This is a genomic window from Duncaniella muricolitica, assembly GCF_910574735.1.
GTDB classification, from domain to species: domain Bacteria; phylum Bacteroidota; class Bacteroidia; order Bacteroidales; family Muribaculaceae; genus Duncaniella; species Duncaniella muricolitica.
This window is the reverse complement of record NZ_CAJTCF010000023.1, coordinates 1-50,714: the sequence shown is the minus strand read 5'-3', so window position 1 is coordinate 50,714 and position 50,714 is coordinate 1. Positions and strand designations below refer to the sequence as shown.

General features: G+C 49.3%; 52 protein-coding genes. 10 read left to right on the top strand and 42 right to left on the bottom strand.

Annotation, left to right across the window (positions count from 1 at the left end; all coding sequences use genetic code 11):
• Positions 1 to 174: 174 nt before the first annotated feature.
• The 22 genes from QGT73_RS06885 to QGT73_RS06780 form a co-directional block, all read right to left on the bottom strand.
• Positions 175 to 1,575 carry an alpha/beta hydrolase gene (locus QGT73_RS06885; RefSeq protein ID WP_010801774.1) on the bottom strand — a complete coding sequence of 467 codons (1,401 nt, stop codon included), beginning with the start codon at positions 1,573 to 1,575 and terminating at the stop codon, positions 175 to 177.
• Entirely contained in the window at positions 1,572 to 2,006 is a 435-nt protein-coding gene (locus QGT73_RS06880) for an META domain-containing protein (RefSeq protein WP_010801773.1), read from the bottom strand. The genes QGT73_RS06885 and QGT73_RS06880 overlap by 4 nt, the downstream gene beginning before the upstream one ends.
• The gene (locus QGT73_RS06875; protein WP_080650778.1) at positions 2,003 to 2,353 is read right to left on the bottom strand and encodes a DUF3795 domain-containing protein; all 351 of its coding nucleotides are present in this window, start codon (positions 2,351 to 2,353) and stop codon (positions 2,003 to 2,005) included. The genes QGT73_RS06880 and QGT73_RS06875 overlap by 4 nt, the downstream gene beginning before the upstream one ends.
• Before the next feature lie 5 nt (positions 2,354 to 2,358).
• Complete coding sequence (locus QGT73_RS06870) at positions 2,359 to 2,724, bottom strand: hypothetical protein (protein ID WP_010801772.1); 366 nt, start codon at positions 2,722 to 2,724, stop codon at positions 2,359 to 2,361.
• Between the two features lie 101 nt (positions 2,725 to 2,825).
• Positions 2,826 to 4,184 carry a M56 family metallopeptidase gene (locus tag QGT73_RS06865; protein ID WP_180334983.1) on the bottom strand — a complete coding sequence of 453 codons (1,359 nt, stop codon included), beginning with the start codon at positions 4,182 to 4,184 and terminating at the stop codon, positions 2,826 to 2,828.
• A gap of 2 nt (positions 4,185 to 4,186) precedes the next feature.
• A complete protein-coding gene (locus QGT73_RS06860; RefSeq protein ID WP_010801769.1) occupies positions 4,187 to 4,552 on the bottom strand; it encodes a BlaI/MecI/CopY family transcriptional regulator in 366 nt (121 codons plus the stop codon).
• 240 nt (positions 4,553 to 4,792) lie between these two features.
• A complete protein-coding gene (locus QGT73_RS06855) occupies positions 4,793 to 6,127 on the bottom strand; it encodes a condensation domain-containing protein (protein WP_228099966.1) in 1,335 nt (444 codons plus the stop codon).
• A gap of 69 nt (positions 6,128 to 6,196) precedes the next feature.
• Entirely contained in the window at positions 6,197 to 6,772 is a 576-nt protein-coding gene (locus QGT73_RS06850; protein WP_010801767.1) for a Crp/Fnr family transcriptional regulator, read from the bottom strand.
• Between the two features lie 24 nt (positions 6,773 to 6,796).
• Positions 6,797 to 7,606 (bottom strand): helix-turn-helix domain-containing protein, encoded by an 810-nt coding sequence (locus QGT73_RS06845; protein WP_010801766.1) that lies wholly within the window; start codon positions 7,604 to 7,606, stop codon positions 6,797 to 6,799.
• A gap of 28 nt (positions 7,607 to 7,634) precedes the next feature.
• Entirely contained in the window at positions 7,635 to 8,984 is a 1,350-nt protein-coding gene (locus QGT73_RS06840; RefSeq protein ID WP_010801765.1) for an MATE family efflux transporter, read from the bottom strand.
• Between the two features lie 287 nt (positions 8,985 to 9,271).
• Complete coding sequence (locus QGT73_RS06835) at positions 9,272 to 9,637, bottom strand: VOC family protein (RefSeq protein ID WP_010801764.1); 366 nt, start codon at positions 9,635 to 9,637, stop codon at positions 9,272 to 9,274.
• Between the two features lie 93 nt (positions 9,638 to 9,730).
• Entirely contained in the window at positions 9,731 to 10,537 is an 807-nt protein-coding gene (locus QGT73_RS06830) for a 4Fe-4S binding protein (protein WP_010801762.1), read from the bottom strand.
• Positions 10,534 to 11,163 (bottom strand): hypothetical protein, encoded by a 630-nt coding sequence (locus QGT73_RS06825; RefSeq protein ID WP_010801761.1) that lies wholly within the window; start codon positions 11,161 to 11,163, stop codon positions 10,534 to 10,536. Before QGT73_RS06825 ends, QGT73_RS06830 begins: the two co-directional genes overlap by 4 nt.
• Positions 11,160 to 11,762: a TetR/AcrR family transcriptional regulator gene (locus QGT73_RS06820; RefSeq protein ID WP_010801760.1), complete on the bottom strand. Its 603-nt coding sequence runs from the start codon at positions 11,760 to 11,762 to the stop codon at positions 11,160 to 11,162. Before QGT73_RS06820 ends, QGT73_RS06825 begins: the two co-directional genes overlap by 4 nt.
• 81 nt (positions 11,763 to 11,843) lie before the next feature.
• Positions 11,844 to 12,644: an AraC family transcriptional regulator gene (locus QGT73_RS06815; RefSeq protein ID WP_010801759.1), complete on the bottom strand. Its 801-nt coding sequence runs from the start codon at positions 12,642 to 12,644 to the stop codon at positions 11,844 to 11,846.
• A 67-nt stretch (positions 12,645 to 12,711) separates the two neighbouring features.
• Complete coding sequence (locus tag QGT73_RS06810; protein WP_010801758.1) at positions 12,712 to 13,392, bottom strand: zinc ribbon domain-containing protein; 681 nt, start codon at positions 13,390 to 13,392, stop codon at positions 12,712 to 12,714.
• A gap of 21 nt (positions 13,393 to 13,413) precedes the next feature.
• The gene (locus tag QGT73_RS06805; RefSeq protein ID WP_010801757.1) at positions 13,414 to 14,013 is read right to left on the bottom strand and encodes a uracil-DNA glycosylase family protein; all 600 of its coding nucleotides are present in this window, start codon (positions 14,011 to 14,013) and stop codon (positions 13,414 to 13,416) included.
• Positions 14,010 to 14,762 (bottom strand): inositol monophosphatase family protein, encoded by a 753-nt coding sequence (locus QGT73_RS06800; protein WP_010801756.1) that lies wholly within the window; start codon positions 14,760 to 14,762, stop codon positions 14,010 to 14,012. The genes QGT73_RS06805 and QGT73_RS06800 overlap by 4 nt, the downstream gene beginning before the upstream one ends.
• Positions 14,763 to 14,773: 11 nt before the next feature.
• Entirely contained in the window at positions 14,774 to 15,235 is a 462-nt protein-coding gene (locus QGT73_RS06795) for a VOC family protein (protein WP_010801755.1), read from the bottom strand.
• Positions 15,236 to 15,237: 2 nt separating this feature from the next.
• The gene (locus QGT73_RS06790; RefSeq protein ID WP_010801754.1) at positions 15,238 to 15,507 is read right to left on the bottom strand and encodes a zinc ribbon domain-containing protein; all 270 of its coding nucleotides are present in this window, start codon (positions 15,505 to 15,507) and stop codon (positions 15,238 to 15,240) included.
• A 10-nt stretch (positions 15,508 to 15,517) separates the two neighbouring features.
• Positions 15,518 to 16,186, bottom strand: a complete 669-nt coding sequence (locus tag QGT73_RS06785) for a hypothetical protein (RefSeq protein WP_010801753.1) — start codon at positions 16,184 to 16,186, stop codon at positions 15,518 to 15,520.
• Between the two features lie 15 nt (positions 16,187 to 16,201).
• Positions 16,202 to 16,570, bottom strand: coding sequence for a BlaI/MecI/CopY family transcriptional regulator (locus QGT73_RS06780; protein ID WP_010801752.1), 369 nt, complete (start codon positions 16,568 to 16,570; stop codon positions 16,202 to 16,204).
• A 276-nt stretch (positions 16,571 to 16,846) separates the two neighbouring features.
• Between QGT73_RS06780 and istA the strand changes: the two genes are divergently transcribed.
• Both istA and istB read left to right on the top strand, forming a co-directional pair.
• Entirely contained in the window at positions 16,847 to 18,382 is a 1,536-nt protein-coding gene (gene istA, locus QGT73_RS06775) for an IS21 family transposase (protein ID WP_044214480.1), read from the top strand.
• Positions 18,383 to 18,398: 16 nt separating this feature from the next.
• Positions 18,399 to 19,151: an IS21-like element helper ATPase IstB gene (istB, locus tag QGT73_RS06770; protein WP_009038478.1), complete on the top strand. Its 753-nt coding sequence runs from the start codon at positions 18,399 to 18,401 to the stop codon at positions 19,149 to 19,151.
• Positions 19,152 to 19,399: 248 nt separating this feature from the next.
• On the opposite strand, the gene QGT73_RS06765 is transcribed toward istB, so the two are convergent.
• From QGT73_RS06765 to QGT73_RS06740, 6 genes are all read right to left on the bottom strand, one after another.
• Positions 19,400 to 25,249 carry an N-6 DNA methylase gene (locus tag QGT73_RS06765; RefSeq protein ID WP_010801749.1) on the bottom strand — a complete coding sequence of 1,950 codons (5,850 nt, stop codon included), beginning with the start codon at positions 25,247 to 25,249 and terminating at the stop codon, positions 19,400 to 19,402.
• Positions 25,239 to 25,691, bottom strand: a complete 453-nt coding sequence (locus QGT73_RS06760; protein WP_010801748.1) for a DUF1896 domain-containing protein — start codon at positions 25,689 to 25,691, stop codon at positions 25,239 to 25,241. The genes QGT73_RS06765 and QGT73_RS06760 overlap by 11 nt, the downstream gene beginning before the upstream one ends.
• A gap of 163 nt (positions 25,692 to 25,854) precedes the next feature.
• Positions 25,855 to 27,945 carry a type IA DNA topoisomerase gene (locus tag QGT73_RS06755; RefSeq protein ID WP_010801747.1) on the bottom strand — a complete coding sequence of 697 codons (2,091 nt, stop codon included), beginning with the start codon at positions 27,943 to 27,945 and terminating at the stop codon, positions 25,855 to 25,857.
• Positions 27,946 to 28,007: 62 nt separating this feature from the next.
• Positions 28,008 to 29,573, bottom strand: a complete 1,566-nt coding sequence (locus tag QGT73_RS06750; RefSeq protein ID WP_010801746.1) for a DUF3945 domain-containing protein — start codon at positions 29,571 to 29,573, stop codon at positions 28,008 to 28,010.
• A gap of 20 nt (positions 29,574 to 29,593) precedes the next feature.
• Positions 29,594 to 29,944: a helix-turn-helix domain-containing protein gene (locus QGT73_RS06745; protein ID WP_005802306.1), complete on the bottom strand. Its 351-nt coding sequence runs from the start codon at positions 29,942 to 29,944 to the stop codon at positions 29,594 to 29,596.
• Positions 29,945 to 29,947: 3 nt separating this feature from the next.
• Positions 29,948 to 30,304: a helix-turn-helix domain-containing protein gene (locus QGT73_RS06740; RefSeq protein WP_010801744.1), complete on the bottom strand. Its 357-nt coding sequence runs from the start codon at positions 30,302 to 30,304 to the stop codon at positions 29,948 to 29,950.
• A 202-nt stretch (positions 30,305 to 30,506) separates the two neighbouring features.
• On the opposite strand from QGT73_RS06740, the gene QGT73_RS06735 reads away from it, so the two are divergent.
• On the top strand, positions 30,507 to 30,806 hold the full coding sequence (locus QGT73_RS06735; RefSeq protein ID WP_010801743.1) for a helix-turn-helix domain-containing protein: 300 nt from the start codon (positions 30,507 to 30,509) through the stop codon (positions 30,804 to 30,806).
• Between the two features lie 31 nt (positions 30,807 to 30,837).
• Positions 30,838 to 31,143 carry a helix-turn-helix domain-containing protein gene (locus QGT73_RS06730; RefSeq protein ID WP_004310576.1) on the top strand — a complete coding sequence of 102 codons (306 nt, stop codon included), beginning with the start codon at positions 30,838 to 30,840 and terminating at the stop codon, positions 31,141 to 31,143.
• Positions 31,144 to 31,221: 78 nt separating this feature from the next.
• Here QGT73_RS06730 and QGT73_RS06725 read toward each other — a convergent pair whose 3' ends face one another.
• Both QGT73_RS06725 and QGT73_RS06720 read right to left on the bottom strand, forming a co-directional pair.
• Complete coding sequence (locus tag QGT73_RS06725) at positions 31,222 to 31,584, bottom strand: hypothetical protein (RefSeq protein ID WP_010801741.1); 363 nt, start codon at positions 31,582 to 31,584, stop codon at positions 31,222 to 31,224.
• An 11-nt stretch (positions 31,585 to 31,595) separates the two neighbouring features.
• On the bottom strand, positions 31,596 to 32,831 hold the full coding sequence (locus tag QGT73_RS06720) for a site-specific integrase (RefSeq protein ID WP_010801740.1): 1,236 nt from the start codon (positions 32,829 to 32,831) through the stop codon (positions 31,596 to 31,598).
• A 376-nt stretch (positions 32,832 to 33,207) separates the two neighbouring features.
• Between QGT73_RS06720 and QGT73_RS06715 the strand changes: the two genes are divergently transcribed.
• From QGT73_RS06715 to QGT73_RS06695, 5 genes are read left to right on the top strand one after another with little or no spacing between them, the layout of a single operon-like run.
• Positions 33,208 to 34,071 (top strand): YicC/YloC family endoribonuclease, encoded by an 864-nt coding sequence (locus tag QGT73_RS06715; RefSeq protein WP_280121921.1) that lies wholly within the window; start codon positions 33,208 to 33,210, stop codon positions 34,069 to 34,071.
• Between the two features lie 51 nt (positions 34,072 to 34,122).
• Complete coding sequence (gmk, locus tag QGT73_RS06710; RefSeq protein ID WP_123617439.1) at positions 34,123 to 34,695, top strand: guanylate kinase; 573 nt, start codon at positions 34,123 to 34,125, stop codon at positions 34,693 to 34,695.
• The gene (gene nadD / locus QGT73_RS06705) at positions 34,692 to 35,273 is read left to right on the top strand and encodes a nicotinate (nicotinamide) nucleotide adenylyltransferase (RefSeq protein WP_123617438.1); all 582 of its coding nucleotides are present in this window, start codon (positions 34,692 to 34,694) and stop codon (positions 35,271 to 35,273) included. The genes gmk and nadD overlap by 4 nt, the downstream gene beginning before the upstream one ends.
• Positions 35,257 to 35,781 carry a DUF5063 domain-containing protein gene (locus QGT73_RS06700; protein WP_280121920.1) on the top strand — a complete coding sequence of 175 codons (525 nt, stop codon included), beginning with the start codon at positions 35,257 to 35,259 and terminating at the stop codon, positions 35,779 to 35,781. The genes nadD and QGT73_RS06700 overlap by 17 nt, the downstream gene beginning before the upstream one ends.
• Positions 35,782 to 35,829: 48 nt before the next feature.
• Positions 35,830 to 36,282 carry an RpiB/LacA/LacB family sugar-phosphate isomerase gene (locus QGT73_RS06695; RefSeq protein WP_280121919.1) on the top strand — a complete coding sequence of 151 codons (453 nt, stop codon included), beginning with the start codon at positions 35,830 to 35,832 and terminating at the stop codon, positions 36,280 to 36,282.
• 119 nt (positions 36,283 to 36,401) lie between these two features.
• Here QGT73_RS06695 and QGT73_RS06690 read toward each other — a convergent pair whose 3' ends face one another.
• From QGT73_RS06690 to QGT73_RS06670, 5 genes are all read right to left on the bottom strand, one after another.
• On the bottom strand, positions 36,402 to 38,102 hold the full coding sequence (locus tag QGT73_RS06690; protein ID WP_280121918.1) for an acyl-CoA dehydrogenase family protein: 1,701 nt from the start codon (positions 38,100 to 38,102) through the stop codon (positions 36,402 to 36,404).
• Positions 38,103 to 38,114: 12 nt separating this feature from the next.
• Positions 38,115 to 39,140, bottom strand: coding sequence for an electron transfer flavoprotein subunit alpha/FixB family protein (locus tag QGT73_RS06685; RefSeq protein WP_123617434.1), 1,026 nt, complete (start codon positions 39,138 to 39,140; stop codon positions 38,115 to 38,117).
• 5 nt (positions 39,141 to 39,145) lie between these two features.
• Positions 39,146 to 40,018 carry an electron transfer flavoprotein subunit beta/FixA family protein gene (locus QGT73_RS06680; protein ID WP_280121917.1) on the bottom strand — a complete coding sequence of 291 codons (873 nt, stop codon included), beginning with the start codon at positions 40,016 to 40,018 and terminating at the stop codon, positions 39,146 to 39,148.
• Between the two features lie 124 nt (positions 40,019 to 40,142).
• Positions 40,143 to 43,841 (bottom strand): phosphoribosylformylglycinamidine synthase, encoded by a 3,699-nt coding sequence (gene purL / locus QGT73_RS06675; protein ID WP_280121916.1) that lies wholly within the window; start codon positions 43,839 to 43,841, stop codon positions 40,143 to 40,145.
• Between the two features lie 188 nt (positions 43,842 to 44,029).
• A complete protein-coding gene (locus QGT73_RS06670) occupies positions 44,030 to 44,272 on the bottom strand; it encodes a hypothetical protein (protein ID WP_123617431.1) in 243 nt (80 codons plus the stop codon).
• A gap of 647 nt (positions 44,273 to 44,919) precedes the next feature.
• Here QGT73_RS06670 and QGT73_RS06665 point away from each other — a divergent pair.
• Positions 44,920 to 45,363 carry a PepSY-like domain-containing protein gene (locus tag QGT73_RS06665; protein WP_280121915.1) on the top strand — a complete coding sequence of 148 codons (444 nt, stop codon included), beginning with the start codon at positions 44,920 to 44,922 and terminating at the stop codon, positions 45,361 to 45,363.
• Here the strand turns inward: QGT73_RS06665 and QGT73_RS06660 are convergent.
• From QGT73_RS06660 to QGT73_RS06630, 7 genes are all read right to left on the bottom strand, one after another.
• The gene (locus QGT73_RS06660) at positions 45,338 to 45,895 is read right to left on the bottom strand and encodes a hypothetical protein (protein ID WP_280121914.1); all 558 of its coding nucleotides are present in this window, start codon (positions 45,893 to 45,895) and stop codon (positions 45,338 to 45,340) included. The two genes, QGT73_RS06665 and QGT73_RS06660, sit on opposite strands and share 26 nt — an antisense overlap.
• Positions 45,888 to 46,766 (bottom strand): carbon-nitrogen hydrolase, encoded by an 879-nt coding sequence (locus QGT73_RS06655; protein WP_280121913.1) that lies wholly within the window; start codon positions 46,764 to 46,766, stop codon positions 45,888 to 45,890. Before QGT73_RS06655 ends, QGT73_RS06660 begins: the two co-directional genes overlap by 8 nt.
• Positions 46,763 to 47,866 (bottom strand): agmatine deiminase family protein, encoded by a 1,104-nt coding sequence (locus QGT73_RS06650; RefSeq protein ID WP_280121912.1) that lies wholly within the window; start codon positions 47,864 to 47,866, stop codon positions 46,763 to 46,765. Before QGT73_RS06650 ends, QGT73_RS06655 begins: the two co-directional genes overlap by 4 nt.
• On the bottom strand, positions 47,847 to 48,086 hold the full coding sequence (locus tag QGT73_RS06645; RefSeq protein ID WP_123617426.1) for a hypothetical protein: 240 nt from the start codon (positions 48,084 to 48,086) through the stop codon (positions 47,847 to 47,849). Before QGT73_RS06645 ends, QGT73_RS06650 begins: the two co-directional genes overlap by 20 nt.
• A gap of 137 nt (positions 48,087 to 48,223) precedes the next feature.
• On the bottom strand, positions 48,224 to 48,712 hold the full coding sequence (locus QGT73_RS06640; protein WP_280121911.1) for a dihydrofolate reductase: 489 nt from the start codon (positions 48,710 to 48,712) through the stop codon (positions 48,224 to 48,226).
• Positions 48,709 to 49,503: a thymidylate synthase gene (locus QGT73_RS06635; RefSeq protein ID WP_280121910.1), complete on the bottom strand. Its 795-nt coding sequence runs from the start codon at positions 49,501 to 49,503 to the stop codon at positions 48,709 to 48,711. Before QGT73_RS06635 ends, QGT73_RS06640 begins: the two co-directional genes overlap by 4 nt.
• Entirely contained in the window at positions 49,487 to 50,497 is a 1,011-nt protein-coding gene (locus tag QGT73_RS06630; protein ID WP_280121909.1) for a 4Fe-4S binding protein, read from the bottom strand. The genes QGT73_RS06635 and QGT73_RS06630 overlap by 17 nt, the downstream gene beginning before the upstream one ends.
• Positions 50,498 to 50,714 lie beyond the last annotated feature (217 nt).

Sequence of the window (50,714 nt, the reverse complement as noted above, 5' to 3'; positions counted from 1 at the left end):
GACCTGAGCGGAATTGACCCGAACAAGACTTTAAATGCTAAACTTGTCAAAGAACTCCTTGGCTTGGCGGTAGATGCCGCTTAGCCTATGAATAATTTTTTAACGAACTATTGTATAAACATGAATATTAGAATATAACCACAAGAGATTAACTTACGGATAGAATTCATAAACCTAATGAACTATAGATATGATAAAATCGGCAATATCCTGTAAAACTTCGGGAGAGATTGTTTCCTCAATTGTACCGTATTCCTGTACGGCTCCGGTTTGGGAATGTTGGAAAAGATGGTTCAGTTCCGGGTAGAGTTTTATTTGAGCCTTTGGTGCGAGTCGTTGCATTTGCGGCATATTTAGTTTCGGTTTTACTTGTATATCCCTTTCACCATAAAGCACAAATACAGGGCAACGGGTAGTTAAAATGCTCTCAGCCGGAGAGAAACCGATATAGAAATTCAGCCACGGATTGGTATCGGATGCAATCTTTTTAAGATTGGACATCAACGCAGTATGGATGGGTGTATTACTCCAATTTTTGCATATTGCGTCAATACTATCAATAGCTATCTCATCATCTTGTGTTATTTTCAAGTCATAGATGTTGTGCAAGGCTTCTACATAGTCCGATACTATATTGTCAGGCATATTGCCTTGTTTGAGTAAAGTCGCACTCTGGTCTATCAGAATGGTATCACCACGAACTGCCTGCGCTCCGATTGCGACAATAAAGTCCGGTTTACCCGGATCAATTACGCATAAATTATCTTGTGTTTTTATCTCAGGTTCAGCCCCCAACATAAAAGCGGCAGTTGCCCCCTCGCTATGCCCTAATAATCCCACGTTATTGAAGTTCTCCACCATTCGTACATATTCTAATACACATCGGGCATCCCGCACAAAATCTTCGGTCGTGGCAGTTGTTCCGTCACCTGTTGATTTCCCATGTCCCCGATCATCATACCGAAAAGATGCAATGCCATTTCTTGCAAGATAATCGGCTATCACAGCAAAGGGTTTGTGTCCAAAAATTTCCTCATCCCGGTTTTGAAGCCCGCTACCTGTTATCATTACAACGACGGGAGTTGCAGTGTTATAATCTTTTGGGAGAGTGAGAGTCCCTGAAAGGATTACATCGTCCGATGGATTATTGATGTTGATTTCTTTGGTCGTATATGGATACGGAGGTAGCGGAGTCTGTGGCCGTTTTAATTCAACAGTTCCCGGAGATAATTCAATATTCGCTTTCATCGCCCCTTGACTGCAAATACCTGTTATAATCCCATTTTGTTGTCGTCCGGCAAAAGATAATCCAATTTGTCGGAATGATATATTAACCGAATCGGCAGAAATGAAATTCACATCTCCTGCTATTCCATAAGCACCTTGATCCGGAGAATCGAGAGTTACCAACTGTATTCCGTCCTCTTCGGTTTTGAAATTGAATACTAATTTCAGTGACAACTGTGGAGTGATTCTTAATGTCCCGCTCCATGCCCCTGATATATTCTTCGATGCCATAACACTGATTACAGAAAAAATGGCTATAAATACCATCATTAGAAACTTCTTGCTCATACCTGATCTGTTGTTTTAGTTAGTTCCATCAAGGTATGGCCATCTGCATCTTTAAGAAATAGAATCGTATCATTCTTTATCTCAAAGGTCTTTATAGCAGGAAGAATGTGCTTCATACTTTCTTCCATAAGCATATCCTCACAAGCCATTTCGGTGGATGTTATTTCCGGAAATATCAACTTGTCCCCTTTGAGAATATATTGACCGGACACCAAATTGCACCCCGTATTACAGAATACATTTCCTTGATTATCAAATTCAAGTGAATAATCACTTCCATCGGCTACGGTGGAAAGGGCGAATGGCGTGGAAGTTGCGATACATTTATACTCCACGATTCGCCATTTACCGGATAGCCCCACACTTGTATTCTTGTCACAAGAAAGCAACAATAGACCTATAAATAAAATGGTCCAGTTGGGTAATTTCATTTTCTATTTCGTTTTATTGTTTGACATCCTCTTCTGCTCATTTCTTCTGCATATGCAATCTCGCCATGTTCCCTTATATAGCTAATACAAGACGGACGGTCAGAATTGAAGATGAACGCGAACACTTTGCTTATAAAGTTGGAATAGGTTTTACACTCTCTTACGTCACGCTTACATTTGGCACAGGTATGATAGCCTCTGCTTATGCAACATTGACGGATTTTACACCACGATGCTTTTTCGTTCTTCTCACATCCGGGACATCTCCCTGACAAGAATTTGCGACACGATCCACAAAACAGCTCGCAAGCTGCGACGCTATCAAAATCTGCTATTACCTGATTCATACAAATCACAACGCTCTAAAATGCTCGATTGCCGTTATAATCAACCCTAAAGACGCTCTGAAATGCTTGATTGCCGCTATAATCAACCCTAAAATGACCGCATTGACAAGCACAATCGGAACAGCTTTCTTTTCGTTCTTAGCAATCATAATCACCATAGGCATAGTCATTAGAACTGATACAATCGGACCGGCTAAAAAGTCGTTGACATTCAACTGAGGAAGTGTAGTGTTGAAGATAATGAAAGTTACCACCACATACTGCACAAAAGCAGACCAACAGTTTGCCTTATCCATTTTTTTGAGAAACATAGGGAGGGCATTGACGGCTCCGATAACGACTCCGATAAGTATTGTAAATACTAATTCCATTGTTTTTTTAGTTTTATGATACAGGAGATGCCGTACTGAAAAATACGGCATACTCCAAGCATCAGATAAGATAATTGTCCTATTGGTATTCTGTTTTGCTATTATTCGCCGTTTGACGACCAATATTCATTGCAGATGTAATAATTAAATTCCAATGTATAGCTTGATTCTGCTGGCAGACCGTTATTGAGTCCGGGATGGAATTGCGGAAGCATAAATGCCACACGAAGGGCTTCGCCATCAAGTGTCTTTCCTGAACTTTTCACTATTTTGGCATCTTTTACCACTCCGTCCTTAGCAATGGTGAGTTGCACGACTGCATCCATATTAAGAACACCGTCTTTATAGGCGGTTTCAGGGAATTTTATGTTCTTGTTGATGAAAGCTCTCAATTTGTCCTTGCCGCCGGGGAAGTTGGGAGCGGTTTCAGTCTTGATGAATGGCACGGCATTGTCCGCATCCGCTTTCTCCGTCACCACCATATCGGAATTTCTTTCTGTCACGCGAATGGTGGAATCGGATTTTTCGCTAATTTTGTAGCGCAGATCCTCCACCGGCGTAGCGGCAGATACCTCGTTGATTACTGCTGACACTGCAGGGGTGGCCAGACCGATTAATGCGAGTGCCATCGCAGGCACCATGACAAAGGCACGCACACGGGCTGTGCCTGTCTGTTTGCTTGATAACATCATAGTTATACGTTTTTTAAGTGAACTGTGATTGAGACAGTTGGAAAGAGTTGCGAACCTTGCTCCAACTGTCTTTTTTATTAGAAACATCTGATACTCCTCTCGTTTTACGCCCGATGCAAGCACACGGCTGTCGGCTTCATACTCATGGAGGGTATGAAGCTCATTGCGCAGAAGCCATATAGCTGGACAATACCAAGTGATAATAATCGCTGCCTGCATAAAAAGCAAGTCAATCCAATGGCGACATTCTATATGCGCTTTTTCATGGCGTACTATCATCTGCCCATACTCATACCAGTCACGTCTGGGCATCATCATATACCCGCACCATGCAAACGGAGCAACACTGTTGTGGCGATGAAGGATTATGTGACTGCCATCTTGTTTTATATGTTCTCCTTTAATAATGAAGAGTGCCAACCGTACCAGTGAAACGAGAAAATAAAGAGTCATGACAATAACCCCGATAAGGTAAAGTGTGACTATATAATCCCATATCGGAGTGATTTCCTCTGATATCGAATTGGCAATATAGGTAACTTCGACCGGATTAAAAGCGATTTCAATATTATCCTCCATAATATCCGTTATCCAAAAAGTATTAAGTATGAAGATTGGAGAAACGAAAGCAAGCGTTATACAGAACAACAACAATATCCTATTGAACCGGAAACATCTGGTATTGGCAAGAACACATTTGTACACCACCCAGACTACAATCAGGAGAGTGCTTGCCAATAATGAATATGCTAAAAATATGCCTGCCATTGTTATTCCTTTCCTCTGTTAGATATTTGTGATATTATTTCCTTAGCCTCTTCATCGCTATATTCCTCGCTGTTAATCAGGAAGTTCACAACATTCTGAATGGAATTGTTGAAATACCGCCTAATGACACTCTTCAGATTTTGTCCACAATAATCCTCTCGCTCTATTATGGGGAAATATATGAAGCTTGTGCTTTCAACTTTATGATTGAGATAGCCTTTCTGTTCGAGAAGTTTCACGAATGTGGCTACCGTAGTCCGGCTTGGACGCGGCTCATTGTGAAGGGCAACGACATCCCGAACCGAGAGTGCCCCGCTTTCCCAAAAGAAGTTCATTACTTCTTCTTCTCTTTCTGTTAATTGCTTCATATCTTCCATTTATATTTAGTCTAATTAAATTAGACGATTTAGTAATGCAAAAATAGTCTAATTATTTTAGACGACAAAATAATACTATTAGAAAAAACTGAAATTTTTCAATAGTGTGGATAACCGAATAGCCGATTGATATCGAAAGTTCCTGCGCCAATCAATATAATCCTGGCAGTAGTTGCATACACATCCTTAGAATGTCCCTAATTCTATGTGTGGATAGCTTGGATTGATTTTTCATACTTTTATATCTTTATTCAGGTTTAAAAGTAAAGCCAACATATTTGATTTCAGATTATTTACAATCACAGAAGATATTATTTTGCGGTCAAAACTAAATCCAATTTGCATAGTGTCACTTAATGTGGCAACTCCAAGAACAATATAACTGCCCGGAGCTTTTGGCGCAAAGAATATCAAATCACGAATGCTATAAGAACCAATGTGAGTATCAAAGTTCAATCGTCCCAGATTAGATATCGCCGTAGATGAAGGATTACCAATCGAAAACATTGAAGCAACTTTTTTTGCAGTTTTATCATCACACTCCCCATAAGAGGCAAAATACATCGCATCAATTAGTAAAGGATTCATTGATGCGTAGGCATTTAGTATAAGCCATTGCGCTCTGGTTGAATCCATTTTAGATTTTATTTTCTTCTTTATAAGAATAGCATTTTGCCAAAAGTCTTTTTTAGGATCATACTTATATGCAATTGTAATGGCCGAAGCAAAATTGCCTAAGCTGCTGTCTGCTGAAAACGAAAGTTGTCTCCGTATATCTATCGGAATCCCGACTACCATTTTTTTGTTATTGATGAATGTTTCTTGCATAGCTCCAATAAATGCCGTAACAATTGCATCATTTATTGTTATGCCGTGTATTTTACAAGCATTGTACAAAGCGTTCATATCAACTTTGTTTATGGTTGAGTACGACAAAGCAATATCTGTTAACTGATGGTACTTATTGAATATCTCCCGGTATTCCGCTTCTCCAAAACGTTGCTGCTTACCTTTAGACCACTTTGAATTTAGTGAACGCAGAAGCAATTTTACAGGAAAAGAAAGTTTAGCTTTTTGTGGAAAATCACTTTGTTTTGAGATGAGCTGTTGTTCTTTTAAGGGCAAATTATTTCCAGCATAAACAAACACTACATCCCTCAATAATCTTGCAATAGCGTTACCGTCACCTAATAGATGATGACATACAGCCAGAATATCAAAACCAATCTCAGTGTAGAATACAAAAAAACGTATGAGTGGACCTGTTTCGCAATTAAAAGGCTTTTTATTCTCGGACTCGGCAATTTCCAGCCATTGATTTGAATGTTCACTTTTAATAAAATGCAATTCGAGCTGATGAACAGTGTTTTCCTGATAAAATGCCTCTCCCTCATTATTCATGCAAATGGATGAATAAAGTAGCGGGTGAACACTTCTTAATTTAAGCAATGTTTTTTTTAAACGTAATTCATCCAAGTGGCCGTCAACGCTTAGTTTCATCAGAACCGTAAGTGACGGATTCCGTAGAAGGTGGCGTTCCGTAAATATTCGAATATTAGTTTCCATGCTCTTTATGTTGATAAAGACAGCAAAGGTAGAGAGTTGGAAATTATCAATTCTTGACATAGGTCAATCCTATGGATTTTTATCTAACTTTTTTCTTATTCTGCTTAGCGTTTCGGGAGAAATGCCCAAAGTGGATGCGATATGTTTTAAGGAAATCTCTTTTTCAATGTCGGGAAAATCTTTTAATAATTCAATGTATCTTTCCTCAGCGGTATCGAAATACAGTGCTAAAGCAATATTACGCCAGCCGAACATAGAACGCTCCGCAATGGTCGCCCTTAACTTTTGCGTATCTATATTCGTGTCGAATAATTCCATCATCTGTTCGTAACTAAACAATGTAATCTCATAATCCTCCATTGCTTGAATACAAAGTTCGGCATTTGTTCTTTTCAAGAACGAATGATAATCTCCGATAAACGGAAAAGATTTATTGAACCAAAGGGTACGTTCATTACCATCTTTGTCTATTTTGTAATATCTGAATTTCCCGGAATCTACATATCCCATGTATCTGACTGGACAGCCCTGCATCTGAAAATGTTCACCTTTCTTGATTTGGATGTTTTTCAGACGCTTGGTGTATTCGAGCACATCTGCATTGTTTATATTCAAACTACATAGAAGATTAATTAATCCGTTCATATACTTTTTCTTTTCTGATTATTTCTATAATTCAAAATGTAACACTTCTACTTTTCCATTTGTAGGGAGTGTAAGAAATGCCTTAGGGGTATGACCAGAAAGCCTTTTTACCTCTCTATATAAATGAGAAGCATCATAATATCCCGCTTGGACAGCAACAAACAAAAGATTATCGAATGAAATATTAGGTTTCAAAAGATGTACAGCATTCCAAAACTGAACAATTCGACTATATTCTTTTGGGGAATAACCTGTATGAAACTTAAACTTGCGCTCAAATTGTCTTTGGCATAAGCATACTTCTGTTACCAATTCCTTAATCGAAACAATTCCTTTCTGTCTGCGGATCAAGGAAACAACATGAGATATTTGCTTTTCTGCGTCCATGCTGTTTTTGTACAATTGCCTAACCAATTCATGTTCAATATAACCAATCGGATTTTGAATTTCAGAGAGTTGATATGTGAAAGATTGACTAAAAAGAGCAGGAAACTCGTGACTGTCTAATCCTTGATTCATAAATTTGGAAAGTGGAATTTTTATAAATCGAGAAAGTCCACACGGTTGAAAACGTACCCCTATAATATGAATGAGTTTTTTTTGAGTGACCAATTCCGTAAATGTATTCATTGGACCGAAAAAATAGGAATGATAAGGTTTCATTATCAGTCCACTACTGACGCAGTCTGCGGCATTCCCCACGTTGAAAACAAAGTCGGAACAACCATGAGGTGGAATGTTGAATTTCATTCCACCTCTTGTTTCTCCCTTATATTCCCAATAGCGATCTATGAAAGGAGCTAATAAACTACATGGCGAATATTCTTTATACATATTACAAATGTCGGTATAAACTATGATTCTAAGGAATATTGGTGATTATTTTTTTGCCTTGACTGTTAATTCCTGTAAACCAATGATGAATATGATAGATAGAAAGTATAAACACACTCAAAAAGTAAATATGTTCCGATGTCCACAATAGTGGAACACTTGAACTAAAATGACTAATTATTCCCACATACGCTATGTATATAGATAAAGACACGAATGCTATCAATAGAGATGCCGCAGCATGGCCTACTCCAGAGACTGTGCTAAAAAACACGAATGTAGGTACAGCTATCAAGTAAGAAGTGAGCATAACCTTTAATGTAGGTATAGCATCAAACACCAATGCAGTATTGTCACTATAAATCCGTAAAATAGATTCAGGGAAAAGAGCGAACAACACTATTATTGGCAAAATAATCATGTAACATGAAAGCATTACTTTTTTGCATACATATAGGAAAGGGGTGCTTTTCTCTTTTCCTATGAGATTTCCAACTAATGAACTGACAACAGATGCAGATGCTTGTACGAAAAGAAAAAGGAAGGACGAAATGTTTCTTACAACATTAGTAATCGCCAGTGACCTTTCCCCGAAATGCTCTATTGTGATAAAAAAAACGAACCAACTGCCAAATACTAACCCATTTTGCAGCATCATCAAAACAGAAACAGAGAGTATCTTTTTTAATACTCTACAATCTATGGCAAATCGCCATTTGATTCCATATTTGCACGTGCTTGCATTCTTTTGGGTATATATAATGAAATAAATTGCTGCGACAGCTTCGGAAATGACAGATGCAATGGCTGCTCCGGAAATTCCTAATGCTGGAAAGCCTAATGCTCCAAATATTAAAATATAATTTAGAATAACATTGACTGCTACCATCGTTATGGAATTGAGCATTAGTGCAGATGTGTGTATTATTCCGATATAAAATGCTCTAAACATGATAATTGTAAAAGAAAACAAGAAACCATAGATTCTCCAGTCAAGATATAGCATAACTGTTTGGAATACGGATTCAGAATCTATAATCAACTTTAATATAATAGGCGAAATTATAGAAGTAATCAATATTATTGTCATCGCTATTATTAACAAAAATAGTGTTCCTTGGGAAAGAATTTTTCCTGCTTCCTTATACTGTCTGTTTCCATTATATTGAGCTATCAAGATTTGAGCTCCGATGCTGAACCCAAATCCAATCATGTATATAATCAAGTAATAAGTGCTGGCGATAGCTGATGCCGCCAATTCGGTTTCTCCAACCCTTCCTAAATAAGCTGTATCAGTAAAACCTATCAAGTATTCCATTAATAAACTAACCAATACAGGCAGGCTGGTTTTATAAATTGATATATAGGAAATATTCATACTAATTTCATTTATCCGGCAAAGTTACTCCACTTGACTCGTATTAAATTGTACAAAAACGACATTGTCGCTTTTTACATGACATCTAAGAAGCAAATACGATAAACTACCTCTTCAATCATTTGAATGAAAACAAGAGCGTTGAAGATGAAATTTATAAGGATACTTTTTGTTTATGGGCAAATTCTCTATTTATCCCAATAATTCCACTTTAAAAATACAGCATCTTTCAATAGTTGGGATAACCCAATGGCTATCCCAACCAAAATGACCCGATTTACAATGATTTACTTGTCACCGTAAAGTCCGATGCGGTTGCCGACAGGATCTGCGATGATGGCGAAAGAACCCCAGCCATCCACCTGAATCTTGGTCTTGGGAGTGACGAGTGTTGCGCCGTTGTCAATCGCCGTTTTCACATCGGCATCTAAGTCTCTTGCTTTGAGATATACTAGCACGCCTCCTTCAGAGGGAGCAAAACCGGAGAACGAGGGAGCGGAAGAGATTGAACACACGCTCTTTCCGTCTTTCATTAGACACGCCATTCTCTCGTCGCCGAACTGCGACACCTCCAGTTCCTCTCCGAAGAGTGCCTGATAAAATGCCACCGACTTGTCGAAGTCATTGGTGGGAATTTCAAAAAATGCAATCATACTTATTGTTATTTTGATTAGTACGCTGCAAAGTTACAGCGACACGACAGCCTATGATAGTAAAAACCGGACATTCCATTCCTTGGGTACATTTTAATGCCCTTTATCGTCTGAATTATAACTTTTCTGCAACTTGTCACTAAAAGATTCTCTGAATGCAATCCGTAATCCGTTCAGGAAAGACTCGTTGATGTATATTGATGAAGTCGGACATTTGTCAGCGCATAACCGGCATTGGATACAGTTTAGTTCATCCATTGGCAATACTTTATCCGTTTTTGTGAAGATGTGCATCGGGCATACTTTGACACATTTTCCACAATTCACGCATGAGGAGGCATTGAGAAACACTACCTTGTCACCGAAAACCAAATCTGCCCCATTATGGCGTATCGGGATGCCGTCCGAATACCCGATAACCAGATTTCTGTGAACGGAAGCCAATGGGTGCAGTTTCCGGTGGAGTCCTTTTGCAAACAGCCGTGCCTTGAACATATCCAGCTCATTCGGTCTGGCTTTATTGTAACCATTCATCAGCACCCAAGGGCCTGTACGGTCAAAACCACGGCAAGAAAACTCACCGGCTATAATTCCGCCTTTTCTTTCGATGATTTTCTTCAGGGGTTTATGATATGCCCCCAAGAATGGACGGCAGCGGGTGGAAAATATGAAAACATTTTTCCCATCAATATTCTGCTCTGAAACAAATCTTTGAAGCCGGATATCGTGGGCTGCAAAATTTATTGCAGAGCCAAAGCCAATTAAATCGTAGCCTGACAGGTCTATTGTCGGGGTGTTGTCCACTGATACCAGTTCGGCGGACAGTGCGTCAGCCATGCTTTGTGCGATCTTCAGCGTATTGCCTTTGTATGATGAGCGATATAATATTATTGTTCTCATCTTGAAATTGATATTTTTGTTTCGGGTGTTCCGGGGCCACCGTTCACACCTTTGTAGCCCACGAACATCAAGGTAGCCGTGTCAAAATAATAGTCACAACTCCAGAATGCCGACATAAAACCGGTCAGACTGACTTCTATTTTGACGGTGTGCCCACCGTCAAATCTTTCAATACCCTTCTTGACAGCCGACATGGTGTAGAGTTTGATATTGTCAGGGCGAAAACACTCGTATTCCAACGACTTGCCGTTTTTCAAGGTCAGCCCCGCATTGTAGGCAATATTCTGATACCACGGTTTGCCTTTGCTTTTAACTGTCTTCGAGATTGGTTTGCCGTTGAACTTGCCGGATATAGAATATTTGCCGTTTTTTAAGCTGACAGTCAAGCTGGTATTTGAAACAGGGTTGATTATTTTCCAACTTTCGGTCTTATACCCATTGTCCAAAATATACTCATGCCTTTCGTTGCCTTGAATTGTATTCAGATATATCTTCCCGTCTTTGTGTTCCTCCGACCACTTGACAGACGTTTTCGTCTTGCCGCAAGTGGAAATGTAATTCCTTTCCTGCGCCATAACAAAGACTGCAAGAAACAGCGTCAGTGCTATTACGATGATATGTTTCATAGTTTGCTGTCGTCAAAGATGAAATCAACATACTTGGAAATCATTGCTTCCATTCTGCTCCACGCTTCCGGCTTGCTGAAATCTATGCCGTTCAGTTTGGGGTACTGTCTTGTGAAAAGTACAATGTAATTGATTGCGGATATGATTATGGCAACGGACATATCGTTGTCGTTACCTATATCCAGACTTTTGTTTAATTCTTCCTGCAATTTGTAGCCTATGCGCTCCCTTTCTTCGAGGATTCCCTTGAACGATGAATGACCGGATAATTCCCATACCAGAAGTTGCTGCATGAGAACATTGTCCTTCAGATAATGAAGTTGCCGGAAAAGCACATCTTTGACAATCTGCCTTATATCCTTCTTCTCGGACTGTTTGATGGTATCTATAAACTCCGAATAGGCAAATGAATAATAGTCGTGCCGTTTTGCCCATTCGACGAGCAGACCATCCAAGCCGCCAAAATAGCGATAAATCAAAACTTTATCGCATCCGGCTTGACTGGCGATGCGGTTTACCCCAATTTTGGTAAATCCGTCATTCTCTATGATATGGCTCACTGCATCAAGCAGCCTTTTCTCTGTTTCTTTCAATTCCATTTTGGTTAATGTCACTAAGTGGTGACAAAATTATAAAAATAATCGGTGACAACCAAATCGAAATCTATATCAGCGTAATTTTCAGAACGTAAAATAGTCGGAAACAGGAGCGCAACGGGATATGTACTCTTTTGGGGTGTAACCGGTGAATAGCCGAAATTCCTTTATCATATGTGATTGGTCTGTATAACCACATTCATATGATAGTTGGGCAAAACCTATTTTCGGATTATGCTGTAATACGGATAAGGTGCGTTGCAATCTGATGATGCGCAGGAAATCCTTTGGGGTAGTTCCGATGTGTTCTGAAAAGACACGGCAAAACTGCTTTTCACTCAGGCACGCTATGTCGGCAAGCCCCTTTATGTTTGTATGGACAGAATTGCTAATGTGACGCACCACGGTGGAAAGCCTCGGTATATTGTAGTTATTCTCCAGTAGTACGCGGTTTAATAGGAAATTTTCAATTAAGATAACGGCTGTTTCAAGATTGTCGGCATCACCCATTTTCCCTGCCAAATCCTGCAACTCAATGTCCTCCATATCATATATGGAAATGTTCCTATTGCAAAACAGACTGACGGGGATATGAAAAAACATCTTTGCCGTGTGTGGTTGAAACACAGTCACTATCATTTCGATGTTTCCCGTGGAAATGACATCTGTAAAGCTGGTTTCTTGTCCGCTTATAAAACAGCGTGGCTGTAAGTCATTCTGACTTACAACTTTCAGTCTTTCACCACGATGAAACACAAGCGACATACACCCCGTCGGCAAAGTGCGTTGCGACACCATGCCGGGTGAGCTATCCTGCAATACCCAATAATACCGCACAAACGGTTTCAGCGCAGGAGAGGGATGTATGATCTTGAATGTTTGCATCCTGCAAAATTATAACAAGGCTATTTATTCCGATAGTAAAAAACGGACATTAAAGCATTCGGAGTATTTATATTTTTTCGTGCGCAAAATCGCCATCAATATATATGGTTGCGTCCTCGCCTACAAACCTGATTAGAGTATAGTTCGGATCGGTAGCACCTCCGGGGAAATGATTTATCAGCCACTCCTGCCACATCTCTTTTCGGATTTTATCATCGCTGACAATTTCCGCTATGCCACGCAGAGCGACACTATCACCATAAAAATAATAGCTTACTCCGGCTTTGGAATTTGTCTTGAGGTCATTTATTTTCACGGATGCGGCATCGGTTGCCATCCAAATCTCGTTGCATCCGTTGGTCTTAATTTTCTTGATGGGCACAGGGCGTGGGAATCCATCCGCATTTATCGTGGCAAGTGTGACCTCATTGCATTGCGCAAGCAAACTGACAGCTTTTTCTGTGAGGCTTCTTTTGTCTTTCTCTTTCCAGCGTTTGAGCGTTGGGAAAATCTTGCGCATTTGAGCCTTTGCCTGTTCCGGAGAGAGATTCCATCCTGTTTCCTTGTTTATCTGGTCGGTAAACTGCACACAAAACTCAATCATCTGACTCATATTGAAGTCTTGTAGGAATACTCCATCCTTGTAACAGTAACCGCAATAATCTTCACTTATACTGCCGTCGGCATTAGTTCCGGGATTTGCGGGATTAAGAGGCATCCCGCAACTCTGACAAAATTTTTGTTCCATATATTATTTATTAAATGATTTTTACTTCTTCATTATCAACCGGTACATCATGGAAATATCTTCAGAAGCCATTTCAAACTTAGATTTCTCTATGAGTATGTTTTGTCCCGTCATTATATAGGAGGGGAGGATGCGAACACCGTTATATGAAATCTCTGTATTTCGCAATTTGTATGTGGATACGCTTGGGATAACATTTTTCTTGATTGCCTTCTTGCCAATCATATTAAAGGCCTTCTTTGCCACATCACCCATAAGCATTATAACCTTGACGTTGGGAAACAATGCAAGCTCTCTTTCCAGATATGGCAGACTTTCCTCTATGCTTTCCTTTGAAACGACATATCCGTTTTTGGGTATTTTAACCGCATTGGTAATATAAATCCCCTTGTTGAGAATATCCTGCACAGAATCTACCTCTATCCCGGCTTTTTTGAACAACGGAATTGTCGTTGTCATATACGCCGCATCTGATTTTCCATAGAAGTCCTCTTCCGGATGTGACGGAACAATCTCATTTATCATGATTGCGTGTATTGTTTCCGGTGTAACCTCCACGTTATTAAACCGCAGATCGGTTGCACCTTCAACGAATTGTTGCAACACTTCTTTTACATTCATAATAATTTGAGTATTTCTTCGTGGACTTGCCCGTTTGTTCCTACGACGTGACTTCCTTTAGCCGGGTCAAGCGCATTCCCGTTCCAATCAGTCACTTTTCCTCCGGCTTCTTGTACCAGAAGCATCCCTGCCGCATAATCCCACGGATTCAAATATATCTCGAAATATCCGCCTTGTCTGCCGCAGGCTGTATATGCCAACTCCAAAGCGGCTGAGCCAAGTCTTCGGACATCTTGGGAATTTTCGTAAACTTTCAGAAATCGGGCAAAGTTTTCTTTCGCTAATTCTCTTTTTGCAGTGCCGATGCCTATGATGGTTTCCGATAGTTTTGTGGCAGATGAAACGTGTATGGGCTTGCCGTTCAAGAAACTTCCTTCTTCCTTGACAGCAGAAAAAAGTTCATCGTGAAACGGATCATAGACAATGCCCATTACTATCTCTTTCTGACTACAAAGAGCTAACGACACCACACTATGCTGATAGTCGTGCATGAGGTTGGTAGTGCCATCAACAGGGTCAAGAATCCAGTAGCTGTCTGTATCCATACGCTGTAAGCCGGTTTCCTCTCCGAGAAACTGTATGTCCGGCGCAAGTGTATGTAATGCCTTCTTCAAGAAATCCTGAACGGCGACATCCACTTGAGTAACGTAATCGGCTACTCCTTTTTCTTTCACAAGGGCTGCCATTTCCCTGTTTGTGATTATCCCCTTAGTCTCTTTGACCAAGCTGATTATACGTTGTATATCCATATTTATAGGGTTTAATTCAATAGTTTTTGCAGGTCATCGACAGAAACATCCATTCTCTTGGAAACTTCTTCCAAAGTCATTCCATTAGAAATGAATCTCTCTATGACCATTTTCATTTCCTCACCGACTTCTATTAGATGCCCATCCAAATCGTAAAAGCGGATTACTCGCTGTCCCCAATCATGCTCAACGACTTCACCTAAGAATGCGATTGACGAATTGCCTTTCAGCTTTTGCAGAAAGCCATCAAAATCACGTTCCTCAAAGACGATTTCAACATTGTTTGACTTTTTATGAACTTTTTCTTTGGGTACGCCAATAAGCCAATCGAAATTCTGCTGTAAAGCCAGACCGCAGGAGAACAGGATATTTCGTCCATAATTTTGACAGACTTCCAACCCGAATATGTTTTCGTAGAAACTTCGGGCTTTGCTTATATCTGACACGGATAAAACCGTACAACAATATCTCATATTTATTTTTTCCAGCGTTTGAGGTTGGGATAGAATTGGCGCATCATCTCTTTAGCCTGTTCCACGGTCATATTTTCTCCGGACCACTTGTTTATATCATCGGTGAACCGAGCGCAATGCTCAATCATCTGCTCCATTGTAAAGTCCTGCGTGAACCGGCCATCCATGTAACAATAGTTGCAGTAATCATCATTGCGGCTGCCATCGGCATTTATTCCCTTATCTTTGTCAGTTAACGGCATACCGCAACTTTGACAAAATTTTTGTTCCATATTCATATATTTAGTTGTTTGATATTCCTTTTAATGCGCATTTAATTTTCCAACTCGCATAAATATGAGCCAACCAATGTTCGGAAAAAGGCATCATTATAAGACCTCGGATATTTTCACCACACCAGTAATCTATCAACCACCGGGCATTTTCAGAGTCGCTCACAACATGAAGTGATTTGAGTTTTTCCCTATCCTCATCAGTCATTCTGCGTTCCAAATCGCAAAAAGAAAGCTCTTTCAACAATAGGCTGGTATTGTCTTTTACAGATTCAGCATATTCATATAGCGCATCTAAATTCAATGTTTTGGAGAAATCTGATATTTCCTGTTTTTCAAGCTCGTTACCCGTTGTGATAATTGGAGAGCCAATCGAGCTTTTATAATCCCTTGAAAAGAATATCTGATTGTCCTTGTTGATTAGAGTATGGGTAACAATATCCTCGATACGGAATATATGCCAGATGGAATAGGCAATTGTCTTGCTGTGAAAACCGTCTTCTCCAATGAATGGGATAGCATTGAAATCAGCACGACATAATTCCACTTTGAACTGCGCTAAGATATCAAATAATTGGGTACGCAAAGACAATAAGTTTTCAATTCCCAAATGAAATGTGGTTTCATTGGAAATTTCTTCCTTAATTTTATGGCATTGCTCTAATAAATTATTACCCATATCTTTTCAATTTTATTATTGGCGATTTCCTTCAATTACCTGATTTATCAACTCCCGAACTTCATCATCCGACATTTTCCTATCTCTTACAAGAGTGCTTATCACACCACGAATAGAGTTATTAAAATATCTCTGTACTACATTCTTCAGGTTGTTGCCACAATACTCATCCCGTTCTATGAGTGGGTAGTATATGAACCCGTTGTTCCCTGCCGGCTTATGCCCTAAAAAGCCTTTCTCGACAAGAAACTTCACAAATGTAGATATGGCAGTCCGGCTTGGACGAGGTTCAGGATAAGTGGCTATAATCTCCTTGACGGTAGCTTCGCCCCTCTCCCAAAACTTGTTCATCACTTCTTCTTCACGCTTAGTAAGTTGTTCCATCATCAAATGAAATTTAGTATATGCAAAGTTAGTCTAAATAAATTAGTCAACCAAGCAAATTCACCTATTTTTATCCTTTATTGGAAAATTCACTCACCATTGCCCCCCTCCGTTCACTTTAAAGTGATCCCCCAAATTCACTCGAAAGTGCCCCCTTAAATTCACTTTAAAATGATCCCCTAAAAAGTGAGTTTCATTCTTGTTTACTCGATCTATAATTCTATTTTGTTTGTTAAAAACGAATAAAAGTCAGTTATGCCCAATAGACAATTAGGAATGGAAAAGATTCGTCAAGTGTTACGCTGTTACTCTCAGGGTTATGGGACCAAAAGTATCAGCAGTATGTTAACCGTTTCGCGCAATACGGTCAAGAAATACTTACAGGTATTTCAGCGCAGCGGTTTGGATTATGAAGGAGTACTGTCTCTATCGGACCAGGAACTCTCGGAGTTATTCCACGAAAAGACCAGAGTAAAGACAGAAAGCGAACGGATGGAAGAACTAAAGTCGTTGTTGCCCGAATATTGCAAGCGGCTTCAGAAGAAAGGTGTTACCCGTGAGGCTTTACATCGTGAGTACCTCTCTTCCCATCCGGATGGTTACGGACGCACCCGCTTCTATATTCTGATTCAGCAGCATATAGCCTGCAGCCGTCCCATCATGCATCTTGAACACAAGGCCGGTGATAAAGTGTTCATAGACTTCGCCGGTGACAAACTCTCCATCATCGACCTTGAGACGGGCGAAATCATCCCGGTGGAGGTTTTTGTCGCGATCCTTCCCTGCAGCCAGTTAACCTATGTGGAAGCGGTCATGAGCCAGAAAAAGGAGGACTTGATCCGTGCTTCGGAAAACGCCTTGTTATACTACCAGGGGGCTCCCTCCGCCATCATCCCGGACAATCTCAAGTCCGCCGTTACTAAGAGCAGTAAATACGAGGCCATCCTGAATGAGGACTTTGCAGCCTTTGCCGAACATTACGGCTGTACCGTAATTCCCGCCAGGGCTTACAAGCCACGTGACAAGGCACTGGTCGAGGGTGCCGTTAAACTGATCTATCGCAGTATCTATCCAAAGATACAGGAACGCGAGTTTTATGACCTTGATTCACTGAACGCGGCTATCCGTGTCGCCTTGGAACTCCACAACAACACTCCGCTGACAGACCGTAAATACAGTCGACGGGAACAGTTCGAGGAGATAGAACGTGATTCTTTACGCAAGCTCAATCCCATCCGTTTTGAACTCAAACAGCGTTACAGGGCTACCGTGATGAAAAACGGTCATGTCCGCCTGGGGGAAGACGCCCATTACTACAGTGTGCCTTGCGGCTATATAGGCAAGAAGGTCATCTTGTTATATACCTCACGCGAGGTATGCATCTATTACGGCTACGAGCTGATTGCTTCCCATACCCGCAACAGGGCCCGTTGCCGGTACACGACCCTGGAAGAGCACCTGGCTTCACACCATCGCTATATCACGGAATGGAACCCGGATAAATTTATACGTGAAGCGGCGGCTATTCATCCGGATGTGGAGGCATATATCCGTCAGGTTATGGAAGAGAAAAAGCATCCGGAGCAAGCCTATAAATCGTGTCAGGGCATTCTTAGCTTCGCACGCAGGGTCGGCAACACCCGATTGACCAATGCCTGCCGTTGGGCTACAAGTTACGGTCTGTACAATTATCCCATCATCGAGCGCATCCTTAACAACCGGCAGGATGAGTTCCCGTTGGAAGACAGTGCCGGGCAAGAAACGGAGATGCCTTCCCATGAGAATATCAGAGGAAAAGAATATTATCAATAAACCAACCAGATACAATATGGAAATGAATCAGGACACATTGGAAAAGATGTTAGGAATGAATCTTAAAGGTATGTATTATGCCTTTAAAACAAGTTTGGAAACACATCGGACAGAGAGCATGACTACCGACCAGTTCGTCTCATGGCTGGTCTCAAGTGAATGGGATGACCGCAGAAACCGCGCGGTAGAGAGAGCTATCCGTCAGGCCTCCTTCAGATACAAGGCCACCATTGAAGAAATAGACTTCTCAGTGGAAAGGGGGCTGGACAAGAATCTTACCCAGCGTTTGGCTGACCTTACGTTTGTCAGGGAACGCAAAGACATGTTTATTACCGGAAGTGCCGGAACAGGAAAAAGTTATCTGGCAACCGCTTTTGGCTTCCAGGCTTGCCAGAAAGGATATAAAGTACTATACGCCAACACATCCAGACTTATGGGGATGCTTAAGGTTGCCAAGGCAAAAGGTACAATCCTGCAAGAACTCAAGAAAATCGAGAGGTTGGATATGCTTATACTGGATGATTTTGGCATACAACCCTTCGATTCCCAAGGGCGGATGAACCTGATGGATATCATAGAGGACAGGCATGGTAAAAAATCCACCGTCATAACATCACAGGTCCCGGTAAGGGATTGGTATGACGTTATTGGAGAAAAGACGATTGCCGATGCCGTTCTGGACAGAATTGTACATCAGGCTATACGTATAGAGCTCTTCGGAGAGTCGCTACGCAAATGTAAAAGTAAAAAAGAATCGTTATATTTATAAACGAAATTTAATGTAGAACCCGGCATAACTGACAGGAAGAATACGAAGAAAACAAGAATGAACAGGATGGAAGAATGGAAAAATTTAACAGGGGTCAAATTGCTCTGAATTAAGGGGGCTACTTTGAGTGGATTTTCCATTTATAAACAAAAGGGTTATCTGTGTCCATTATAATACGGACGTTTATGGATTATTGTATAAAAAGCAAGAGGATACAATTCAAATGATTCTTCCTCTTGCTGTCATTGTCATATTTTCAATCCTTTCGGACGGTTTTCATCCTTGACATACAGCCCCGGACGACCGATTACGATATGGTTGTCAATGAAATTGCCCGTGGAACTTTGTTCATTTGCCGGACTGCGTATCTGTGGCGGTGTATCTCCGTGATATTGCGTCGGCCTGTTCCGCACGACTTCCGTTTCCGGCTTGACCTGCTGCCCTTCGTTCTCCTTGTCGGCGATTTCGGGCGTGGGCGCAAGTTCCAGTTGTATCTTGCGGTCGAGGGCGGCAAGTTCGGACTTCAACTGTTTCAGCTCGACCTCCTTCTTCCACACCTTGCCCGTTATCTCCTGTAACTGCGGTATCTCACGTTCCAGCACCTCATTCTTCGCCTTGTACTGGTCGATGATGGGGGGTATCCTCTCAATTGCGTTCAGGAAGTTGCGGGCGGCGGCCAACGGGTCAGCCATCGCCAGATGCCCGTTGTTGTAGGTGTACTTGTAGTTTCCTTCAACTACAAAACGGTTGTCGGTGAACTCCAAGCCCTCTTTGAGTATCCTCTCACTCACTACCTTTATCGGGAAACCGTAAAGCTCTCCGACCTGTGTGTAAAGCCCGCCCGTCGTGGTGTTCTTGGCTATCTCCTGCAAACGCTTTCCGATGACCTTCTCGTCTGTGGAGTCCACTCCGTCCACCTTTATCATATTAAGGCGGTTGCCCTCCTTGTCGGTCTGCACCACTGATAGGAAGCGGTTCCAGTCCTCCGTCATGGCATCAATGAAAGCCGTGTTGTTGCGCAGCTCACCCGTCTTCGACTCCAGCTTGAACTCCGAATCACGCCTGCCTTTGTTGAACGACTTGCGTTCCCCTTCGAGCGAGGCGATGCGCTTTTCAAGTTTAGCCTTGTCCAACAGGTCGGTGTTGCCGGAGAGCAATGCCATATACTCCGAGAAGTTCATGCCCGATTTCTCGTCCATAGCACCCTCGTCGATGGTACGCGCACCCATCGCCCCGCTTTTGAGCTGGCTGATGAAAGTCTGCTTGCAGTGCAGGAGGTTGAACTTGTAGCTGTCCAGCGACTTCTCCACCGCATAGATGATTACATCCACGTTGTTCCCGGCAAAATGCTTGGCTATCTCATTCCCGGCTCTAACACCCCGTCCGTCACGCTGTTGCAGGTCCGACGGTCGCCACGGCGTGTCCAAATGATGAATTGCCACACATCTTTTCTGTGCGTTCACGCCCGTTCCGAGCATAGAGGTTGAGCCGAACAACACGCGCACCGTCCCAGCGTTCATGGCATCTATCACCGCCTTTCGTGCCTTGTCAGTCTTGCATTCTTGAATGAAGCGCACCTCGCTTGGCGGTATGCCGTAATCCTCCGTCAGTTTGCGTTTGATTTCCGAATAGACGTTCCAACCGTCCCCCGACTGGTATGTCCCCAAGTCCGAGAAAACGAACTGCGTGCCTTTCTGCGCATCGTATTTTTGGTAATACTCCGCGATCATCTTGGCGCAGTGGCTCGCCTTGTTGTCGGGGTGGTCTTCATAATGCGGGTCTATCATGCGCATGTCGAGAGCCATCTTCCGGGCATAGTCGGTAGCGATGAGCATCTTCGCCTTTTCCTCCGTTTCCGAAAGCGGCAGCCTGCCCAGCAGAGTGGCGTCGCCCGTCTTGGCAAATTCCATCAGTTGCTTGATGAAATACTCTTGGTCGGGTGTGGGCGGTATGTGGTGCAGTATCTCGTTCTTGTTGGGACGGTCCACGCCCACGTCCTCTGCCGTGCGGTAGTCCGTGATTTCATTATAGAAAGCGGCAAGCTCCGGCACTTTGATGAAGTAGCGGAAACGCTCCTTCTGCACCACGTTATTCGTCACGTTAAATTCAAAATCCGTCGTCTTTTTGGCGAATATCGCCGCCCACGCATCGAAACAGCGGATGTCCTGCCGTTCCAGCTCCTTCGGGCGCAGGTACTTGAACAGCAGGTACAGTTCCGTCAGCGAGTTGCTGATGGTCGTGCCGGAAAGAAAAGTTGCTCCCAAGTCCTTGCCTGTACGTTCTTGTATAGTGCGTATGGCGAAAAGCATATTGAGTGCCTTTTGGCTACCCTCGCTGTTCCCCAATCCCGCCACACGGTCGTGGCGCGTGTTGAAAGTCAGATTTTTGAACTGGTGGCTCTCATCTATGAAGATGTGGTCGATGCCCATCTGCTTGAAATCCACCACGTCATCCGTGCGTGACTTTATGGCGTGTTCCACCTTCTCCAGCTTCGCTTCAAGGTTGTGCTTGCGCTTCTCCAGCCCTTTCAGCATCGCCCGCGACACGTTCTTTCCCTGCTGCCGCAGCACTTCGAGGTTTTCCTCCACCGTGTCAAGCTCCGCTTGCAGGATGCGCTGTTGCAACTCCGGCGACTGCGGTATCTTTCCGAACTGGTCGTGCGACATGATGACACAATCGTAATCGTTGTTTTTGATGTTGTTGAAGAAACGCACACGGTTGGCAGTCGAAAAATCCTTCTCCGAAGCGTACAGAATACGTGCGTTGGGATATGCCGCCTGATAGGTGGCTGCAATCTCCGCGACGTTGGCTTTCAACCCGATAATCATCGGCTTGTGTGCCAAGTTAAGACGCTTCATTTCATGCGCGGCGATGCACATTATCAGCGTCTTTCCGGTTCCCACCTCATGGTCGCAAATTCCGCCGCCGTTCTGTTTCAGCATCCAGACGCAATCCATCTGCGAGGGATAGACGCTCTTGATGCCCCGGCTTGCCAGCCCCTTCAAGTTGAGGTCGGGAAAAGTCTGGTGCGAGCCGTCATATTTCGGGCGCACGAAACAGTTGAACTTGCGGTTATACATCGTCGTCAGCCGTTCCTTGAACTGCGGCGACTGCTCTTCCAGCCATTCGGAGAAGCCGTTTCGTATCTCGTCAATCTTGGCGTTGGCGAGCTGTATGCCCTCGCTGTCGCGCACCTTGATGTCATTGCCATGCTCATCCTTGCCGATGGACTTCATCATGTCGGGGCAGGTGTTGTGCAGGGCGTGTTTCAGAAGGTGCATACCGTCATAGTTCCGGTAATACCCCTTCACCAGAAACTCGTCCGTGATTTTCATGGTGCGGTATCCGCACGCCACCGAAAACTCGTCCATGCTGGCGGAGTAGGCGATTTTCACCTCCGTATCGAACAACCGGCTCATGTAGGCGGCATAGACACCCGTAGGAATCCATCGTTCCCCGAAATTGAAGTCCAGATCCTCGAAGGCGATGCGCGGCGGTTCGGCATCTTTCAGAGCCTCCAACGCCTGTTTTATTTCCGGCATACGCTCATTTTCGGGATTGTCGCCCATCCATGCCTCTATGCGCTCCGCCTTCTCTATCACGTTCCCGGCGATGAAGCGGTCTTTGATTTCGTAACCGGTCACGAGCGGATTGTAATAGATGCGCCCTTGCAGGGCTGTGAGCAATTCCTCCGCCGTACTGTCGGTTATCTCCCGCATATAGTCGAGATTGACCGTGCCGAACTTGTTGAGCGACGCGGAAAGTGCCTCTTCGGGAGAACCTACGTTGGTATGGCTCTCCACCGCGAAGGAAACGGGACGTTCGAAGATGTCCGCCTTGACGAACTTCCCGTTCTCCGCCCGTTCCAGCGAAAGGATGTCACGACCGCCTGCGTCCATCATCACCAACTTTACGTTCTGCTTGGCGTTGAGGTTGCCGTAACGCATGACAAATTCATCGTAACAGGTGTTCAGATGCTCTCGCCACGGAACATTCGCCTCGTGCCTGTTCGATTCATAACGGTACAGACGCTCGTAGGCGTCACGCAGCGACACATACAGCAAAGCCTTTTCCTTCTGGTAGCCTTTCAGGTCGAGCGGCTGGAATGTCGCCCCGTATGGGGTGATGTCCTTCAGGTAGCCGATGTTATGACGTCCCCAGTCAGCCACCAGCGACCCTTCGCGCAGGTGCATCTCCGGTGTGCGGTGGTAGGCACGGGGCGATAGGTCCACGACTTCCTCCTTCGGCTTCTCCGCTTCGATGTCGGGGAAAAGGGAAGTCGCCACTGCTTCCGATGGGGTATCTGTAACGGCAGGTGCGGCGACTGCCTCCGGCTGTGCTTCTTCTTGCCGTGTTTGCTCACGGTGAGCTTCCGACACGGCTTTCACTTCCGTCTTTTCCGCCGCCACTTGTTTCTCGTTATGCTGCCTCGCCAGCTCCCGAAGTTCCTTCCTGCGTTCCGGTGTCAAACCCATCATCATCTCATAGAAGCCGTTGATGGGAGGATTGGTATCCCAGTCCAGCGTGGCATAGATGTCGTCCGGGTCGGCAGGCTTTGCGGCATTGTCCACTTTCACCTCCTTGTTCTCCGTTACAGTCTTAGGTGTGGAAGCAGTCGGTATAGCAGTGACTTTCGGTGTTGCCTGCACCTGCGGCTTAGGCGAAATGCGCCTTGTAGGGCTTTCTTTCTTTGCCGTCTTTTTCTTCTTGGCGGTTTTCGATTGGCTGACTTCTTCCGTCATACCCCAAAGATCGAGCAATGATAGCTGCACCCCATCAGAATATTTCGGACGTGGCTCTATCTCCGGCTTTTCCTCTGTGGGTTGCGGTTTCTCCGTCGGAGTTTCAACTGTTTGTGAAAATACCGTTTTCTGTGTTACAGCAGGACGCTCCGCCTCCTTTTGAACAATAACTTTTTCTTCCGTTCCCGACTGCCGGATTGTTCCCGAATACAGACGCATGGCGAGCCTGTAATGGAAATCCTCGTCGAGCATACGGCGCAAGTCCCCGGCTATACCTGCGGTCTTGCCCTCATGCAGATAAACCATAGCGGGCTTCCCGTAGGGGTCGGTGTCAAGTTTCGCCGTCGTATGCACGATGCGTTCCGGGTGGTGGATGAAATAGGCGTTGTCTGTCAGGCCGGTTTTCGTGTCCGTCTGTATCACGGTCATCAGCCGCTCGTCCTGCGACATTTCCTTTTTGTTCAGGTTCTTTTGCAGGACAATCAGGTCGCTGCCCACCTCTGTCCCCGCGTTGTCCGTGAACAGGTTGTTGGGCAGGCGTATCGCGGATACCAGATCAGCCTGACTGAACAGCTCGTTACGCACGGAGGTCTTGGTGCTGTTCAATACCCCTTGCGAGGTGATGAACGCCACGATGCCGCCGTCACGCACGGCATCCAGCCCTTTGAGGAAAAAATAGTTGTGGATGGCTTTCTGGGCGGAGCGTCTGCCGAATGAGTCGCTCCGCTGAAATTCAGGGTCAAACACGGCGATGTCACCGAAGGGAATGTTGGACACCGCCAAGTCGAAATAATTGTTGAACGGTTTTTCGATTTTCTCAAAACCGCAGGTACGCATCTTTTGGTCAGGATAGAGATGCCGCAGGATTGTACCCGTGAGCAGATCCTTCTCAAAAGCCATCACATCCGCATTGGGGCTGTGCCGCAGCACGGAGTCCACGAACACGCCGACACCCGCCGACGGTTCGAGCATACGGGCGGGGCGGACACTGTAATCCGCCAGCACGTCCGCGAGGGTGTCGGTTATCTCTTTGGGAGTGTAGAAAGCGGTAAGTACGGACGCTTTGAGCGAGTCCACAAACCGCTTGTACTCCGTTTCGTCCTTGCTGTTCTCACGGATAAGCCTGTGCAGCTCCACCGTCGGGGCGAACAGTTCGAGGTCGGATTTCGCCCAGCGGACGGCATCCGTCAGTTCCTTTGCAGGGTTGAGGATACATTTCAGACCGCCGAAACCGCAGTACCTTTGAAGTATGGCACGCTCTTCGGTTGTCACTGTCCTGTTTTCCCTGTCAAGGATGAATGCCGTCCGTATCGCCTCGATGTTGTCCCGCAGTTTCTGTTTGCGGTTAAACGCCATATTCCCCGATATAAAGGGCGGTTGCCCCCGTCAGCTCCGTGTAGAGCAGGTCGTAATCGGAAGACAGGGCGAAATTGTCGTCCGAGAGGTCATAGACGGAAAACACGTTGCCGACAAGCGGCAGGAGTTTCTGTATGAAGGCTTCGCACTTCTCTTCCGGCACTTCATCGGCAAACTCGTTTTCCACGACTTCGCGGAGCATGGCGTACCGGGAATAGCGCAGCCCGCGCAGCAGCGTGTCCATCGCCAGCTCCTGCGCACCGTCGGCGGGATAGCCTTCGAGCCTTGCCTTTTCATACGTTTCGGCGGCACGGTCGGCGCGTTCCCGTATGAAGGCGGCATCGGAAGCCTGTTCAAACTTGTTCGTGCGGAGATAGTCCAGCAGGTACAGACCGTAATAGGAAAAGTCGGTCTGACCCTCGTTTTTCTTCTTGTTGTTCATTACTTTGGAGTTTAGTGGATTGATATTTAACGGGATAATCGGTTGGAAAAAGGAAGAAAAAGGCACTCGGTATCCCTCCGAGTGCCACCACTAAATCCAAAGTATGAGTGTAATCCGGTATCGAAGAACAATTCATTACTCTGAACAAGTGGCAAAGTTAGCATTATTTCTTCCGTCCTGAAAATTTCTTGCCCTTTTTAGCCTCCGGGAACACAAAAGCCGTGTTATATTCCCCGTCAAAGGCGACCACGGCATCGAAGCTCTTGCCCTGTTTGCTCTTGAAGCCTTTGAGCAGCTTGGTGTGCCCGTCGGTGAGCAGGTCTTTGATTTCGTCGTCGGACAGGGTGCGTCCCGCTTTCAGCCGGAACACGGGCAGTCCGCACTCCGTGTTGTCGCAGCGTACCACCTTGCCGTAGAACCGCATCCTGCCCGTGCCGCACTTGGGACACGCGCAGCCGGAGTCACGGCTGCCGAAGAGCTTGTCGCACGAGAGCAGTTCGGAGGTGATTTCCCGTGTGTACGCCTCTATCTTCTTGCGGAAGGTGTCGGCGGACAGTTCCCCGCGCTCGATGCGTGCCAGCTCCTTCTCCCATTCGCCCGTCATGGCTACATCGGCGATGCGCATCGTCTTGACAACGGAGTTGAGGGCAAGACCCTTTTCAGTGGGGACAAGCGATTTCTTGCAGCGTTCCATGTAACCGCGCTTGAAGAGCGTTTCGATGATGGAGGCGCGTGTGGCGGGAGTGCCGATGCCGCAGTCCTTCATTGCCTGACGCAGCGCGTCGTCCTCGATTTCCTTGCCCGCCGTTTCCATAGCGGACAGCAGGGTGGCTTCGGTGTGCAGCGGCTTGGGTTTGGTCTTTCCTTCGGTGATGGAAGAGCCTTTCAGCGTCAGCGTGTCGCCTTCCTGCCAGCCGGGGATGGTGGTTTCCTCCTTGTTTTCCTCGCCATATACGGCACGCCATCCGGCTTGTTTGACAACGCTGCCTTTCACGGTGAACTCCATTCCCGCACATTCCGCCGTGACAGCGGTCACGTCCTTGACGCATTTTTCGGAGAATGCCTCGACCATACGTCCGGCAATCATCTGATAGATGGTGCCGTCCTCTTTGGAGAGGAAGAGCGGTTTCTCGCCCGTGACGAGCAGGGCGTGGTGGTCCGTCACCTTGCCGCCATCCACGCTGCGGCGTGTCGGGACGGCTTTCGCCCGCACCTTGTCTTTCCATTCGGGCTGCGTGCCGATGAAGGCGAGCAGCTTGGGGATTTCGGCGAACACGTCTTCGGGAATGTAACGGCTACCCGTTCTCGGATAGGTTATCAGTTTCTTCTCGTAGAGTTTCTGCGCGATTTCAAGCGTCTGTTCCGCCGTGAAGCCGTGCTTGGCGTTGGCTTCTTTCTGGAGCGTGGTCAGGTCGTACAGGAGCGGAGTTTCCTCCGTCTTCTCCTTGCGCTCGGCTTTCGTTACCGTTGCGTAGCCTGCCGCCCTTACCTTATTATATAGCTCCATAGCCGGCTCTTTCTCCTTCCATTTCTCGGAGGAAGAGAGTTTCACGACCTCACCATCGCAACCGTCCGTTGCGATATGGAGCTGCCAGAAGGCTTCGGGCGTGAAACGGCGGTTCTCCCAGTAGCGTTCACACACCATCGCCAATGTGGGGGTCTGCACCCGTCCGACCGAGTACGTGCCGTGTCCGGCGGCGATAGAAAGTGCCTGCGTGCCGTTGATGCCCACGAGCCAGTCGGATTCGCTCCGCGCTTTGGCGGCGAGGTATAGGTTGTCATACTTGCCGCCGTCTTCGAGGTTGCGCAACCCCTCACGGATAGCCTTGTCGGTGAGCGAGCTGATCCACAGGCGCACAAACGGGGTTTTGCATCCCGTGTAGTGGTAGAGATAGCGGAAGATTAGCTCACCCTCACGCCCGGCATCGGTTGCCACAATGATTTGTTCGCTCCCATTGAAAAGCCGGGTAATGATTTTTATCTGCGACACCACGCCGCTGTCGGGCTTGTAGCCCTTCTCCGTCCTGACCTGACGGGGGACGAGCGTGAAGGTGTCGGGGATAATCGGGAGGTTGTCACGGACGAAGCCGCGCACGCCGTAGCCGTCGGGCATGGCAAGTTGGACGAGGTGTCCGAATGCCCATGTCACGGCATAGCCGCCTCCCTCGAAATATCCTTCCTCTCTCTTTGTCGCGCCCACGATGCGGGCGATTTCACGTGCCACGGAGGGCTTTTCTGCAATGATTGTCTTCATGCTTTTTCTTTTTTAATGATTACTTTTTTTACTTTGGATTGGATTTAGTGGCGGACACGGGATTACATCTTCATGCCCTTGTTGTTTTTCTTCGGTTTATCCTGCTGCTGTTGCTGGCTGGCGGTCTTCGGGGCGGTCTGACCTTTCTGCAAAGGCTCTTTCAGGTTCTTTGTCGCCTCGTTGGTCTTGCCCTCGTTGTTCACCGCCACCTGCGTGCGGCTCTCGTTGGACGGGGCGACCTGCTGGGCGTTGTCGGGGTTCGTGTCGTAGCGGTACGGACGGCCCTTCTCCGGGTTGAACTTGATATACATCGTGGCATGGAAGCCCTGCTTGTCGGTCACGTTCTCCAGCTTCACGGCTTTGCCCTCCACGTAGTCGGCTTTCTGTTGGTCGGTGAAGTTCACGCCGCTCCATTTGCTGATGGGGCGAATGCTGCCGTCCTCGTTCGTCCACGTGTTGCGGCGTTGCTCCTTCTTGGTCTGGGCGGCATTCTCCCCGCCTTGCGCCTGACTTTTCGACGTGTCGCTCTTGGCTTCCTGCGTCTGTGCGGTACGGGGCGACCTGCCGGTTCCCGGCACGAACTCCACACCGCGCTGCTCCACGTTCACTTGCAGGGTGGTGACGAACTTCCTGCCGTCGTTGCGCTCGATGAGCTTGTCGCGCACGGGCAGTCCGGCGCGGAGCATGTCCTGCTCCTGCTTGGTAATTTCCGTCTTGCCGATGCGCTCCGGGATGCGCACCTTGTTTGCCGGGATGTCCGTGATCTCATTCGTCTTGCGGTCGATGCTGATGTAGGAGGGGATAATCTCGCCCGTTTCCCTGTCCACGATGTCCACGACCCTGCCGAGGTTGCCCGTTTCGCGCAGGTTCTTCCGGTCGTCGTCGGAGAATTTGTGTTCCTTGTATTCATCTAACTTCTGCTCCTTGCGGATGAAGTGCGGCACGAGGCTGATGTTTCCCTCGCCGTCCTTCTTGAAGGAGAGGCGGGCGTCCAGCTCGAATGATTCGCCGCCGAAGGTGGGTTTGACCTTCACCAAGTCGGACTTGCCGTAGTTGAGCATCTTCGTAAGGTTGCCGGACTTTTCAAGGTCGTCACGCTTCACACCCCATCTGTCCTCCAGTTCCTGCCAGTTGATTTTGCTCTCGTCGATGGGCTGGTAGCCCCGTTTGCCCTGCGTCTGCTGCGGGTTTTCCTGTTGTTCTTTCTGTTGCTCCATGTTTTCCTGTTTTTGAGGTACTTGTTTTTCTACCTGTTGTGAAGTCTGTTCTTCCTGCACCTTCTTCTCATAACCGGAGGTGTCCACCTTGTGAGGGGCAAGCAGTTCCTTGTTCCCTTCCGGGTCTTTCAGCAGTTGCTTCATCACCTCCAAGATATTTTCGGCTTGGTCCGCCGCGATACGGTAGAAACCGAAGCGGCTGGGTTCCTTGCACTGCCGGAAGAAGTTCTTGAAGAAGTTGTCCAGCACGTCGCCATGTCGGTCGAATTGCAGGAAACTCTGCGCGTTCTCCGCTTTCGCGGGGGTGCGCTTGGGTGTGCCGTCCACGTTCAGCCCGGCTACCACGCTGATCTCGCCCGTCTTCTCGTCACGGACTACCAGCACGTCCTTTTCGTCTTTTTTCTTTGCCATCTGAAAAATGTTTTAATGGGTTATTTATGAAAGAAATTATGGATACGAGCCTTGTAGAAGGCTATATCTTCCTTTTTGAAGTCCTTGATATGGTTGGAAAGGAATGTCAGCACGTCCTCCTCGCTGTAATAGGTTTTCTTGCCCAGTGTCTTGTAAGGCAATGCGCCGACGCTGCGGTAGCGTTGCAGGGTGCGCTTGCTTATCTGGAGCAGCATACACAAGTCCTGATTGTCGAAAAGGCGGATGCTTTCCGTGATAGCGGGCTGTTTCCCCTCAGCCTTCATCGCCAGCAGCAGTTCGTCCTGACGGTCGAGCCGTTCCATCAGCTTCTGCATCCAGACCTCGAAGTTGTTTCGTGTGAGCAGTTCCATGACCTATGTCCTCCGTCCTTTGGGGCTGCCGCCCGTGCGCAGCGTGTGGTTCCGTTTCAGTTCCTGCGGTGTCGCCGCGTCCTCGTTGACGGCACATGCTTCAAGCAGGCGGTCGATTTCAGACTGCCGGTAGCGGCATTTGCCGCGCAGCACGACATAGCCGATGCGTTGCTCGCTGCGCATACGCTGGAGGGTGCGGGTACTCACGTTAAGCAGGTGCGCCGCCTCGCGTGTGGTGAGCAACCTGTCGGGCGATGCCGCTTTCTTGTCGCCGGAGACGGCACGGACGTGTGCCGCAATCTCCGCTATCTGTTCCGTCAATGACCGGAAGGCGGAACTTTCCATCGTTATCACTTTCATATTCAGTCCTTTCTTTTTGTTTCTGCGGCAAAATTCGGCAATAAACAAAAGGGGCTTTAACAACTCACTACGTGACTCACGTAAGATTTTTACGGAAGATGGCTCCGTAACCCGGTCAAACGGCGCAACAGGCAGCCTTTCAGCGGAAAACGGTACGTGTTAAGGGCTGCGTCGTTACCTTTGCGGGCAAACCGATAATTTTATGAATATGGAAATAGTATCTATCGAGAAAAAGACTTTCGAGATGATGGTGGCGGCATTCGGCGCACTCTCGGAGAAGATCGCCGCCCTGAGGCGCAAAAGCGACTCGGGGCGCATGGAAAAATGGCTCACGGGCGAGGAGGTCTGCGGGCAGTTGAGAATCAGCCTGCGCACGTTGCAGACGCTTCGTGACAGGCGGCTTATCGGCTACTCGCAGATAAACCGAAGGTTCTATTACAAGCCGGAGGAGGTGAAGCGGCTGATACCGCTTGTCGGCACGCTCTATCCGCACGGCAGATGATTTGATTTATTCACCCACTGAATCCGAAGTTATGATGAACGAGAACAACGATGTTTTTACGATGGAAGACGAGCCGATAGCCTCTGTGGTGCAGGATATGCGCAAAGGCTCTAAATGGCTGTCCGCATTTCTGGAAAGTTACCGTCCTCCGCTGGACGGGGAGCGTTACCTGACGGACGGCGAGGTGGCGGAACTGCTCCGCGTGAGCCGACGCACCTTGCAGGAATACCGCAACAACCGTGTGTTGCCCTTCATACTTTTGGGAGGGAAGGTGCTTTACCCGGAAACGGGGCTGCGCGAGGTACTGGAAGCGAACTACCGCAAGCCGCTGGAGTAAGGCGGCCAACATGAAAAAGGAAACGGGCGACACCTTTTGTGGTGCTGCCCGTTTCCTTGTCTTATGGGGTATGTGCAATCAGCAGTACCCGGCTTTTCCGTTCTGTATGAACATCACGTATGCTTGCCGTTTCTCTTTTGCGAGAGCCTTTCCCACCAGCCATGTACGGAAAAGGTGGGTGTTGTAGGTGTTCAGCCGGAAAGCAATCGGAATGATGATTTCAAGCGCGTACACGTCCGCGTACAGCCCGTTTTCAAGCTGCATGTAGCGGCACACCTCGTAGTCGTTCAGCACGTCCGACTTGCGGACGGCTTTGATGGCTGCGTTCACTGCCGGGACGATCGTATGGAACAGTCCGGCGATTTCGGTGGCGGTCATCCACACGTCGTTACCGGTTACGCTGACCGCTTTGTCCTCTATGATGATTATGTCACGTTTCATGGCTTCTCTTTTTAGATGGTGCAACCTGCAAATTCCTCAACGTTGTTCAACCTTGCCGCAAGGTTCTCCATGTCCTGATTGAGCTTCTCTTTGGTTATCTTCGCGTAAATCTGCGTCGTCTTTATGCTCTTGTGTCCGAGCATGGAGCTGACCGTTTCGATAGGTACGCCGTTGGAGAGGAACACCGTCGTGGCTGCCGTGTGGCGGCTCTGATGCCACGTGATATGCTTGGTGATGCCGCAACGCTTGGCGACGGCACGGATACCTGCAAGGCACGTGTTATAATGCGGGACGGGGAATATCCTGCCGTTCTCGCACAGACCCCGGTATTTGCCGATTATGCGGTTGGCGATGTCAAGCAGGCGGATGTTGGACACCACGCCCGTTTTCTGGCGGTTGATGTTTATCCACTCGTGTTCGTCGAAGTAGGTGCGGATATTCTCTTCCGTGAGGTTGCGCATATCCGAGAACGACAGCCCGGTGAACGCGCAGAACAGGTAGAGGTCGCGGTACAGTTCCTGTTTGGCGTTTTTCAGTTTCCCGTCCATGAGCAGGCGGATTTCCTCTTTGGTAAGGAAACTGCGTGTCGTTTCCTCCTTCTTGATTTCATACTCGCGGAACGGGTCGCGTGTCAGCCACTCGTTGTTGATGGCGATGAACACCATCGTCCGTAGCGGGCAGACGTACAGCCACACGGTATTGGTGCAGCAGTGCTTGTCCGTGCGCAGGAACATCTCGAAGTCGGAGATGAAAGCCGGGGTAAGCTCTTTCAGTGCGATGTCCTTCACATGGTAGCGGATGTCAAGGAACTCTTGCAGGTGTTTGTAAACGGTGCGGTACTTCAGCAGCGTGCCTTTGGCTTTCATGCCTGCTTCCACCTGTTTTTCATAGTCCTCGTTGTGCTGGCGGAACACCTGCATCAGCGTGTGGTAGCGGTGCTCCAGTCCGAGAAAAGCGTTCTTGACCTTCTCTGCCGTGACGAAGTTGTCACGCTCCATGATTTCCTGATAGTGCTTGTTGATGCGCACCCGCATCTTGTCAAGCATACGGTTCGTTTCGAGTGCCGCCGTGCTTCTGCCCGTGACACGCCCCCCTTTGGTGTCCCACAGCTTCGGATCGACACTCAGCTTGCAACTGAATTGTGTCTGGTTGCCGTCCACCGTGATACGTCCCATGACGGGAACTGTCCCGTCTTTCTTCACTACCTGCCGTTTGAGATAGTAGATAACTGAAAATGTACTCTTCATCGTCCTTAATTTTTTTGGTTTCAAAATTAGTTGGTGAAGAGTCCTTCTCTGGTACGCAAAACGGTGAGGAACGGCGCAATCTTTTTCCGTAACCGGATTTTTCGCGTGAGTTGTGGGTAACTCACTATCCCTCTGCGCCTTGTTTCTCTATCCGTACCCGTTTGTCGCATTATCGGGCATGGTTACGAACAAGTAACGTTGCGGCGTCAGGATTTGGCTTCGGCAGGGATTGTAATGGCTTCACGAATTTTCGCCACTTAAACCAAAACCCTTGTAACTCAATTCTATCACTATATCTTTCCGCATTTCACTTTTTTGTAGTAACTTTGTATCTGAATCTACTCCATATTAAATAGGAAAACATATGTTGCACTCAATGACAGGTTTCGGAAAGGCGGTCAAGGAATTTCCGGGGAAAAAAGTCACAGTTGAAGTTAAATCTCTTAATTCCAAGCAGGCCGATATAGCGGTGCGTATCCCTTCTGCTTTACGTCAGCACGAACTGGAGATGCGTAATCTTGTTGCGGAGAAACTTGTGCGCGGCAAAATAGATCTTACCATTACCATTGAGTCGCACGGTGCCGAGGCCAATCATAAGCTCAATATTCCTGTAATGGAAGCCTACAAGGCTCAGATACAGGAGGCTGCCGCCCGACTCGGTGTGGCAGAGCCGGCCGACTGGTTTGGTATGCTCATGCGTTTTCCCGATGTGATGCACATTGAGTCGCAGACCGATGCCGATGACACAGAGGTGGGAGTCGCCATGGAGGCATTGAGCGACGCTCTTGATGCTCTCAACTCTCACCGTCGTGCCGAGGGCGAGAGGCTTGAGGCGTTTTTTGCTTTAAGAGTCAAACGTATAGGCGACCTGCTTGCCCAAGTGCCGCTCTATGAGGGCGAGCGTACGGCCAAGGTCAGGGCGCGCATGGAGGAAGGACTCGCCAAACTCAGCGGACTCGACTATGACCGCTCGCGTCTGGAGCAGGAACTGTTTTTCTATATCGAGAAGTTTGACATCAACGAGGAGAAGCAACGTCTGGCCCAGCATCTGACTTATTTTATCGATACGATAAACGCCGAAGGCGCGCAGGGCAAGAAACTCGGATTTATTGCTCAGGAGATGGGGCGTGAAATCAATACGCTCGGCTCTAAGAGCAATCATTCCGACATGCAGCGTCTGGTGGTGCAGATGAAGGACGAGCTGGAGCAGATCAAAGAGCAGGTGCTCAACGTATTGTAAACACACAAGCATACACAGATAACTGATTTCTTTTTTGCGATACGGTAATTTATGTCAAAAGGTAAAATCATCATAATATCGGCCCCTTCGGGTTGCGGCAAGTCGACGATAATCAACGCATTGCTCGAGCGGGGTGAGATAGACATGCAGTTTTCGGTCTCGGCCACCAACCGTCAGCCGCGTGCGGGCGAACAGCACGGGGTCAACTATTATTTCCTTAGCGATGAAGAGTTTCGCCGGGCCATTGATGGTGACGAGTTTGTGGAATATGAGGAGGTATACCCCGGCCGATATTACGGCACGCTCAAGAGCGAGATACAGCGCATAGTCGATGCCGGCCACAATGTGGTGCTCGACATTGACGTGAAAGGTGGCGTGAATGTCAAACGGATGTATGCCGACCAGGCTGTGAGCGTCTTTATCCAGCCACCTTCGGTCGAGGCTCTGCGTCAGCGTCTCGAGGGACGCGGCACCGAGACTCCCGAGGCTATAGCCCAGAGGGTGGACCGCGCGGAGTTTGAGATCGGATTTGCACCGCAATTCGACCACACGGTCATCAACGACGATCTCGCCACGGCTATCGACAATGTCTCCGACATCCTTAAAGAATTTACATCACGATGAAAATAGGTGTGCTCGGCGGGTCGTTCAATCCCGTACATATCGGACACCTTATGCTGGCGAGTTATCTCAAACAGTTTGAGGGGTTTGACGAGGTGTGGCTGATGCTGTCGCCACTCAATCCGCTCAAGGCCAATTCGGCCGAGCTCATCCCCGACGTGACGCGTCTGCGCATGCTCGACATAGCCCTTAAGGGTGCCGAGGGCATAAAGGTGAGTGACATCGAGCTTTCGATGCCGCGCCCCTCCTACACCGTCAACACCCTGCGTTATCTGGCCAAGCGTTATCCGCGCCACTCGTTCAAACTCATTATCGGGGCCGACAACTGGAAGATATTCTCACAGTGGAAGGATGCCCAGAGCATTATCGACGATTTCGGGGTTGTGGTATATCCGCGCCCGGGCTATCCGCTCGGCACTATTTTCGATGCCGGAGTCGAAGTGGTCAAGGCCCCTACGGCCGATATATCAAGTTCGTTTATACGCAGCTCCATCGCGCGAGGCAAGGATATGAACTTTTTCCTGCCTGCCGGTGTGTATGAATATATCAAAAACAACAATCTCTATGTCTTTAAGTCCTAACTCGCTGGCCTTCGTGGCCCTGAGTAATGAATATTGCGCCGCTATCGAGGGAGCGTCACAGGTGGCCGACAGCCGTGTGTTTGTGGCCGAGATGCTGCGTCTGCTTCCGCGTCTCTATATTGTGGCCTCCGACCTCAATCCCGCCCCTTCGCTGGAAGAGGATACTCCATATATCGACAGTTATCTCGGAGAGGACTATTATGAGTCGGCCCGCGAGTCTATCGAGTCGCTTCTTGGTGCCGATGATGTGTATCTCGAGGTTTTTGAGGAGGATATGAAATATTCCGACACTCCTGTATCGGCAAGCATCGCCGAGGGATTGTGTGACATATTTCAGGTGCTCTACAACTTTATCTCGGCCGTGCGCGACGCGCATGAGTCGCAGATTAATGACGCGCTCATAGCGGTGAGCAATGATTTCGGTCCCTACTGGAGTCAGAAACTGCTCAATGTGTTGCGTCCGCTCAATCAGCTCAAATATTCCTGCGACGAAGAGGATGATGACTGATGTAGTTTACAGCTAATTATTTATCACATTTTATACAAGAATTTCACCATGTCAATAATTAAGACGGGTATACCCGTGGCATTCTGCAGCGACCATGCAGGATATGAAATGAAAATGCTGCTCGAGGGTTACTTTGAGTCGCAGGAAATAGAATTTAAGGATTTCGGCACATTCTCGGCCGAAAGCTGTGATTATGCCGATTATGCACATCCCTGTGCCGAGGCTGTAGAGCAGGGTGCCTGTTATCCCGGCATAGCTCTCTGCGGTTCGGGTAACGGCATAGGCATAACCCTCAACAAACATCAAGGCATACGTGCCGCATTGTGCTGGACGGTGGAGCTTGCCGAGCTTGCCCGCCGCCACAACGATGCCAATGTGCTTGTGCTTCCGGCCCGCTTCATCGACAGCGTTACAGCTATCAATATCGTTGAAAAATTTCTCAACACTCCCTTCGACGGCGGACGCCATCAGAAGAGAATCGAGAAAATCCCCGTTAGGTGATTTTCTGAGTTTAAAAGTTTAGAAGTAAAAAGTTTAGGGATTAGCTAAAAAGGCCAACTGACCTCAAGAGCTAATCCCTAAACTTTTTTAAACTTTAAACTTTAAACTCTAAACTTCTCTTAAAGCTTGTAGTCTTCGATGCTTTCGGGGGCGAAGGTGTTGATAAACTCGGCATGCTTGGTCACTTCGGCCTGAGCGAGATTGAGATATACCTCGGCTGAGCGACGGAATGAGTCGTTGCGCTGAGCATCGAGCATGAGCAGGCAGCTCATGATGGTCACGCCGGCCATCTCCACGAGACGACGGGCCATGAAGTCTCCGTAAGCCTGGTCATCGACCTTGCCTACTTGCTCTACAGCCTTGGCATACATGTCGGCCAACACGCGGATACGCTCCTTGATGCTCTGGAGTTCGGGCTTAACCTCAGTCTCGAGATAAGAGTTGATGAGGTTGAGATACGAACCGGTGGTGACATGGCGAATAGCCGCTACCACCTGGAGTTGTGTGGTGCCTTCGTAGATGGATGTGATGCGCGCGTCGCGATAGAGGCGTTCGCAGGCATAATCCTTCATGAAGCCCGAGCCGCCGTGTATCTGGATGCAGTCATAGGCATTCTGGTTGCAGTATTCACTGCCCATGCCCTTGGCGAGCGGGGTGAGAGCGTCGGCCAGACGTGAGTAATATTTGGCTTCCTTGCGTTCGTCGGGAGTGAGGCTGCGCTCTTTGGCGATGTCGTCATACACCTTGTACATGTCGACAAAGCGGGCGCACTCATACAGGAGCGAGCGCGAGGCGTCGAGCTTGCCTTTCATTACGGAAAGCATCTCATAGACGGCGGGGAACTCGATGATGGCCTTGCCAAACTGTTTGCGGTCGCGGGCATAGGCCAGAGCCTCGCGATAGGCGAGCTCGCTCACGCCTACGCTCTGGGCGGCGATGCCGAGACGGGCACCGTTCATGAGGGCCATCACATACTTGATGAGACCGAGACGGCGCGAGCCGCAGAGCTCGGCTTTGGCATCCTTGTAGGTGAGTTCGCAGGTAGGCGAGCCCTTGATGCCCATCTTGTTCTCGATGCGGCGCACATTCACTCCGCCGTCGCGCTTGTCGTAGATAAACATCGACAGGCCGCGACCGTCCTTGGTTCCGGCCTCGGAACGGGCAAGCACAAGGTGGATGTCGCTGTCACCGTTGGTGATGAATCGTTTCACACCGTTGAGCCGCCAAGTGCCGTCGGGCTGCTCGGTGGCCTTGAGCATCACGCTCTGGAGGTCAGAGCCGGCGTCGGGCTCGGTGAGGTCCATCGACATGGTCTCACCCTGGCATACGCGGGTGATGAAACGCTGCTTCTGGTCTTCGTCGGCAAACTCATAGATGGTCTCGGCACAGTCCTGAAGACCCCAGAGGTTCTCAAAACCTGTGTCGGCACGGCTCACGATGTCGGCGGCCATGATGTAGGGGGTGATGGGGAAGTTGAGACCTCCGTAGCGGCGGGGCATGGCCATACCCATGAGTCCGGCCTTGCGGCAGGCATCGAGGTTGACCTGAGTGGCGGGAGCGTAGGTCACGCGTCCGTCGGCCACCGAGGGGCCGTCGTGGTCAACGCTCTCGGCATTGGGGGCGATGATGTCGCCGCATATCTCGCCTACAATCTCCAACACTTTGTCATAGCTGTCCTGGGCGTCGGCATAGTCGAGAGGAGCGTAGTCAAACTTCTCGGCGTCGGTATAGTTGCGTTCTTTCAAGGCCACAATCTTCTCCATCAGCGGATGGGTAAGATGGTGCTTGAGATCGGGGTTGTCGGTATAAAAGTTAGCCATTTTTCTATGACGTTATTTGGAGTTCTTTTTGTAGTATTTGATGAGCTTGGGCACCACTTCCTCGAGATTGCCGGTGATTACATAGTCGGCAATGGTGTTGATAGGTGCGTTGGGGTCATTGTTGATAGAGATGATGATGGAGCTTTCCTGCATGCCGGCGATATGCTGTATCTGGCCCGAGATGCCGCAGGCTATGTAGAGCTTCGGACGCACGGTGACACCGGTCTGGCCTATCTGACGGGCATGTTCGGTAAATCCGGCGTCGACAGCCGCACGCGATGCGCCCACCTCAGCACCGAGAGTGTCGGCAAGGTCATGGAGCAGCTTGAAGTTCTCTTTCGAGCCTACGCCATAGCCGCCGGCCACGATGATGGGCGAGTTTTTGATGTTGATTTTTGATTTCTCGATATGACGGTCGAGTATCTCTACCACAAAGTCCTCGTCGCTCACATACTTGGCAGCCTCGAGATCGACGGTCTCGCCTTTGTATTGCGGGTCGCGGATCTCCTTCTTCATCACACCCTCGCGCACGGTGGCCATCTGCGGGCGGCACTCGGGATTGACGATAGTGGCCACGATGTTGCCTCCGAAGGCCGGACGTATCTGGAGCAGCAGGTCTTTGTATTCCACCTTGGTGCGGGCATCGGTGTGGTCACCGATTTCGAGAGCCGTGCAGTCGGCGGTCAGACCGCTGTGCAGACAGGAGCTTACGCGGGGACCGAGGTCACGACCGATGCATGTGGCACCCATGAGGCATATCTGCGGCTTGATCTCCTTGAACAGGTTGATGAGCACGGCCGAATGGGGGTTGGAGGTGTAGGGCGACAGACGCTTGTCCGACACGCGATAGAGGCGATCGACGCCGTAGGGAAACACCTGCTCACCCACAGTGGTGAGGTCATCGCCTACAGCCAGGGCTTCGAGTTTAACGCCGAGTTTGTCGGCGAGCACACGCCCTTTGGTCAGAAGTTCGAGGCTCACGTCGGCTACGCGTCCGTCCTCGATTTCGAGATATACTATAAGATTGTTCTGGTCCATTGGGCTTATCCTATTGTGTGGTTGGTAATAAGTTCTTTCACGAGGTCTTCGATAGCTGCATCGCTGTCGTCGAGCACGCGGCACTCTTTGGCGGCAAACACTACGTTCTCGACATTTTTCACCTTAGTGGGGGAGCCGGGCAGACCTATCTGAGCCGGATCGGCCTCAACATGGGCCGCGCTCCACTCCTGAAGATTGAGATAGGGACGCTTCTCCAGCAGAGCTTTACGCTCGTCGCTGAGAGCGGCGGCCTCGCTGGGCGATGCGGCATATTTGTATTTCTGCACACGCATGGCGTTGCGCGGACGGCAGTCGGCAGCCGAGCCGTTGACGGTCACAACGCAGGGCAGAGGAGCCTTGACGGTCTCCACACCGTTCTCCAGACGGCGTTTCACGATGACGTATCCGTCCTTGAGCTCGATGATATCCTCGGCATATGTCACCTGAGGTATGCCTAACTTCTCGGCTATCTGAGGGCCCACCTGTGCGGTGTCGCCGTCGATGGCCTGGCGGCCGCCGAGTATGATGTCATAGTTTCCGATTTTTTTCACGGCCTGAGCCAGAGAGTAGGAAGTGGCGAGAGTGTCGGCACCGCCCAGCGCACGGTCGGTAAGCACGATGCCGGTGTCGGCTCCGCGATAGATGGCTTCGCGTATGATCTCTGCCGCACGGGGCAGACCCATTGTGAGCAATGTGATTGTCGACCCCGGGTTGGCGTCTTTGAGACGGAGTGCCTGCTCGAGCGCGTTGAGGTCTTCGGGGTTGAAGATGGCCGACAGAGCCGCACGGTTGATGGTGCCATCCTCTTTCATTGCATCTTTGCCCACGTTGCGGGTGTCGGGCACCTGCTTGGCGAGCACGATGATGTTGAGACTCATTTTGTTATAATTTAAGGTTTTATGTAGATACGAATAGGTGGAGATGTCACTTTGTGACAAAAAAGCTCCGTTTTTCCGACAAATATACACATTTTCGCGAAAAACGGAGCTTTTTTTATGTAAATTAATGTGAAACGTGCTCTTCAACCCACTTGCGGGCGTTGATGAAGGCATCAATCCATGGTGTCACCTCGTCAGTGGCGCGCGATGCGGGATAATAACCGCACTGCCAGGGGAAGATACCTCGCTCGGGATGGGGCATCATGGCCAGATGGCGTCCGTCGGCCGAACATATGCCGGCCACCGAGCAACGTGAACCGTTGGGGTTGGCGGGATAGCCGTTGTAGGCATACTTGGCCACCACGTTATAGTTGTCCATCGACATGGGCAGGTGGAACTTGCCTTCGCCGTGAGCCACCCAGCAGCCGAGCTTGGAGCCTGAGAGCGAACCGAGCATTACGGAGTTGTTGGCGGGAATGGTGAGGCCCAGGAACTGCGACTCAAACTTGTGCGAGTCGTTATGCAGCATCCTGGTCTTCTTGGGATGCTCGGGATTGATGAGGTTGAGCTCGATCATGAGCTGACAGCCGTTGCAAATGCCGAGCGAGAGGGTGTCGGTGCGCTTGTAGAAGTTCTCGATGGCGCGCTTGGCGTTCTCGTTGTAGCGGAATCCCGAAGCCCAGCCCTTGGCCGAACCGAGCACGTCGGAGTTGGAGAAGCCTCCGCAGAACACTATCATGTTGACATCCTCCAGGGTCTCGCGGCCGCTCATGAGGTCGGTCATGTGCACGTCCTTCACATCAAATCCGGCAAGATAGAGCGAGTAAGCCATTTCGCGGTCGCCGTTCACACCCTTCTCGCGGATGATGGCAGCCTTGACACGTCCGTCGCCATGTCCGTCGCGACGCAGGGCTATGCCGCGCGAGGCGAGTTTGCCGTTGTAGCCCGAAGGCATGCGGTAGCGTATGGGCTGCTTCTTGTAATTCTCGAAACGTTCGCGTGCCTTCTGCTCTCCGCTCTGGAGCGAGTCCATGAGATAGCTGGTGTGCATCCACACGTCACGCAGATGGTCGATGCCGAGCAGACGCTGCGTACCGCAGTGGTTGATGATGAGGGCGCGCTCTGCGGCGGGCGAACCGATGTGATAGTATTTCACGCCGGCCTTGTCGAGCATTTCGTCGACCTTGGCCACCTTGGCTGCGTCTACCTGGGCCACGAGTGCGGGATTTTCGCTGAAGAGTATCTTCACGAGGTCCGACTCGCCGAATGCCTCGGTGTTGAGTTCGACACCGCCTTCGGTGTTGGCAAATGTCATCTCGAGCAGGGTGGTGACGAGACCTCCGGCCGACACGTCATGGGCGGCAAGGAGCATCTTCTTCTCCACGAGCTTCTGAACGGTGTCAAAGGTGTTGACAAACGCCTTGGCATCCGTAACCGTGGGGGCGTCGGCTCCGAGCGAACCGAGTGACTGTGCCAGGGCCGAACCGCCGAGCTTGAGGGCATCGCCCGAGAAATCTATATAGTATAAGGTGGAATCCTTGGCACGAAGCACGGGCGAAAGGGTCTTTTTCACGTCGGTGACTTCACCGGCGGCCGAGATGATTACGGTGCCGGGGGCATAAACCTTGTCGTTGCCATATTTCTGAGTCATCGACAGCGAGTCCTTGCCTGTGGGGATGTTGATGCCGAGGGCGCATGCAAAGTCGCTGCATGCCTCGACGGCACGATACAGGGCTGCGTCCTCACCGGGATTCTTGCAGGGCCACATCCAGTTGGCACTGAGCGACAGACTCCTGATGCCTTCGGCAAGCGGAGTGGCCACGATGTTGGTCAGAGCCTCGGCCACAGCCATCACCGAACCCTTGGCCGAGTCGATGAGTGCTACCTGCGGTGCGTGACCGATGGAGGTGGCTATACCCTTGGTGCCGGAGTAGTCGAGTGCCATCACGCCACAGTCGCTGAGGGGGAGCTGTATCTCGCCCTGACACTGCTGACGGGCTATCTTGCCTGTCACGGAGCGGTCCACCTTGTTGGTGAGCCAGTCCTTCGAGGCCACAGCCTCGAGCGCGAGAGTGTCGGCTACATATTTTTCTATATCGTTTTCGTTGTAGGGAGCGTCCTTGTAGGTGTTTACCACAGTGTTGTCAACCAAAGTGGTCTTGGGCGACGAACCAAACATGTCGCTCATGGCCAGGTCGATGGGTTTCACACCATCCTTCTGCTCAAACACAAAGCGATGGTCGCCTGTGGTCTCGCCCACCACATACATCGGTGCGCGTTCGCGGTCGGCGATGGTCTTGACATATTCGATGTCCTCCTTCTTCAGCACCATACCCATACGCTCCTGGCTCTCGTTGCCGATGATTTCCTTTGACGAGAGAGTCTTGTCGCCTACGGGCAGCGCGCCGATCTCAATCTTACCACCGGTCTCCTCGACAAGCTCCGAGAGGGCGTTGAGGTGACCGCCCGCACCGTGGTCGTGAATCGACACGATGGGATTGTTGTCGTTTTCGGCCAGTGCGCGGATTACGTTCGACACACGCTTCTGCATCTCGGGGTTGGCACGCTGCACGGCATTAAGCTCAATGCCCGAGGCATATTGTCCGGTCTCGACCGACGATACGGCTCCGCCGCCCATGCCGATGCGATAGTTGTCACCGCCCATCACCACCACGGCTTCGCCCGCTTCGGGCACACCCTTGATGGCATCCTTGGCGGCTGCATAGCCTACGCCGCCGGCGAGCATGATTACCTTGTCATAGGCATACATCTTGCCGTTTTCGTCATGCTCGAATGTGAGCAGCGAACCGCAGATGAGGGGCTGGCCATATTTGTTGCCGAAGTCCGACGCACCGTTTGACGCCTTGATGAGTATCTCGGCCGGAGTCTGGTAAAGCCAGGCGCGGGGATTCATCATCAGTTCCCAGGGGTGGCCGCCGAGACGGGGATAGGAGGTCATGTAGACAGCGGTGCCGGCCAGGGGGAGCGAAGCGCGTCCTCCGCCGAGACGGTCGCGTATCTCGCCGCCGCTACCGGTGGCCGCGCCGTTAAACGGCTCTACGGTCGTGGGGAAGTTGTGTGTCTCGGCCTTGAGCGAGAGCACTGTAGGCAGGTCGCGTACCTCGAAATAGTCGGGACGTTCGGGGTGTGTGGGATAGAACTGTGCCACAGTCGGACCCTCAACAAACGCTACGTTGTCCTTGTAGGCCGACACGAGGCGTCCGGGATTGACCTGTGAAGTCTTCTTGATGAGCTTGAAGAGCGAGAGCTCCTTCTCCTCGCCGTCGATTACAAACGAGCCATTGAATATCTTGTGACGGCAGTGCTCGCTGTTGACCTGCGAGAAGCCAAACACCTCGCTGTCGGTCAGGGGACGTCCCAGACGCTCGGCGAGCTGACGCAGATAGTCCTCCTCCTCTTTGCTGAGAGCGAGACCTTCGCGCTTGTTGTATTCCGATATGTCGGCGATGTGCTCGATGGGAGCTGCGGTGGTTGAGGTGCTGAACACCTTGGAGTTCAAACCGTCATACAGGCGGGAGAGCATCTTGTCGAAAGCAGGCTCTTCGGCTGTGGTGCGGTTAAACTCTTCTATGCGGGTTATACCCTCGAGTCCCATGTTCTGGGTGATTTCCACTGCGTTGGTGCTCCAGGGAGTAATCATCTCCTTGCGAGGACCCACAAAGCGGCCCTTGACCGAAGTGGAGCTGAGAGGGGTGGCCCCGTCAAAGAGCCAAGTGAGTTTCTCGGCCTCTTCGGGGGTAAACTTGTGATTCGTCTCTACGGCGTAAATCAGATTCGCGCCTTTCTTAAAAAATACGACCATAAGTATCTGGCTATGTCAATGAATGGTTTATGTCACAAAATTACAACAATTCCCACACTTGGGCAAATCTTTTGTCCATTCCCCCACCCCCTTTTATAAAATTTGCCGCCAGACCTCCTTTTTATCTGATATCACACTCTGACGCTACTTATATTTCGGTTTGACCCGAAATTATTATATCCCGAGAATCACCAGTCCTCATCGCGGTCGATATACAGGTCGTCATCATACAGACCGTACAACTCGTCGTTAATGTCGTCATACAGTTCTGCCGCATCATCAATATCATCGAGCCGGGCCTGAAGCATGTCTATCTCGCTCTGGATACGGTCGTAACGGTCTGACATTATATCACAGTCGTCAAGCCGGCTTTCAAGGTCGTCGATGCGTTCCTGTAGCTCGTCTATGTCATAGTCGTCCATATCCGACATATGACTGTAAGTTGCCTGAGGCCGATGGCTCGATTGATCCGCTCGAGAACAACCGGCATCACCACCGTAACCATACATCGATTGTGAAGACGGTAAATGAGACTGTGGCTTGCCTGAAAACCATTTGCCCAACATATCGAACAGGGCTAATCCACCGAGAAAATTCCAGAATGACATAAAACACTATTTGTTGATGAATTTATTTCGCAACCATGACGTAAGAGCAAACACCCCTATTCCAAACGGCAACGCCACGCAGAAAAAGAATGTGAGAAAACCCGGACACGAGCATATGACAATAAACAATATCAGTATGCACCATAATACTATTCCAAACATAAGCGCGACTTTTTTGCAATTAGCTGACATCCGCTCCGTCTCTCAGTGCCTGGCCGAGCCATGCCAAAGCGCAGAGAATAATGATGATGAATGACATAAATGAATAAAATTAGAGATTCAAGGAAAGAATAACACGACTTTCAACGGCAAAATTAACCGCCACATGGGCAACGTAATCGCACACCAATGTTAAAAAATTTCATCACCTAAATTCTATGTAACCGGATCGCACATACCGGGAAATATCCTGACGGTGAAACTTTAGAGGATGACAAACGTTTTATATAAAATAATATAGATGTGTTGTCATGAAAAAATTTTTATTCTTTCTTATGGCTCTGCTGTGTTTAGGCGGAGCTGCCAAGGCTGACAGCTATACCATCGACAGGGATAAACTGCCCGTAAAAGCCCGCGAGATGATCGAGGAGTATTTCCCGAAAGCCAAAATCGGCATGATCAAGGTGGACAAACACCTGTTCAAGAAGACCGACTATGATGTGAAACTGGTCAACGGGACCAAAATCGAGTTTAACAACGCCGGCAAATGGACATCGGTTGACTGCAAGAACCGTCAGGTGCCCGACGGACTGGTGATGAGAACCATACGCAACTATGTGAAGAAAAACTGCAACGGAGCTTTTATTACCAAAATAGAAAACAAACTGTCAGGCTATGAGATTGAGCTGTCGGACGGCGTTGAGATGAAATTCAACAAACTCGGTGTGCTCACTCACACTGAGGTGGACGATTGAGCATGACCGCACTGTGAGGAACGAGAAGAAACTGCATCCGCTCACCGCGCAGGAAATAGACTTGAAAACGCGATGTGTTTCTGACACGCACCACGTCACTCCAGGGTATAGTCTCGGACGGTGGCAGGACGAAATTGTCGTTACTGTCGTCGGCCGGGATTTTTTTGTCGTCGCCGACCGGAGTCTCCTCTTCAGGAGCCACATAGCGGAGACTTATGTGACTGCCGGGATGTATCTCGACAGTCTTGCACAATATGGTCCTGCGGGCCTCGGGTGCAAGCATGTAATAGGTGTAGAGAAACGACATGACCATCGGGGCCACGATAAACACCAGCATCAGGGCCACAAGCAGCCATCGTTCGTCGTGGCTCAGACACCCGTAGCCGGCTGTGGCAAGGACGGGAATAAGGACCGTCCAGCCATAACGCGGTATCCATTCGGAAAGCAGGACGGCAAAATAGTCGCCCGAGGCCGTGCGAAACGGGGCCGTGCGTATCACACGGCCCGGGTCAGATGTCTTGCGTTCAGTCATCGAGATAACGGCGGGTGAGACCTCCGAAACTTTCTATGCGGCGGTCGCGCAGGAAAGGCCACCAACGGCGCACCTGCTCCGAGCGTCGGAGGTCGACGTCTATGACGGCCTCGGCTTCGGTGTCATCAGGAGCACGGTAGATAAACTCGCCCTGCGGGCCGGCTACAAAACTTGTGCCCCAGAACTGTATGCCACCTGTCGCTCCCGAGGGATCGGGCTCGTGGCCCACGCGGTTGACGGTAATGACCGGAAGCCCGTTGGCCACGGCATGTCCGCGCTGCACGGTGACCCAAGCCTCGCGCTGACGCATCTTTTCGTCATTGCTGTCACTGCTCTCCCAGCCTATGGCGGTGGGATAGATGAGCATTTCGGCTCCGCGCATGGCCATGAGACGCGCTGCCTCGGGATACCACTGGTCCCAGCACACAAGCACGCCGAGACGTCCCACACTGGTCTGAATGGGTTCAAACCCGAGGTCACCCGGAGTGAAGTAAAACTTTTCATAATAGGCCGGATCGTCGGGTATGTGCATCTTGCGATACTTACCAGCAATGGAGCCGTCGCGCTCAAAGACCACGGCGGTGTTGTGATACAATCCTGCGGCCCTGCGCTCGAATAGTGATGTCACGAGCACCACTCCGGCACTGCGCGCGGCTTCGGCATAAGTGTCGGTGACGTCAGAGGGAATGCCGACAGCAAGGTCAAAATTGTCTACGCTCTCCACCTGGCAGAAATAAAGCGAATCGTGAAGCTCCTGGAGCACTACGAGCTCGGCTCCTTCTCGGGCCAGACGGTGGATTTTCTCTACAAGCCGGCTGCGGTTGTCGGCTATGTCGGGAGTGTTATGCTGCTGAATGATGCCTACTTTCATAGATTTCTATATTTTTCAGCCCAACGGCCGTCCACGATGCCTTCGACAGCTCCGAGCGGTAGCTGCATGGTGACGCAGTGGAGTGAGCCGTGCTGCCTTATGAGCGCGCGGCAGTCGACGGGCACGATGTCATGATCGGGATAAACGATTTTGAGAGTCTGCTCGGCCAGCAGGTCATTGGCCGGCTGGGCATAGACGGGGAGATAGACCGCACGGTGCGATACAAGATAATTGGCATAAGTGGCCGGCAACTGCATTCCGTCCTCGTCATATACGGGGTCGGGCAGCGGAAGCTCCACGAGGTTGAACGGCCGGCCGTCACGTGTGAGCAATGTGAGCAGTTCGTCGCGCATGGCGGCGAGAGTGTCGACCTTCTGTCCGTGAGAGTCGACAGAGCCTATATATATTATTGTGTCGTGGGGTGCGAGACGGGCCAGTGTGTCGATGTGGCTGTCGGTGTCATCGCCGGCCAACGCTCCGTGATGGAGCCACAGCTGGTGGCTGAAGCCGAGGGTGTCGGCAAGATATGAACGGATGTCGCCTTCAGTCATCTCGCCGTTGCGGTTGGGCGAGAGCAGACATTCGGCTGTGGTGAGCAGTGTGCCGCATCCGTCGCTCTCGATGCTGCCGCCTTCGAGCACAAAGCCGAGACGGTTGACATAGCCGGCTTTGAAGATGCCCTGCATTGCAAGACGTGTGTTGATAAGATTGTCTTTGTCGGCTGCAAACTTCATGCCCCAGGCATTAAACTTGAAGTCGATGACGCTAAGCCCCGAACCTGTCTCGACTGTTATAGGGCCGAAGTCGCGCGCCCAGGTGTCGTTGGTGGGAAGGTCGACAAAACGCACCCGCGAAGGGTCGAAGCCACAGGCCATGACCGACTCGCGACACAGCGAGGCCGGCCCCACAAGCAACACACATTCATGGACCGAAACGGCCCTCACTATCGAGGCTATACATTCGCGTGCCTCATCGAGCATATAGGCCCAGTCGGTGTGTTCATGCGGCCAGGCCAGGAACACACACTCGTGTGTCTCCCATTCAGCCGGCAGTCTCACCGGCATGGAAATATCATCAGGACTATTCGTCGTCATATTCATCTTTAAGGTTGTCCCATATGGAGTCCTGCGATTCGAGATACTCCTCGCAGTAGTCCAAGAAACCGTTTTTTTCGCTGCTTCCGACTTCATGACACCACTTGCGGTATTGTTCGTGCAGCTCAGCATTCTCGTGTAACTGTTTTTTAAATTCAGCCTCGGCTATATCTACACTTCCGTATTGCCTGAGCATTTCATTAAAAAAATCAGTAATATCTTCCATAATAGTAATTATTTCCTGGTTAAGTCTAAGGATTTGACGTCAAATTTAATGTTTTACGCGCAAATTTCCAAATAATCCGCCAAGAAATAGCCACTCTATGGTCCACGAAGCGCACAGAGGCGGGAAACGGTTGATTTTTAACACAATTCGAGAGTCAGGAAGCAATATCTGACACCGCTCCGCGGATCGGTGCGGTCAAACACCGGAGAAGCCGCGCCGAGCGAGGCAAGATCTACCGACGGGAAACGTGTGTCGGCATCGTCACACACGGCGTCAATCAGAGTGAGCTCCAGACGGTCGGCAAGCGGGAGAGCCTGACGGTAAATCTCGCCGCCACCTATTATAAAGACATTCTCTGTCCCCTCACACATCGCCAGGGCTTCATCGAGCGAGGAGGCGGTCTCGACACCCGGAGCTGTGTAACCGGCATTGCGCGTCACCACTATGTTGCGGCGTCCGGGAAGCGCGCCTTTGGGAAACGACTCAAACGTCTTGCGCCCCATGATTATGGGCCACCCCATGGTGAGCGACTTGAACCGCTTGAGGTCATCGGATATGTGATAGAGCAAATCACCGCCACGGCCTATGGCCATATCGCGTGTGGCAGCCACTATAATTGTAATCATACTGCTACTGTACCTTTAATATGGGGGTGCGGATCATAATCCTCAAGCGAGAAATCCTCATACTTGAAGTCGAGAATATCCTTGACCTCGGGATTGATTACCATCTTAGGCAACCGGCGCGGCTCACGCCCGAGCTGTGTGCGCACCTGGTCGAAATGATTATGATAGATGTGCGTGTCGCCGAGAGTGTGTATAAACTCGCCAGGCTCGAGACCGGTCACCTGTGCCACCATCATGAGCAGCAGCGCGTAGGAGGCAATGTTGAAAGGCACCCCGAGAAAACAGTCGGCACTGCGCTGATAGAGCATGAGCGAGAGACGGCCGTCGGCCACATAGAACTGGAATAATATGTGACACGGCGGAAGAGCCATGCCGGGGATGTCGGCCACATTCCACGCACTGACTATAAGCCGGCGCGACTCGGGATTGGAGCGTATCTGGTCGATAACCTCACGTATCTGGTCGATATGGCCGCCATTGTAGTCGGGCCACGACCGCCACTGGTAGCCGTAGATATGGCCGAGGTCTCCGTCGGGACGGGCCCATTCGTTCCAGATGCGCACACCGTTGTCCTGAAGATATTTTACATTGGTGTCGCCTTTGAGAAACCACAGCAGCTCATGGATAATCGACTTGAGATGCAGCTTCTTGGTGGTGAGCAGAGGGAAACCGTCGCGCAGGTCGAAACGCATCTGGTGGCCAAACACGCTGCGCGTGCCCGTGCCCGTGCGGTCGCCTCGGTCGACGCCCTCGGTCATTATTCGGTTAAGAAGGTCAAGATATTGTCGCATTGTTATTTTCTTTGTTCTTGTTTATATCAGCCGCGGCTACATCGGTCGCGGTGTCGGCCGCCGGCACGGGTTTCTTGCGCGGCTTGCCCAACACGAAATCGTGACAGTCCTGTATGCACTGCGCGCCCTGGGCCATCGGAGGCCTGATGCGCTGCATCATGGGGATTGAAAGCTGATGACGCGCCCAGGTGTAATGTATGGCATCGTTGGGACACACCGGCAGACAGTCAAAGCAGTTGACACACCGCGAGGAGTCCACTACGTGGGATGTAAGGTCGATACATGAAGCCTTGCACACATGCTCACACCTGCGACACTGTATGCACTTGTCGGTGTTGATGTCTATGTGAAATATCGAGTAGCGCGAGACATAGCCCAGCGTGGTGCCTACGGGACACAGGGAGTTGCAGAACGTGCGGCCGTTGCGCGCGGCAAGCACTCCCACAGCCATTATCGACACGGCCGCGACAATAGTCCCGAGCACCGAGGCTGTGACAATCTTTACAGGCTGTGACGACATAGCGTCAAGCACCAGCCCCCACACAGGCTTGACAAGAAACGTGCAGGCACGGCTGTATACACTCCAAGGGTCGGCAAACACTGCCACAACCGACAGGCCGAGAAGTATCGAAACCATTATAAGACACAGACTCGTGTTGCGCCAGCGGTTGAGCGGAGGACTGTAATGATACTGACGCCGGCGGCCATAGCGTCCAAGCCTTGTCAACCGGGCCACCACATCCTGAAACACGCCAAGCGGACACGCCGCCGAGCAATAGACACGGCCGAAAACAAGGGTGGCTATAAGCCACACCACTATAGTCGACAGAGAGAAAGCCATGGCTGCGTGAAAAAACTGTATGCGAGCTATCCATCCGGCCAGGACAGGCAGCGTCTGAGCATAACTCACAAGCGTATATGTCGCAGTTACCCACACCGCAACTGCCGCCACGATGCGGGCCGCCCGCAATATATGTCCCTTACGAACAGCCATAGTGATTGCAAATTTACGGATTTTGGACAACTATGCAAAATTTAGAGGAGGTTATATGGTCTGCCGACCTGCAACGCATGGAAAACATGGTATAAATACCTATTGAAGTTGTTCAAACTTATTTCGAGATGTTAATAATACAGTAAAATAATAAAAATACAGCGCATTCAGCAAAGGGCGCACTATATTATAGTTCCCACACTCTAATATACCGTAC

Excerpts from the sequence above, each read along its gene's own strand:
- QGT73_RS06885 (WP_010801774.1), bottom strand. The coding sequence starts at position 1,575 with ATGAGCAAGAAGTTTCTAATGATGGTATTTATAGCCATTTTTTCTGTA.
- QGT73_RS06880 (WP_010801773.1), bottom strand. The coding sequence starts at position 2,006 with ATGAAATTACCCAACTGGACCATTTTATTTATAGGTCTATTGTTGCTT.
- QGT73_RS06875 (WP_080650778.1), bottom strand. The coding sequence starts at position 2,353 with ATGAATCAGGTAATAGCAGATTTTGATAGCGTCGCAGCTTGCGAGCTG.
- QGT73_RS06870 (WP_010801772.1), bottom strand. The coding sequence starts at position 2,724 with ATGGAATTAGTATTTACAATACTTATCGGAGTCGTTATCGGAGCCGTC.
- QGT73_RS06865 (WP_180334983.1), bottom strand. The coding sequence starts at position 4,184 with ATGGCAGGCATATTTTTAGCATATTCATTATTGGCAAGCACTCTCCTG.
- QGT73_RS06860 (WP_010801769.1), bottom strand. The coding sequence starts at position 4,552 with ATGAAGCAATTAACAGAAAGAGAAGAAGAAGTAATGAACTTCTTTTGG.
- QGT73_RS06855 (WP_228099966.1), bottom strand. The coding sequence starts at position 6,127 with ATGGAAACTAATATTCGAATATTTACGGAACGCCACCTTCTACGGAAT.
- QGT73_RS06850 (WP_010801767.1), bottom strand. The coding sequence starts at position 6,772 with ATGAACGGATTAATTAATCTTCTATGTAGTTTGAATATAAACAATGCA.
- QGT73_RS06845 (WP_010801766.1), bottom strand. The coding sequence starts at position 7,606 with ATGTATAAAGAATATTCGCCATGTAGTTTATTAGCTCCTTTCATAGAT.
- QGT73_RS06840 (WP_010801765.1), bottom strand. The coding sequence starts at position 8,984 with ATGAATATTTCCTATATATCAATTTATAAAACCAGCCTGCCTGTATTG.
- QGT73_RS06835 (WP_010801764.1), bottom strand. The coding sequence starts at position 9,637 with ATGATTGCATTTTTTGAAATTCCCACCAATGACTTCGACAAGTCGGTG.
- QGT73_RS06830 (WP_010801762.1), bottom strand. The coding sequence starts at position 10,537 with ATGAGAACAATAATATTATATCGCTCATCATACAAAGGCAATACGCTG.
- QGT73_RS06825 (WP_010801761.1), bottom strand. The coding sequence starts at position 11,163 with ATGAAACATATCATCGTAATAGCACTGACGCTGTTTCTTGCAGTCTTT.
- QGT73_RS06820 (WP_010801760.1), bottom strand. The coding sequence starts at position 11,762 with ATGGAATTGAAAGAAACAGAGAAAAGGCTGCTTGATGCAGTGAGCCAT.
- QGT73_RS06815 (WP_010801759.1), bottom strand. The coding sequence starts at position 12,644 with ATGCAAACATTCAAGATCATACATCCCTCTCCTGCGCTGAAACCGTTT.
- QGT73_RS06810 (WP_010801758.1), bottom strand. The coding sequence starts at position 13,392 with ATGGAACAAAAATTTTGTCAGAGTTGCGGGATGCCTCTTAATCCCGCA.
- QGT73_RS06805 (WP_010801757.1), bottom strand. The coding sequence starts at position 14,013 with ATGAATGTAAAAGAAGTGTTGCAACAATTCGTTGAAGGTGCAACCGAT.
- QGT73_RS06800 (WP_010801756.1), bottom strand. The coding sequence starts at position 14,762 with ATGGATATACAACGTATAATCAGCTTGGTCAAAGAGACTAAGGGGATA.
- QGT73_RS06795 (WP_010801755.1), bottom strand. The coding sequence starts at position 15,235 with ATGAGATATTGTTGTACGGTTTTATCCGTGTCAGATATAAGCAAAGCC.
- QGT73_RS06790 (WP_010801754.1), bottom strand. The coding sequence starts at position 15,507 with ATGGAACAAAAATTTTGTCAAAGTTGCGGTATGCCGTTAACTGACAAA.
- QGT73_RS06785 (WP_010801753.1), bottom strand. The coding sequence starts at position 16,186 with ATGGGTAATAATTTATTAGAGCAATGCCATAAAATTAAGGAAGAAATT.
- QGT73_RS06780 (WP_010801752.1), bottom strand. The coding sequence starts at position 16,570 with ATGGAACAACTTACTAAGCGTGAAGAAGAAGTGATGAACAAGTTTTGG.
- istA (WP_044214480.1), top strand. The coding sequence starts at position 16,847 with ATGGAAAAGATTCGTCAAGTGTTACGCTGTTACTCTCAGGGTTATGGG.
- istB (WP_009038478.1), top strand. The coding sequence starts at position 18,399 with ATGGAAATGAATCAGGACACATTGGAAAAGATGTTAGGAATGAATCTT.
- QGT73_RS06765 (WP_010801749.1), bottom strand. The coding sequence starts at position 25,249 with ATGGCGTTTAACCGCAAACAGAAACTGCGGGACAACATCGAGGCGATA.
- QGT73_RS06760 (WP_010801748.1), bottom strand. The coding sequence starts at position 25,691 with ATGAACAACAAGAAGAAAAACGAGGGTCAGACCGACTTTTCCTATTAC.
- QGT73_RS06755 (WP_010801747.1), bottom strand. The coding sequence starts at position 27,945 with ATGAAGACAATCATTGCAGAAAAGCCCTCCGTGGCACGTGAAATCGCC.
- QGT73_RS06750 (WP_010801746.1), bottom strand. The coding sequence starts at position 29,573 with ATGGCAAAGAAAAAAGACGAAAAGGACGTGCTGGTAGTCCGTGACGAG.
- QGT73_RS06745 (WP_005802306.1), bottom strand. The coding sequence starts at position 29,944 with ATGGAACTGCTCACACGAAACAACTTCGAGGTCTGGATGCAGAAGCTG.
- QGT73_RS06740 (WP_010801744.1), bottom strand. The coding sequence starts at position 30,304 with ATGAAAGTGATAACGATGGAAAGTTCCGCCTTCCGGTCATTGACGGAA.
- QGT73_RS06735 (WP_010801743.1), top strand. The coding sequence starts at position 30,507 with ATGAATATGGAAATAGTATCTATCGAGAAAAAGACTTTCGAGATGATG.
- QGT73_RS06730 (WP_004310576.1), top strand. The coding sequence starts at position 30,838 with ATGATGAACGAGAACAACGATGTTTTTACGATGGAAGACGAGCCGATA.
- QGT73_RS06725 (WP_010801741.1), bottom strand. The coding sequence starts at position 31,584 with ATGAAACGTGACATAATCATCATAGAGGACAAAGCGGTCAGCGTAACC.
- QGT73_RS06720 (WP_010801740.1), bottom strand. The coding sequence starts at position 32,831 with ATGAAGAGTACATTTTCAGTTATCTACTATCTCAAACGGCAGGTAGTG.
- QGT73_RS06715 (WP_280121921.1), top strand. The coding sequence starts at position 33,208 with ATGACAGGTTTCGGAAAGGCGGTCAAGGAATTTCCGGGGAAAAAAGTC.
- gmk (WP_123617439.1), top strand. The coding sequence starts at position 34,123 with ATGTCAAAAGGTAAAATCATCATAATATCGGCCCCTTCGGGTTGCGGC.
- nadD (WP_123617438.1), top strand. The coding sequence starts at position 34,692 with ATGAAAATAGGTGTGCTCGGCGGGTCGTTCAATCCCGTACATATCGGA.
- QGT73_RS06700 (WP_280121920.1), top strand. The coding sequence starts at position 35,257 with ATGTCTTTAAGTCCTAACTCGCTGGCCTTCGTGGCCCTGAGTAATGAA.
- QGT73_RS06695 (WP_280121919.1), top strand. The coding sequence starts at position 35,830 with ATGTCAATAATTAAGACGGGTATACCCGTGGCATTCTGCAGCGACCAT.
- QGT73_RS06690 (WP_280121918.1), bottom strand. The coding sequence starts at position 38,102 with ATGGCTAACTTTTATACCGACAACCCCGATCTCAAGCACCATCTTACC.
- QGT73_RS06685 (WP_123617434.1), bottom strand. The coding sequence starts at position 39,140 with ATGGACCAGAACAATCTTATAGTATATCTCGAAATCGAGGACGGACGC.
- QGT73_RS06680 (WP_280121917.1), bottom strand. The coding sequence starts at position 40,018 with ATGAGTCTCAACATCATCGTGCTCGCCAAGCAGGTGCCCGACACCCGC.
- purL (WP_280121916.1), bottom strand. The coding sequence starts at position 43,841 with ATGGTCGTATTTTTTAAGAAAGGCGCGAATCTGATTTACGCCGTAGAG.
- QGT73_RS06670 (WP_123617431.1), bottom strand. The coding sequence starts at position 44,272 with ATGTCGGATATGGACGACTATGACATAGACGAGCTACAGGAACGCATC.
- QGT73_RS06665 (WP_280121915.1), top strand. The coding sequence starts at position 44,920 with ATGAAAAAATTTTTATTCTTTCTTATGGCTCTGCTGTGTTTAGGCGGA.
- QGT73_RS06660 (WP_280121914.1), bottom strand. The coding sequence starts at position 45,895 with ATGACTGAACGCAAGACATCTGACCCGGGCCGTGTGATACGCACGGCC.
- QGT73_RS06655 (WP_280121913.1), bottom strand. The coding sequence starts at position 46,766 with ATGAAAGTAGGCATCATTCAGCAGCATAACACTCCCGACATAGCCGAC.
- QGT73_RS06650 (WP_280121912.1), bottom strand. The coding sequence starts at position 47,866 with ATGAATATGACGACGAATAGTCCTGATGATATTTCCATGCCGGTGAGA.
- QGT73_RS06645 (WP_123617426.1), bottom strand. The coding sequence starts at position 48,086 with ATGGAAGATATTACTGATTTTTTTAATGAAATGCTCAGGCAATACGGA.
- QGT73_RS06640 (WP_280121911.1), bottom strand. The coding sequence starts at position 48,712 with ATGATTACAATTATAGTGGCTGCCACACGCGATATGGCCATAGGCCGT.
- QGT73_RS06635 (WP_280121910.1), bottom strand. The coding sequence starts at position 49,503 with ATGCGACAATATCTTGACCTTCTTAACCGAATAATGACCGAGGGCGTC.
- QGT73_RS06630 (WP_280121909.1), bottom strand. The coding sequence starts at position 50,497 with ATGGCTGTTCGTAAGGGACATATATTGCGGGCGGCCCGCATCGTGGCG.